Source organism: Hyphococcus sp. (genome assembly GCF_041986965.1).
GTDB lineage: Bacteria > Pseudomonadota > Alphaproteobacteria > Caulobacterales > Parvularculaceae > Hyphococcus.
The window spans coordinates 227,934-282,716 of the sequence record NZ_JBHIXB010000003.1; the positions used below are offsets into that span (position 1 = coordinate 227,934).

A 54,783-nucleotide genomic window follows, 5' to 3' on the forward strand; every position below is an offset into this window, starting at 1 on the left:
CGGTGAACGCGCTGAACCGCCTGTCAGCGGTCGGCACGCTCGAACACTACCTCGCCTATTTGCGCAACACCGTGGCGCACACCAAGGGCGGCCATATCCAGCCCGTCTACGGCATCTCGCTTGAAGAAGATCTGAAAGAAGAGATCGCGGCTGACCTCAAAGGCTATCGCGGCATGGGGCCGGTGCGTTTCGGCAATCAGGCGGCCGAACACATCCAGCATGACGTCTATGGCCATGTGGTTCTCGGCGCGAGCCAAGCGTTTTTCGACGAGCGGCTTTTGGCGCAGGCGGGCGAGCTTGAATTCGAACAGTTCGAACTTGTGGGCGAGCGCGCTTACGCCGTTTACAACACACCCGACGCCGGCATCTGGGAATATCGCGGCCGCGCCGATGTGCACACATCTTCAGCGATCATGTGCTGGGCCGCCTGCGACCGGCTTTCGCGCATCGCCGATCACCTCGGCCGCGACGACCGCGCCGCCTATTGGCGCGGACGCGCAGACGCCATGCATGCGGTCATTTTAAAAGAAGCCTGGAATGAAAAACGCCAGGCCTTCACCGGCGCCTTTGGCGGCGAAGACCTCGACGCCTCGGTCCTTCTCATGGCCGAGATCGGCTTCATCGACCCGGCGGACCCGCGCTATGTGGCGACGGTGGAGCGCATCGACGACGAATTGCGCGAGGGCTATCACGTCTACCGCTATCGCGCCGAAGACGATTTCGGAAAGCCGCAGACGGCGTTCACCGCCTGCACCTTCTGGCATATCGACGCCCTCGCCCGCATCGGCCGCAAGGACGAAGCGCGCGCCATGTTTGAAGATGTGCTCGCCCACCGCAATCATCTCGGCATTCTTTCCGAAGACATCGACGTTGCGAAAGGCGAACTCTGGGGCAACTTCCCGCAGACTTATTCCATGGCCGGCATCATCAACGCCGCCGCGCGCCTGTCCCCGCGCTGGGAAGACGTGGTTTAGTCGGGCCCGCCGTCCTGGCTCCAGAAGTCTTCAACATGATCAAGGTCCCAGACCCATTCGCGGGCCTCGATCAGTTTGCCGTCATCAAAGACGAGCATCAGGCAAGTCGGGTTGTCGAGATGCTTGCCGCCGCGTTCGGCGCGGCCGATAAAATGCAGAAAGGCGCGGGCGTCATCGCCGGCGAGCGCAACCCGCTCGGACTGAAACGTCCCGCCGGTCAGCTCCATCACCTTAAACAGAAACGCAAAGATCGCTTCGCGTCCCTGATGGTCGCCCGCAAGGGCGCCGCGCTTTCCCGGAAAGCGCCAGACCGCATCCTCTGCAATCATGGCGGATGCGGCGGCGACGTCACGCCGCGAAAACGCATCGAACAGCTTTTCGGTGAGCGCCGCGGCGTTCATGGCGCGCCGGTCAGCCCGGCTTTTTCATGGTGACGATCTGTACGGACGTTTTTTCACCGCCGTCCATCAGGATGTAGTTCGTCAGGCGCCCGTCTTTTTCAAATCCGAGACGGCTCATCTGCGGCGTCGGATTGTCCGCTGCGGTTTCGCTCCATCCGGCGGCGGCCATATCACGCTGCACCGTCTCGGCGATCGCTGCGATGCTGCTTTCGCTCATCGCCTGAACCATAAACCCGCCCTGCTGACCCGGCGTCGCGCTCGTCGAGATAATCGACCAGCCGCCATTCACCGGCACGTCAGAAGGAAAGCCGTCCGGCAAATCGAGATTGCTTCCAACGGTTGCGCCGAGCCCGTTATTGACGCGCACGCTCTCAACCTCGCCCTTGTCATCAAGCTCCACATCGGCGTCGATCCCGTGTTTGGCGGCTTCCGCCTCCATCTTTTTCTCACGGGCTTCCTCGCCACCGCCGCACGCCGTCAGCAACGCCGCCGCGCCGAGCACAGCAAAAATGGTGTTTGTTTTCATGACATCCCCCTTGTTGGCCGCCTTGTCAGCGGAGCATTTTCACCGGCGAGCGTAACGGCGCCCGCCGTAAGTGGCAAACACCGGTTGCGGCTCGCCGTGTGAGGCCCTATCTCCCGCCCATGGCAAGTTTTGACGACATTGCGGGCGATTTCGCTTTTCTCGACGAGTGGGACGACCGCTACAAATATCTGATCGATCTCGGCCGCAATCTGGAGCCCTATCCGGAAGCGGTGCGCGATGAAGATCACAAAGTGCGCGGCTGCGCGAGCCAGGTGTGGCTGTTGGCGGAGCGCGACGGCCAGGCGATCACGCTGAAAGGCGACAGCGACGCCCATATCGTCAAGGGACTCGTCGCGTTGCTGATCGCGCTTTATTCCGGCAAGTCCGCTGAGGATATTCTCGCCATCGATCCGGAAGCCGCGCTCGCGCCCTTTGACCTCAAAGATCACCTGACGCCGCAGCGCTCCAACGGGCTCTACTCCATGATCAAGCGCATCCGCGCAATTGCGGAAGGCGCTCAGGCGGAATAGCCGATCTGTTTTTGTTCAAGCGCGCCGCGCCTGAACAATCCGTCGCGTTCCGCCTTGCGAATGCGGTCGCGCAACAGCCGCTCCATATAGTTGAGCTGTATTTCGTGGATCGGGCTGTCGCGGCTGTCCTCGATATTGATGCAGGCGTGGCTGACGGTTGAGCGGTCGCGATTGAACTCTGCGGCGACCTCATTGAGCGATAACTGCCCCACCACATGCGCCAGATACATCGCCGTCTGTCGCGCCCGGGCGAGCGCGGCGCCGCGCCGTTCGGCCGTCATCAGCGCCGCATGGGGCAGTCCATAGGCCTCACAAACGACCTCCTTCGCCATGCGCGCCACAAGCCTGACAGCAAGTTGAGAAAAACGATCCGATGTCTTCGGCATTGATCCTCCCATAACGGGTCCATGCGCAAGAAACGGGCCCATTTCGGCAAACGATAAGGGACGACGAGAAGACGAGGATGCGGCGCGCACGCATTAGGACATGCGCGTTCAATCAGAACGATTATTGCGACTGCGAAAGACTTTAGGCGAGGAAAGACAGGACGAGCACAAGCACCAGCAAAACCGCGGTCCACAGCGCCATGAAACCAATCGGCCATGACCGCGCCATCTGTCCTTCCGGTCCGTGCACGGTGTAAATGCGTTCCATCAAGACTTGTATGCGGCCGGAGAAAATCCCCCATAGGGCGATCCATGTTGCGCGCGACGCACCAGTGACCCATCCCAAAAGCGCGCGGCCGGGCACACGCCAGAACCAATCCGTATCAAGATTGGTCGACGGCACTTCCGCCGGATACCATTTCAGGAGAATAAGGACCGCAAAAGCGAGCACCGCCCAGAGCAGAAGCTGTAGCTGCTCCACAAGGTGATAGGCTGTGTAGGGATGATAATCGGCGATCGCCGCCTGATCCGGCATCAGCGCATAAAGCGGCTCCGGATAGACGCCGAGACCGATGCACATCGCCGCCGCCGCGCCCATAGCGATCATCATGCCGAGCGGCGCATCCTTGGGCCGTTTGCCTGAATCATGGGCGAAGAAGGTGAAATAGGGGATCTTGATGCCCGCATGTTCGAGAACGCCGGCGGAGGCGAACAGCAGCGTCAGCCAGATCCAGAACATGTGCCCCTCGCCCGCCGCATCGATGATGAGGCCCTTGGTGACGAAGCCGAGCGTGCCGGGGAACGCGGAAATCGACAGGGCGCCGACAATGCAGAGCCCCATGGTGATCGGCATGGTCTTGTAAAGCCCGCCAAGCTCCGTCGCCTTTGACGTGCCGGTCCGGTACATGGCCGCGCCCAGCGCCATGAAGAGAAGCCCTTCGAAGATGATATTGCCGAAGGCGTAGCCGGCGGCGCCGTTGATCGCGCCGAAGCCGATGGCGACCACCATGAATCCCACCTGGTTGTTGATGGAATAGGTGAGAACTTTTCTGAGGTCATTTTCGATGAGCGCGAAGAAGATCGGGAAGATCGTCATCACCGCGCCGATATAGACAAGCTCGATCGTGCCGGGGAACGCGCGCGCCAGCGAATAAACCGCAAGTTTGGTGGTGAAGATCGACAGGATGATCGCGCCGGTAATGGTGGATTTCGGATAGGCGTCCTGCACCCAGTTATGAAGCAGCGGAAACGCCGACTTGATGCCGAAAGCGAGGAACATCACGAGCGCGGAAAATTTAATCGCGCCATTGGCGTCGCGCAGGCCGATAAAGTCAAAAGCGAGCGAGCCCGTTTCGCGATAGGTCAGCACAATGCCGCCGAGGAGCAAGACGCCAGACAGAATCTGGATCGCAAGATAGCGCATGCCTGAGAGACAGGTGACGCGCGTGCCCGGCGCCCAGACGAGGAAGACGGAGGTGATCGCCGCCATCTCCCACCAGAAAAAGAGCGTGATGAGATCGCCCGCCAAGACGCCGCCAAGCGCCGCCGCCGGATAGGCGAGCGTTGCATAATTCTGCGCCCGGTCACGCTGGCCCCATGCGTAGACGACGTTGAGTGCGATAGCGATGTGGAACACCACCGCGAAAATCCGCGACAAGGGGTCGACGCGCACGGTGGTCAGCGTCTCCCCGAAAACGGAAAGCGCGCCATAATCGCCAAGGCCGAGCATGGAAAGCTTGATCGCCGAAAAGGCGGTGACGAGCAGCATCCAAACGCCCGCGAGATGACGCGGCAGCGCCAGCAACACGAAAGCGCCGACCGTCAGAATGACCGCAGGGTTCGCCAGCAAGGCCTGGAAGAGCGCCGTCATCTATTCACGCTCCTCATAATAGCCTTCCTTGCGGCCCACGAGCTTGCGCAAGTGCTGGCCGGCGAGGACGATGAACATGAAAGCGGCGAAGCCCCAGACCGCGAAAAAGACACCCCAGCCTTCAACTTCGAAATGTGGGTGGTCTTTCTGCCAGGCGGGAACGAAACCGGCGATAGCGGCGGTGATGGAGGCGAGGATCAACAAGCCCAGAAACCCGTTGCGGAAAGACTTCTTGTCGGCCCAGCCTTCGTCGCCGTGATTGTGGTGGTCGCTGCTCATATTCGGCTCCACTCTAAAAATTGACTGCGCGCATGACGAGAAAAATCACAAAACTCAAAACCAAATAGATCGCCAAGGATGCAGCAATTCCAATTCTAGGCCCGCAGATCGCCGCCCATGCAAACCCGCCAACAATCAAGAACAGAGGAAAAACGAAAACAAATGGGAATGATTGTTTGAGATTCTGAAAAAAATGATCGGCATGAGCTTCAAGGACATATCCAGTGAACCCCGTAGAAACTGACGTTATTATCAGTTTTGCCGGAGGGCTTATGGTTGCGAAAAACTGTTCCAGAGTGTTTTTCATGCTTTGCCCCCATCCCCGGCTTCGCCGGTACTTCCCCCGTAAACGGGGGAAGAGGGAGCTTGCCTGAAGCTCGATGCTTCTCCTCCCCCGCCTGCGGGGGAGGTGTCCGCGAAGCGGACGGAGGGGGTGTTCAGAAAAAAACTCATCACTGCCCCCCGATCAGCGGCGAGAGATAATTATAAAGCGGGTCTGCAAAGAAGAAGAGCAGGAACGCGCCCGCAGCGGTGAAAAGCGGCGGCGCAACGCAGAGGATCGGCGCTTCTTTCAGCGCGCCCCATTTGATCCCCTCGCCTTCCGTGCCTTGCGGTTTTGCGCCCTCTTCGGCGGGCTTCATGTAGAACGCCTGCACCGGGATGGACAAAAGATAGATCACATTGAGGATCGACGAGATCATGAGGACCGCGATGATCGCAAGCTGTCCGGCGTCGGCGGCGCCCAGCATCAAAAAGAATTTCGGCCATGACCCGGCCATGGGCGGCAGACCGATGATCGACATCGCGCCGAGAAAGAACGCGCCGAAGGTGAACGGCATCACCCGCCCCATCCCGCGCATTTCCGAGACCAGCGATTTGTGATGCGCGACGTAAATGGCGCCTGCGCACATGAAGAGGGTCATCTTGCCGAGCGCATGGGCCGCAATCTGCATCGCCCCGCCCATGACGCCCATGGAGGTCGCGAGCATGGCGCCGAGCGTCACATAAGAAAGCTGCGACACCGTGGAATAGGCGAGCCGCGCTTTCAAGTTGTCCTTGTGCATGGCGATGGCCGAGGCCAGCAGGATTGAGCCCGCCGCCACCCACATGAAGGGCGTTGACGCGCCGGTGTCGCGCAAAAAGTCGATGCCGAACACATAGACGGCGACCTTGAGGATCGAGAAGACGCCCGCCTTCACCACCGCAACGGCGTGGAGGAACGCCGAGACCGGCGTCGGCGCCACCATGGCGTTGGGCAGCCACGGATGCGCGGGCATCAGCGCCGCCTTGCCGATGCCGAAGGCGTAAAGACCGAGGAGCACGCCGGCGATGGGCCCCACAGCCTCCGCATGGGCGGCCATGATGCCGCCATCGGTGAATTCGGTCGTGCCGGTGATGGCGTAGGTCCAGACAATCGCAGGCAACAAGAGGCCAATCGATGTCGCCATCAGAACGCCGAGATAGATGCGCCCGCCATTGCGCGCTTTTTCATCGCCATAATGGGTGACCAGCGGAAATGTGGAGAGCGTCAGCACTTCATAGAAAATGAACAGCGTGAAGAGGTTCGCCGCATAGGCGACGCCCATGGCCGCGGAAATCGCCACCGCGAAAGACATGAAGAACCGCGTCTGGTGGCCTTCATTGTGACCGCGCATATAGCCGATGGAATAAATCGAATTGACGACCCATAGCCCCGAGGCGATGACGCCGAACATGGCGCCTAAGGGCTCGGCCTTGAAGGCGATGGGCAACCCGTCGATCACTTCGAACAGGATGTAACCGGGCTGCGCGCCCTCGCCCACCGCGCCGAAAATAATCAGCGCCAGCACCAGCAGGATCGCGCCGGTGATCAGCGTCGCCGCCTCGCGCAAATTGGGTTGCTTGTCGAGAAGCCAGATCGCGAGACAGCCGACAAGCGGCAGCGCGAGGGAAAGAGGAATCGCCAGCGCGGGAGAAATCATGGCGCGCCTCCCGCCGCCATCATCAGCGCTTCAGCGGCGCGGGTCGCGATGTCGCCCGTCAGGTCGGTCCGGACGCCGAAATAGATATTGGCGGCGACCAGAATCCACATCGGAACCAGCATGGAGAGCGGCGCCTCTTCTTTCGGCATGGCGTATTTGCCTTCCTCGGCAGGTTCGCGCAGCAGCATCACTTCCGCGACGCGGCCCACATAGGCAAGCGCGATCAGCGAAGACGCCACGATCAAAAAGCCTGCATACCAGTGACCGGCGGCGAAGGCGGCCTCAAGCAGGTACCATTTGGAAATGAAGCCGACGGTGAGCGGCACGCCGATCAGCGACAGGCCAGAGATCAGAAACGCCCAGGTGGTGACCGGCATCCGCTTCGACAGCCCGGCGAAAGCGTGGATCGAATGAGACCCGGCGCGCAACACGACGCAGGCGACCGCCATGAACAAGGCGCCCTTCATCAGCGCGTGGTTGAAGATGTGAACGAGGCTCGCGGTGAGGCCCTCAACCGTCGCAAAGGAAAGCCCCAGCAGCATGTAACCGATCTGCGCCACGGAAGAATAAGCGAGCATCCGCTTCACGTCTTCCTGGAAAAGCGCCACGAAAGACGCGCCGAACATGCCGATCAGCCCCAGCGGCAACAGCACATAGGTGAAGGCCGCGCCGATAAACGCGAAGTCGAAATTAAACACCGAAAAGAAGAAGCGGATGATGACATAGACCGCCACTTTGGTGGCCGTCGCGGCGACAAACGCCGTCACCGCCGAAGGCGCATAGGTGTATGCGTTGGGCAACCACAGATGCATGGGGAACATGGCGAGCTTCAGCCCCATGCCCACCAGGATAAAGGCGAAGCCCGCTTCAACCATGCGGTTATTCTGGCCGATGAGCTGTTGCGACAGGTCCGCCATGTTGAGCGTGCCGGTCGCATGATACAAAAGCCCGATGCCAATCACGAAAAAGGTCGCGCCGATCGTCCCCATGACCAGATAGTTAAACGCCGCGGTGAGCGCCCGCCGGTCGCGCCGCGCGCCCATGGCGATCAGCGCATAAGTCGAGAGCGACGAGATTTCGAGAAAGACAAAGACGTTGAACGCGTCGCCGGTGATGGTGACGCCGAGAAGACCCGTCATGCAGATCAGCATGGCGCCGTAGAATAGCGGCGTCTGGCGCTCGTCCACTTCCAGTTGCACGGAGCGATACGCAAAAGGCATGACGATGGCGGCGATGCCCGAGACCAGCAACAAGACCAGCGCATTCGCCAGATCGATGCGATATTCAATGCCGATCGGCGGCGCCCAGTCGCCGAGGTGATAGGAAATCGGCCCCGACATATCGACTTCGCGGAACAGTGCGATGCAGGCGGCGAAGGTCAGCCAGGAAAAAAGGCACGCCCATAAATGGACCGGCCGCCCCTTCGGCAACAAAAGCGTCACCGGCGCCGCCATGATCGGCATGATGATCGGCAGAACGGGAAGTTGCGAGACGATGCTCATTACGCTGCGCTCCCCGCCGCTTGTTGCGCGCGGGCGCCGGCCTGATGGCCGAATTCGGCGATGTCATCCGCCGCTTCAAGCTCGTCTTCTTCAATTGTGCCATAGGCTTCGCGGATGCGCACGGCGAGCGCCAGGCCCACAGCGGTCGTCGCAACGCCAACGACAATGGCGGTGAGGATCAGAACATGGGGCAGCGGGTTCGTATAAACGATGGCTTCAACGGCGCCATGGGCGGCTTCGGCGGCGGAATGGGCCGCGTCGCCGGCCGCGCCGTGCAATCCATCCGGCGCGAACTCAAGGCCGCCATGCGCCGGCGTCGGCGGCGTCTTGTCGACATGTGAAAGCGTGTTCGCGACCTTGTCGCCGGCTTCAGGCAGATCATGGAGTGAAGCGCCCTCTTCCGGCGCCGGCGCCGATTTCATCGCTTCTTTCAGATCATTGCCATGGTCGAGGGCGGCATTGTCGATTTTCGAATGCAGCGTTTCCTTGAGGCCGTTTTCAGCATCAAGCGCCGAATTGTCGATCTTTGAATGCGCGCCTTCCGCGGTGACGTGGGCGGGGGCGTGGGCGCCCGCATCCGCGCCTGCGTCATGCCCCTCTTCGGGCCCGTGATGGGCGGCGGCGTCGAGTTCATCGCCCATATAGATTGGCGCTGTGCCGCCGAAAATCTTGCCGATGGAAATGTAGTAGATGAAGACGGAGGTTTGAAAGATATTGAGGCCGACAATCTTTTTCACGAGATTGCCGCGCGCAAAGACGATGTACAAGCCGATCATCATCAACAGGATGAAGATCCAGTAGTTGTAGCGCGCCAAGATGAAGTCGAACCAGTCCATAATCGCTTCGCGCCTACCAGTCTTCCTGATCGATGTCCGGTTCGCGGCCCGTGAAGTGATAGAAAATCGTCAGCATGGTGGACGCGACGGCGACGCCGACGCCAAGCTCAACGAGAATGATGCCGTAATGCTGGCCTGCGTGGTGGGTGGAATTCGGAACCAGCGCGTCATAGCTCAATAGATTGGCGCCCAGCAGCATGGTCGCGACCCCGGTGCCGGAATAGAGCAGGAAGCCGACAACCATGGCGACGGTCAGCGCCTTTTGCGGCAGGGCTTTCTTGGTTTCGTCGAGCCCGAAACAGAAGGCGTGCAGGATAAAGGCGACCGCGAAAATAACGCCCGCCTGAAAGCCGCCGCCCGGTCCGAAATCGCCGTGAAACTGAACATAGAGCGCATAAAGAATGATCGGCGCGAACAATAATTTCGACGTCACTTTGAGGATAAGATGATCCATTATTCACCTCCCTCCTTATTTTCGGCGTCCTTGACGTCGCGGCCGCCGCGCACGGAGCCGATCCCGAGAAGCAGCATCACCGCAACACCCGCCGTGAAGATCACCATGGTCTCGCCCATGGTGTCGAAGCCCCTGTAGCTCGCCAGCACCGCCGTAACGATGTTGGGCATCGGGATTTCCGACGCCGCGCGGGTCACATATTCCTGTCCCACATAAGAGTTCGCAGGCGCGTTAGCGTCGCCAAAGGCCGGCATGTCGATGGTTGCGTAAAAGAGCGCCGCGCCCATGGCGAGCACCGCCGCAAGCGCCACCGGCGCGCGGCCCGGCGTTTTCGGCTTCTCGCGCCGCACAGTGAGCAGCATGCCGGCGAGCATCAAAACCGTCGAAATCCCCGCGCCCACCGCCGCTTCGGTAAAGGCGACGTCGACGGCGTCGAGCGACACGAAAAACGCGGCGGACAGGAGCGAATAAATCCCCGACAACATCACGACCGCAAACAGATGGCGCGAGCGCAACATCGCGACCGCAACGAGGATGAGCATGGTGAGGAGCGCCAGATCGATCAAAATCATCGGCGACATGAGGGGGCTGAACCCGGTCATTCCGCACTCTCCCGGTATTTCAGTTCCGGGCCCTCAAGCGGTTTCAACCCCACCATCCAGGCCGAATGCGCAATCGCGTGGGTGGCGACCGGCGAGGTGAAGAACATGAACGCGCCAATGAAGAAAAGCTTCACCGCGACGATCCAGGTGGGCGATTGCAAGAGCATGCCGAGAAGGATCATCTCAGCGCCGCCGGTGTCGGTGACGCCCGCGGCGTGAAGGCGCGTGTAAAAATCAGGAAAGCGCACAATGCCAAGCGCGCCCGAGACGACCGCAAGACCGCCAAACAGGAAACAGGCCCAGCTCAAGATCATGCGGGCGAGTTCGATATCCGCCCAGAACTGCGCAATCATCTCGCTCACGCCGCCTCCTCCCGAGACCGGCGATAGGAGAAGAATCTCAGGATCGCGATGGTCGATGCGAAGTTGATCAGCGCATAAAGAAGCGCAATGTCGAGGAAATCCGGACGGCCGGTGATAAAGCCCATGAGGCCGAGCAACAGCACTGTCTTGGTACCGAAGGAATTGCCCGCGAGAATCCGGTCATAAAGCGACGGGCCCGCGAAGGCGCGCACCAGCGTCAGCGCCATGGCGACGAAAACAGCGGCGGTGACGGCGGCGAACATCATGTCTTGCGCCTTTCCGCTTTCGCCACGCGCTCACCCATATCGGTGATGGCGGGAACATCGCACAGCGCTTCGGTCAGGCCGTGCACCAGAATTTCATTTTCTCGCAGGTCAATCGACACCGTTCCCGGCGTCAGCGTGATGGAATTGGCGAAGGTCGCCTTGCCGACGCCGCTTTTCGGCGGGTTCGGCACGGTGAAAAATTTCGGCGAGAGTTTCGGCTCAATCGCCAGCGCCTGGCGCATCACGGTGAGATTGGCCTTGCCGATCTCTCCGCCCAGCCAGATCCAGTAACCGAGAATCCGGGGCATCAGCCCGGTGGGAACGCTGTCATCGTCGAGGACGCCCGCTCGCTTCGCCAGCCACGCCGAAAATAGCACCGAGACCACCCCGAAAAAGAGCAGCAGCGGCACGTCGAAATAGCCCGATAGCAGGAGCCAGAGCCCGGCCAGCGCCAGAACGAGGATGATAAATCGCCCCATCAGCCCTCTTTGAGGAACCTCTTCAAAACCCCGCGCTTCCTTAAACCAGCGCTTCATACAAAGGAAAGCCCGGGACAAGCGGAATCGAACACCCCCGGGCGGCGGAACCGAAAATGTCGCAGATTTGACGTAGAAATCAACGGCTTGACTGTGGAAAACCGGCGATTAGCCGATGCCCTGAAAGAAGCCGCCGCCTATTTGCAGCCGGCCATTTGTTCTTCAAGCAGGTTCAGTCCGGTCTCGCGATCATAGTCTGACAGGGTGAAATCCGTATCGAGACGCGTATAGCCGGCATGGGCGTCACGATAGAGCGCACAGGCGCGCTCCATATTCTCTGCGATCTCGTGAATTTCACCGAGCAGAAACGTCGCCGTCGTCACTTCCCGGATGCGCGCCGGATTATCGGGCTCGCTCGCCAACAGCCCCAATTCAACCGCCAGATTGCCCTCCCCGGTTTCTATCGCCTCATCAAACCGGCCGAGATAAGCGAGCGTCGTCGCCTTTTGCTCGATGACCGATGTGCGGATGCGCTTGATGCCAAGATCGTCCGGGTCCTGCGCCAGAAATTCGTCGACAAGCTTTTCCGCCTCAACGAGATCGACGAGCGCCGCTTCGTCATCTTCAAGGCTGTAATCAATCAGCGACCTTTTGAAAAAAGCGCCGATGAGATTGCGCCGCGCCGTCATGTCGTCCGGGTCGGCGGCGTCCAGCTCGCGATAGAGCGCTATGGCGCGGTCCATATATTCAATGGCGCTTTCATAATCGCCCCCCTCCACCATGTCGTAATGGCGCATCATGGTTTCCGCGAGGGCCACATTGGTCGACGCCGCAAGAGATTTCGCCGAAGCGTCTTCGGGATAATCCGTATAGAATTTTTCCGCCGCGTCGCGCGCGCGTGCGATCACTTCAATGGCCTCGGCGCCTTCGCCCATCCAGACCAGCGGCTTGCCCGACTGCGACAAGGCTTCAATGCGCGCGCGTTCGTCTTTTTGGGTTCCCTTGCCGGATGCAATGACGCCAGCGTAAAGCGCTTCGGCGCGGGCGGCGTAATCGCGCGCCGCTTCATTGTCGTCGATGGCGATGAATTGATAGACCGCCATGGAAAAGCATGTTTCCGCCAGCGCACGGGCGATATCGGCGTCGTCAGGCGCGGCGGCGTGCATGGCCTCAAGTGACGTGATGGCCGTCGTCAGATGCTCGCCCGCTTCCTCGCGCCGTCCGAGATTGGCGCCGATGGGATTGCCCGTGACATCGCCAAGGCGCTTATACCCCAGCGCAGTTTCAAGGCGCAAATCTTTCGAGGCGCGTTTGTTGTCTTTCAGGGCGTCGAGATAAAGCCGCGACTTGTCGGCGATGCCGGAGAGCGCTTTCGTTGTGCCGGGAATGGCTTCAAGCTGGTCGTAAAGATCGAACAGCATGAAATTGGCGAGCTCGCGCACTTCCTGAAAGCGCGCATCCGCTTCGCGCCGTTCGGATTCGGCCCGGGCGTATAAAGCCGACGTGACAAACAGCGCCCCGACAACGCCGATGATGGCCAGCGCCGATGCGCCGACTGCAAACCGACGTCTACGGATAAATTTGCCGACGACATATAGACCGCGCGTTCCCCGCGCCTCGACAGCGCGGCCGGCGGCGTAGCGGTCAAGATCGGCGATCAGCGCCGAGGCGGACTGATAACGCTCTTCCGGCGCTTCGGCGGAGGCTTTGGCGGCGATGGCGGCGAGGTCTTCATCGTCAATCGACGGTTTTGCGCCAAGCATGTCCTTGAAAATCAGCCCGAGCGAGTAAATGTCGCTGAGCGTTGTCGCCGGTTCGCCTTTCAAGCGCTCCGGCGCGGCGAAGCCCCGCGTCATGGTCATTTGCGGCCCGGCGCCGGAATCGCCGAAGGAGCGCGAAATCCCGAAATCAATCAGCTTCACCCGGCCATCGTCCGTCAAAAGAATGTTCTGCGGCGACAGATCGCGATGCACGATCAATTGCTGATGGGCGTATTCAACGGCGTGACAGATATCGCGGAAAATGCGCAGGCGCTCGGCCTTGTCCGGCGTCTTTTCGATCGCCTCGCCAAGGGGCGCGCCGTCCACATATTCCATGATGAAATAGGGCTCGCCGCGTTCGGTTTCGCCGCCGTCGAAAAGCTGGGCGATGTTCGGATGCTGAAGCGCAGCCAGTGTCTGACGCTCATAACGCAGGCGCTCGGCGAGTTTTTCAGAGCGCGCAATGCCGCGCACGACCTTGATGGCGACGCGGTGATCGAAATCCCCGGTCACGCGTTCGCCAAGCCAGACCGCGCCCATGCCGCCGCGTCCGAGCAGGCGGATGATGCGATATTGCCCCACCTGTTCGGGCGGCGCGTCTTCAGCCTCGGAGAACCAGTCGAGGGCGCCGCCGGTGACGAGCGATCCATCGGTTTCATCCGCCCATAACAGCGACATCACCCGCTTGCGCAGCGCCGGATCGGCCGCCGTCTGATCCATGATCCATTGCTCGCGCTGATCGGACGGCTGATCGAGCGCGTCTTCAAACAGCTTCAGCGCCGCCGCTTCGAGCCGGTCGTCAGAGCTCGTCATGTTCCATGGCCTCCTTCAGCCAGGCGCAGGCCGCGCGCCATGAACGCTTGACCGTGGATTCCGATTTGCCGAGCGCGAGCGCGATGTCTTCCGTGGTCATACCGCCGTAATATCGAAGCACAACGATTTCCGCGCGGTCTGGATCGATCGCTTTCAACCGCATCAACGCCGTTTCAAGCGCCACCAGCTCCATGGGATTGTCCTGCGGGGCGCCATGATCGGTGTTCAGAGTGACGGTGATCTTGCGGCGCTTTTCCGCCGCGCGCCGGCGCGCCGCGTCGACAAGCACATTGCGCATGATCCGCGAGGACAGCGCGAAAAAATGCGCGCGCTCTTCCGGCGGCGCTTCGGCGGACTGAAGCAGCCGCACCGCCGCCTCATTGACGAGGTCATGGGTCGCCATGGAGATCGCCCGCCCTTCGCGCCGCAACAAAACTGACGCGATCGACGACAGCTCCCCATAGACGGCCTCGTCGAGGCGCGCACGGGCGGCCTCGTCGCCATTGCGGCTCGCCGCCAGCAGCGACACAATCTCGTCGGTCTCCTTGACCACCCTGCAGAATATCCCCTTAAAACCCTACCGTCCTGATCTTAAACACAAAATCGCTCGGGAATGATCCCCCCGGCGGGTCATTTGCGGCGGAAAAAACTTTTTTCGCCCCGGCGTGACCCGTTTTCCGGCCCGTTTGCGCTTTTATGAAGTAGGGGGAGATGTGCGGTTCCTGACCCATGTGGGGTTGTTTCGCGGGGAGCGCATATCCCGCGGTCGGGCGGCGGCTTCTATGGGGGGCGCCGCCGCCCCCGCGGTCGCCCTTTGGCAACACCAGGCGCTTTAGCGGCGCGGCGTAAGGGGCGTAAATTTTTCAGACATCCTCATCGTATGGCGGCCTCATGTAGTCCCATGGCCGCCGCATGTCCCGGAGTTTGGGAGAGACTGTGGGACAGAACGCGCCCGGCGGCGACCCGCCGGGCGCGTTCGTCGTTTTGCGTTTCTGCACCGGCGGATTTCGTGTTTACCGCCGCTGAAACCGGTATTGCGCATCCACGGACCAGGCGCCGTCTGCGGATCGGCTTTCCTCGCGCAGGATGAGCTCGCGCGCTGCGATCGTTTCAAAAGAAAGCCGCCGCCCCGCCCCATCTGTCTCGAACGACGCCGCTCTCAGATAGGGCTCAAACTCATCGACGATGGCGAGCCCCTGCGCTTCGGCAAAGACAGCGCCCTCACCCGCCGCATCAGAGACGAAATAGGAATGCGTTGCGCCCGGCCGGTCATCAAGACGAAAGATCGCCCATTTCTCAAACCGGTCGTAATATCCCGCGGCCAGAATTTCGCGGGCGTCCGCGGTTTCCAGCGCAGCAAGAACGCCGCAGCCATCGAGCACAAGACCGGCGGAGAAGCGCGCCGGCGTCTCGGCGCCGTCCGCATCGGCGCGCACGCCCTCCCAGTCGCCGGCAAGCCCGTTCATGGCGCCATGAGGATCTTCCGTACACAGTGTTTTTCCGTGAACGCCGTGAAAATCCGTTCCCGCGGCGCCAAACGGGCTCACATCACCGAGGCGATGAAAATCCACCACATACCAGGTGAACCAGGTGGCGCCCTTGTCGGGCGTGTTGGACCCGTCCCAGCGGAAACTGACGCCCGGGCGAATGTCGGTGAAATTATAGCGCCGATGCGCAACGCTTAATGATCCGTCTTCCTGCGGACGTTCAACGAGCGAATACATGGTCAGACGGCCAAGATGGTCTTCGCCGATCAACTGGTCCGTAAAGGCGCCGCCATGATTTTGCGCATTGGGCCAGTTCTGCGCCATCACCCAGCGTTCGCGCGCAGGATCGTAATAGCGGATCGAAAATCCGCGCTGGCCCGGCTCCTCCGGATTGTCACGCGCCCAGGAAAGCTCAATGAGCGCCTTGCCGCCGAGCACGGGGAAGACGCGCTGATGCGTCCAGCTTCCTTCTTTTTCGTGATAGAATTCGCCTTCCGGCCGGCTTCTCCAATTGGCGTCCCACTCGCCGATCCAGAAATCGAATGCGCGATGTTCGGGCGCAGCGTAGGCGTCGGTAATCCCGGCGCCCAGCGCCTCCGCCCAACTTCCCTCCTCCATTGCTAGCGTCGGGGCTGGCGGCGGGGTTTCCGCAGGCGCGCAGGCGAAGGGCAGAGCCGATATGAGGGCGACCGCAAAAAACCGTTTCATGAATGTTCTCCCGTCGCTGCACCACTGATTGCGCCAGACAATAGGCTGGCGCGCCGCCGGACGAAGCCGTAAACTCCGCCGTAAGGCCAAATACGCAAGAACGGCAACGCCAATTATGCAGATTCTGACAACGCCGCCGCAAAACGCCGCCGAGCTTGACGCGCTTTATGCGCGCACGCCCGTGGAAGGCATGTTTTATTCCGGCGCGATGCACCGCGAACGCTTCGATATTGCGGATAGTTATAACGAAGACTGGTCCTGCGCGGCGATCACCTGGCTGTCAGGCGGCGTTGAGGAATATGCGCTGCAAGGCGCACGACGTCCGCTGAAGCTTCTCTCGGCGGGCGCCCTAACTTTGGCGCGCGGCGCACGTTACGCCTATGCAGCGCTGGGCGAAACGCCGTTCCGCTCCAACATGATTTCCTTCCCGCACTGGATCACCGACGGCGCCGCGCAAAACGCGCTCGACAGCGATGAACGCGGCGGCCCGGCCTCTCATGGAAGAGCGCTGGAAACGCGCCTGCTTCTGCCCGGCGCGACGACACAAGCCCTTATGGACGAGATCGCCATGCGCACCCGTCAAGGCGCGGCTGACAAAGATTGGTATGCGGAAAAGTGTGCGCTTCTTTATGCAGGGCTGCTCGACGCCCAGGACGCCGGCGCCGCTGCGCGCGACCAGATCAGCGCCGTCAAACCGTCAACCCGCACCGAGCTTGCGCGCCGCTGCGCCCTCGCGAAAGAAACGATGTTGCAGCGCTTTGGCGAGGCCGGCTTGTCCCTTGGCGATGTCGCGCGCGATGCGCGGCTTTCGCAATATCATCTCATTCGCGTCTTCAAGACCATCACCGGCGCAACGCCCATGCAGTTTCTCGGCATGGTCCGCATGGACGCGGCGCTCCGTCTTCTTAAAGATACAAAGCTGGCGGTCTGCGATATTGCGGGCGCTGTCGGCTATGCCGACCGCTCGGCCTTCTTCCGCGCCTTCCGCAAAGCCCATGGCTGCGCGCCGTCGGCGGTTGGGCGGGCGCGTTGAAAAAACGCACCTGACCTATGGATGAGCCCGACCTTTTGCGGATCGCCATGGACGTTCCCGAAAACGAGCTTCTTCTGGAAAAACTGCCGGAGCTCAATCTTCCTCAATGCTATCTGACCGCAGGCTGTCTGTTCCAGCCGGTCTGGAACATTCAGGCGGGACAAGCCCCCGATTGGGGGATCAGGGATTTCGATGTTTTCTATTTCGACGACCGCGACCTTTCCTGGGGGGCGGAAGATCAGGTCATCGAACAAGCATGCGATCTTCTTGGGCCGCTGTCATCAAGGGTGGAGATCCGCAACCAGGCGCGCGTTCATCTATGGTATGAGCAGCGTTTTGGCAGTCCCGTCACATCGCTGACATCCTCAAAGGCCGGCATTGACCGTTTTCTGATCGCCTGCACTTGTGTCGGCGTGGATATCGGGTCGCGAGAGGTCTACGCGCCGAACGGGCTTGATGACTTGGAAAAAGGCGTCTTGCGGCGAAACCCGATGGCGCCCGCGGCGGACCTTTTCGGAGCAAAAGCTCAGTCCTATCGCGACCGCTGGCCGTGGCTTACGATCGCCGATTGAAAGACGGCGTTTACCGCGCCCGCTTCGATTTCGCCTTGCTGACAAGGCGCTCGACCTCGCGCAGGATCGCCTCATCGTCTTCCGCAGACGGAACGTCATTGGCGTCGAGATAGCATTCCAGCGCTTCGAGAATGATCGCCTGGCACGACATTTCCAGATCGCGTCCGGCGAGCCGCAACCGCACCAGATCGCGCGCCGGCATTTTCAGCGTGACAATCGCCTTGCGGGCGAGAATGCCTGTCGGCGCCTCTGCGGCGTGCGGGCGCCGCCGTTGCGGCGGAATGGTCCAGGCTTTCGGCGCTTCGCTGATAACGCGGCGGCGCGTCCCCTTGGCGTGCAGCACTTGCACATTGCCATGGGCCGCCGCTGTCGCGCGCGCAATTTCCTGCTCGCGCTGACGGTCTTCCGCCGGATACATGGAACTGATCGTATCCTCGCCGACGCTGGCCGGGCCGTTCGGATTGTTCGCCGGACGCAACGGACGCATCTCGACATCGACGCCCTCATGGGCGACCGCATCGACCGCTGGCAGCGCCTCGCCTTTGCGAGCCAGGAGGCTCGACGTCAGGGAAGCGAAATTGCCGCCGCCGGAGGAACTGTTGGGCGCGTATGCGTTCATTGCGCCGCCCTGCGCCCAAAGACGCGATTTTGCGCGGCGCCGCCGCCCATATCATCCTGGCGATAACCGCCATCGGCGCGCTGGAGGCGCTCATGGAGATAGGACCACAGAGCCGAGACTTCCTGCGCAGACTGACAGAAAGGATCGATTTCCATCACCGTGCGGCCGTCAATCATGGAGGCGGCAAAGTCGACGCGGTGATGAATGGTGACCGGCGCCACGGTGCCGTGCTGCGACAGGGCGACAGCGGCTTCGGACGTGATGCGCGCGCGCTGGGTCGCGCCATTGACGACGAAAATCAGCGGCTTGCCGCGCGCCTCGGCGATGTCGACGGTCGGGCCCACAGCGCGAAGGTCGTGCGGGCTTGGCCGGGTCGGCGCAACCACAATGTCGGCGAAACTCACCACTTCGGAAATAGCGCGCGTCACCGCCGGCGGCGTGTCGATCACGACAAGGCGAAAGCCCTCTTCGCGGGCGCTGTCGAGATCATAAAAGAGATTGGAAAAAACCGATTGAATAAACGCCGGCTGGGGGTCCTTGCGGACATTCCACCACTTCGCCAGCGAACCCTGCGGATCGGTGTCGATCAACGCAACGGGCCCTGCGCCCTGACGCTCTGCTTCCACCGCAATATGTCCGGACAACGTTGTTTTGCCCGACCCACCCTTTTGCGATGCGAAGACGATTACACGCATCGAAGACAACATGCGCCCTCCACCTGTCACGCTCATATTGACGCAAGATCATCCTGCACGAGGCGTGTTAACGCGGCGCGTGAACTCAAGGGATAATTTGGTTCAAATTGTGCGGGAGGGATTCAGCATCAAGGCTGAGAAAAATGCCGGCAGCAACCTAGATACGCAAGGCCGCCGCCAGCAGATGTTTTATATGGTAAAGCCCTTAAGCGAGACTTAAAGCCGGCGGCGCCGACAAGAGCGATTGTTTTACACAGGCCGACCGTCGCTGCGCGGAAACTATGTCTAACCGAATGACGAGGACAGATCGCTGATATCGTTGATCTTGAGATCGCTCTGGATCGCCGACATCAACCGCGTGATATGCGCGATGCGCGGATTAGTGTCCCAGTCCCAGTATCGCAGGACAGCGCGGGCGAAGTCGCGCGCCATGGAATCGAAAACGGCAAGCAAGGCTTCGGCCCGATCCTGCGCTTCCGGCCCGTCGGCCGCCTCGGTTAAAAAGGCGTAAAAATCATCGCGCGGCACGCCAAGGCTCTTGCACAAGACCGCATAAGGTTCTCCGCCGGCGTCGCGCAAAATACGCGACGACAGCTCGCGGCTGATGCCGCCCAGCATGGAAACGGCGTCGATAATTTCCTGCGCGGGATATTTGCACGCGGCCGCGAGCGTTTTGCGCACCACCTCCATGGAGACGGGCTCGCCATTGACGCCGCGCGGGCGATGGCGGCGTTCGGAAAGAACGAGAATGTCTTTGACGACCGTATCGGGATCGCCGCCGCGGAAAACCCGCGGATAAAGATCGGCGAGCGCATCTTGCACGACGCTGCGGTCAAGGGCGAAGCGGGTGAGAATGCGGCGGCGGCGCTCAGCGTCGACCCACCAGAACATGATGAAGCCATGGGCCGGCTCCAGCTCCCGCCGGCGCAACAGCGCCCCTTGCACTTCCTTGCTGGTGGCGCTTAACGCCACAAGCTTGTTCACTGCATTCGGTGAGAGCAGGCACTCTTCGCGTTTTAAAACCTGTTTGCAGACATCGATTTCGTCAAAAGCGAGACATGCGTCAGCGACCGAGGTCGACAGATCGATCCGCTTGGCGATCATCACCCGGTGCGCCATGTTCCCTTGCTGCGCCGCCTCGATCAGCAGCGCCTCGGGCAAATTCTCCGCCGCACTGGTGATTTTCTCCGCAATCGCAGGCTCGTCGAGGAGCAGCATGCGCACCAGCGCCGGCGGGCATTCCGAAACCCGGGCGATACGCTGGGCGACTTCCATCCGAATCGGCTCTTCAACCTTGTCGAGAACATGGAGCAGGATGTCGGCGACGAGCGAGCGCTCGTTCGATGAGATCTTCGCCGATGGCAGGACGACAATATCCGTCAGTTTTCTGACCATGAGCGTGCGCACGCTGGGCCCCGAGGGCGACAGCGGCGTCAGCATGGCCCCGACGTCCGACTTCGCGTTTGTCGGGGCGCCGGCGCGGATCTCATCGGCGTCAAAATCAGTCATAGAAGCGGATTTCGCCTTTCTCGTGCGCGGAACCCCGGCGCAAAAGCGTTGTAACCGGAACACCGTTAACGGGGGATTTCACTTTTACGGCTGGTTTTCGAAGACCTGCGGGTCTTCGGATGCTAAGGTCCGGCCCGTAGCCGGAAGAAAGCAAAAATCCCCGTGAAGCGCTCTAATCAATTGATATCAAACAAGTTTTCAAAAGCCGCCCCACGGACGCTGTTGGCGGCGCTGGCCGCCGCTTCTGTGGCGTCCTGCGCGTCGACGGCCGATATGGCCGCTTTGCGGGAATCGCCGAGCTATTCCATGGGCTATGGCGACGGCTGCCTGACGGCGACGGAGGAGGACAAAAGCTTCTCCACCAAGCAAGAACGCGACGCCTACGCCTTCAAAAATGACGAGGCTTACCGCGCCGGCTGGCGCCACGGCTATCTCGAATGCTCGACCCAGACCCCGGAAGCAAAAGACGGCGGGCGCATCCTCGGCGAACGCAACGAATATTAACTGTGTCTGAACGCCGCCGCCCCGTCACTCTGGCCCGGGGCGCTAATATTGAAAATCAGGCCTGGAACCAGCTCAGTCCTGAACTCAAACACGAAAAAAAGGCGCTCCAGGGAGCGCCTTTTTTATTGGGCCGGAAATTGCCGGCTTTATTCTTCGTCCGCTGAGGCGTCTTCCGTTTCGGTCGCCTCATCAGTGTCGGCCGGAGCCGATTCGGTGTTTGAGCCGCCGCCGCCCGGCGGATTGTTGCGGCTCGGACGGCCCTGTTCCCTAAGCGCGGCGCATTCGGCGCGGCGGGCCGCTTCCTCGTCCAGATCTTCCTGGCTCGGCGCGCGGTTTTGCAGTTCGCGAATGCGGGCGTCGCGTTCGAAGCGGGCGAAATCGTCTTCACACGCGTCGATGTTGGCGTCCCACTCCTGACCGAGCTGGGTCCAATAGGTGTCGACGACCGCGTCGATATAGGAAATCCAGTCCGACGCCCGACGTCGCGCATTGTCATAAGACTGCGCCCGCACAAACGCCTGGCGCGCGCGCGACCAGATCGCCGTGTCGCTGGGGCCGGCCTGGCTGAAGCGCGCCGTGCCGAGAAGCAGCCACGCGTCGCCCGTATCCTTGCGGTCCATGCCGCCCTTGTTCAACGCCGTCACCAGCGCGCGTTCGGATGCGGCGTATTGTTCGTCAGCGAGCAGCACCATGCCGAGGCGATAGGAAAGCTCGCCATTGGAAGCGTTGTTCGCCGCTTCGCGCAGGATCGGGATCGACTTCTTGTGCTCGCGGGACTGGCTCCACAGCTGCGACAGAAGCACGAGGTTTTTCTGCACGCGCTTCACATTGCCGGCGTTCATTTCACGCTCAAGCAACGTGGCGCCGCGATAAGGATTGTCGAAGAACGAATAATACTGAACCAGCGTCAGGATTTCATTTTCCGATTTGATGAGGCCTGCGCGATAGGCCACCTCAAGAACCGAGAACGCTTCCCGGTCTTTGTTCTGCACCGAATAGGCGCCGGAAAGCTGCGTCCAGTAGCCCTTGTCCTCAGGCCAGTAATTGACCATGCGCTCAAGCAAGGGCGCGCGCTTGGCGTTGTCCCCAAGCTCCGAATAGACAAGGTTCAACAGATCGAAATAGCCTTTGCGCGGCTCGGCGCCCATGCCGGCGACCGCCTGTTCCGCGGGGCCCACAGCCGCACGGTAATTCGGCGGCGAAATCTGGGTGTAGGCGGCGGCGAGCAGGTAATAGGCGTTGGGATCGACCGTCACGCCGCAGGTCCGGGCGAGCTGAATCCACTGGTTAAGCCCGCTGATCGCCGTTTGATATTGTTCAGCCTGGAAATTCAGCTGGGCGATGTAATAGCGCAGCTGATTGTTCCGCGCCGGCGGCAGGCCGTTTGTGTTCAGCGCCGTCTGAAGGTCGCTGAGCGCGCCTGTATAATTCTCAAGGTTGATTTTGACGTTGGCGCGCAGCTCATAAACGGTTGATTTTTCATAATCGCTGAAGGAGTCGCCGCGGCTCGCGATCAGATTATTGAAGCCCGCCAGCGCTTCATTGTACTGATCGTTCTGCATGAACTCATACAGTTTCTGAATTTCCTGGCCGACGCGCGGCGACAGTGTTTTCGAAGGCCCGCTCTCTTCCGCATCGCATTGCGCCGGTTGCGCGAACACCGCAGTCGGCGCCGTCGTCACCATCAATCCAGCGGCGACGGAGGCGACCGCCGAAAACCCTAGCTTACGATATTTCCCACGCATTTTTTTCATCCTGCGGTCTCGACCTCTGTTCGTTATCGGCGTTCGCGAGAAAAGCCGGAGCCCCGCCCCGGCTATTCCGGTTTAGCCTTCAAGCGTAAAGGTGATGACGGTCTGCACTCCACGACGCCATTGCGCCTGGTTGTCGACAATCTTCGGCTGATATTTCCAGCGCTCGACCGAACGGATGGCCGCGCGATTAAGACAGCTGTTGGAGCTTTCAACAGCATCGATATTGGTTGTCTGCCCGTCGGGCGTCACGTCGAACTGGACGAGCACCGATTCAGACGCTTTCGCCCGGTTCATGCAGCGTTCGGGATATTGCGGCGGAATCCGCACCAGCGGCTGGGCGTCGCGGTCCGGGTTGAAGCCCGAGCCGATATTCAAATTGGCGTTGATCGTCGGGATCTGCGCGGCGACGCCATTAAGCGCCGGGCGGTTCGACGGGTCGTTGACAGCCGGCGGCGGCGGCGGCGGCGCATCGAGCGTCGGACGCTTGATGTCGCGATTGGCGTTGTTGATGTCTGTATCGTCGATCTGCGCCGTGATGTTGATATTGATCGCGTCTTCTTCCTCGTTGAGGCGCGTTTCCTGACGGATCATCGCAGCCATGAAGAGGAACAGCCCGCCGGTGACAATAACCGCACCCGGCACACCGATAATCAAGCGAATGAGAGATCCCATCTGCCGTTCTCCTTAAACGTCTTCTGTCGACACAGCGACGTCCGCAACGCCGGTGGACCGGATTTGCGTCACCACTTCGACCAGAAGACGGGTTTTCGATTTTGCGTCAGCCTGGACAACCGCCGTCCCCCGGGGGTTTTCACGGCGCAACTGCTCAACAACCGCACGCACTTCGTCCAGCTCCACGGGCTCCTTGTTGATCCAGATTTCGTCATTTTCCGAGATCGCAACAATGATGGAAGCGAGCTTGCGCTCTTCGCCGGTGAGGGCTTCGGGACGGTCAACCTCGATGCCCGGCTCCTTGACGAAAGTCGACGTCACGATGAAGAAGATCAGCATGATGAAGACGATGTCGAGAAGCGGCGTCACATTGACGTCTTCTTCCTCTTGGGCCGCCGATGAAATATTCCGTCTCGCCATAATTCAATCCGCCTACGAACTAATTGCCTGACGCGCGGGCGCGCGGGACTATTGGTTATCCTTTTGCAGCGCGAGGGAAACTTTCCCTCTGGCGCCGCCGTCCTGAGCCTGGTCCATCACTTCGACCGCAACGCCGGCTTCAGATTCCGGCGATGCGCTGACCAGGACGACGCCTTGCGGCTCACGCGCGATGAACTCCTGCACCACCGGCTTCACCGAACCCGGATCGATCACCCGCACATTGTTGACCCGCACAAAGCCGTCTTCCTGCACAGCCAGCAAAAGCGCCGGCGGCGGGATGGTGTCAGGCTGTTCCGGCGTGTCCTCAGGCGTGTTCACGTCGATGCCCTTCTCACGAAGGAAGGTCGCCGTCACGATGAAGAAGATCAGCAGGATGAAGACGATGTCGAGAAGCGGCGTGATGTTAACATCCGCAGCTTCGCTTGCATGTTGTGCCTTTTTTCTCATCGCGCTACTCGATCAACAAATCGTCAGAGATCTGACCCGTCGCTTTTTGAACATTGCGATCAAAAGCGTTGATAAAAATCAGCCCGGACAGTGAAGCGACAAGACCGGCCATGGTCGGGATCGTCGCCTTCGAGATGCCCGCAGCCATGAGGCGCGCATTGGACGATCCGGTCACGGCCATGACGTCGAACACTTCGACCATGCCGGTCACCGTGCCGAGAAGACCGAGAAGCGGCGTCACCGCAACAAGCGCGCGGATCACATTGTTAAACCGCGCCGCTTCCTGAGACGTTTCCGAGATCAACCGCTCGCGGATCACATGCGCGTACCAGGATTTGTGGTCGGTGCGCGCAGCCCAGGCGCGCTGCGCCCGTTTGGCGACGCCCGCATGGGCGCCGGTCCAGTACATGAGGCGTTCGATAATCAGCGCCCACATGAAAAAAGTGACCACCATGATCGCGACAAGAACGTTGCCGCCGGCGCCCAGAAAATCCATGAGCGCACTGTAGGGGTTTGAAATCAACTCGAGCATATCTCGAGAGTCCTTTCCCTTAAACCGGTTCCGGGGACCGGGCGCGTTACGCCCGGCCGCCTTCCGCATGCTCAGCGATGATGCCGGCAGCCTGCTCTTCAAGGATCTGCGAAACGCGCTTGGAGGCGCCGGACGCAAAGGCGTGAAGGAGCAGGAGCGGGATCGCCGCCACAAGACCAAGCACCGTGGTGACAAGCGCCTCGGAAATACCCGACGCCATGATCTGCGGGTCGCCGGTGCCGAAGAGCGTGATCGCCTGGAAGGTGTTGATCATGCCGATAACGGTGCCGAGGAGGCCGAGCAGCGGCGCAACGGCGGCGAGCACCTTGATGAGGTTAAGGCCGCCTTCGAGTTTCGGCACCTCTTTCAGGATGGCGTCGTCGAGTTTGAGCGCGACCGTCTCCACGTCGTTGGACTGGGTGTTCTCATAAGCCAGCATGACGCGGCCAAGCGGGTTCGCTTTCGACGCTTTCTTGCGGCGGACCTGAGAGCGCACAGCGCCGGCGGTCATGGTGAGCGTGACCCACTTATAGATGCCGAGGATAACGCCGAGGATCGCCGCGACGATGATGACTTTACCGATGAACCGGCCCTGATCGATGCGCTGACGAAGGTCAGGCGCAGCCACCTGGAGGTTCAAAAGCGTGCCAAGCGACGGGTCGATGGCGCCTTTCACGAAGCCATCGCCGGAAGCCCGCGCCACAGCGCTCGCTGCGCCGGTGATGTCGCCGGCCGGCTGTTTCGCAAGAAACTCCAGCTTGTCGTTTTTGTAGGTGAGGTATTTGCCGTTGGAGAACGCAACGAACGGACCGATGCGCGTCACTTCGGCTTCAGCGGCTTCGCCATTCGCCTGCACAATGCGCGACGGGAAGGTCACTGTTTTGCCCTGCTCGGCCATCTGCTGGATCATGATGTCCCACAGATCGCGAAGCTGTTCTTCGGTCGGCAGTTTTTCGGTGCGGGCCAGTTCGTTCAGAGTCTGGCTGCGGCCTGGATACTGCGCGGAGATGATCGAGCGTTCGACCTGAGCGTTCAAGTCGGCCGCGGCGGTGCGCGCAGCGCCGAAGAGTTCCTGGAATTCGCCCTGCTTGGAGGCGAGCTCCTGGTCGAGCTCGGCGATGGCGGCTTTGTTTTCTTCCAGCACGCCTTCAAGGCGGGTGGATTCAGCCTCGGCGGCGGCGACCTGCTGGCGGACCTGGGTGAGGAGCGCCTGCTGCTGGTTGCGCTCGGCGCGGAAGCGCTCAATGCGCTGCCGGTTTTCGGCGCTGACCTCGCGGCGTTCCTGACGAACCGCGTTGAGGACCTGATCGAGCGTGACCTGCGCGCTCGCTGACATATTCACACTGATAGCGGCGACGCCGGCGACCAGGGAAATCGATGCAAGTTTGAAGAGTTTCATGACTTGTAATTCCTTATTACCCAAGTTCGCCGTTACTGTGCCTGAACCGGCGGCTTCACCGGTACGAAGAAGATATCCGGCGCGGTCTGTTCTTTCGCCATCCGCAGCGCGTATTTCACATCCTGCAGATAAGAGCGGTTGAGCGGCGTCCAGTCGCCAGCCGCCGTGTCATAAATCAAGACCGTCGAATCATCCGGCGTCTTGAACATCAGCGCGATGCGGCCGATGCGCAGGAATTCACCCGTAAGCTCCTGACCGTCATAGTTCACCGTGCCGTCATAAGCGCCGATGGTGCGGCCATACTCGCCTTCGATCTGATAGGCTTCGACGATGAGGCGGTAACGCTGCGCCGCCGACATTTCCGGGTTCGCAAGCACGCCCTCAAGGCGGGCGGCGCGCTCAGAACGCTCGGTGGCGAGGAACGGAAGGTCGGCATCAACGAGGTCGCCGAAACGCGCGACCATGTCTTCCATCAAGGGCTGCATGGCGCGCTGAAGGCCTTCGACATTCTCAATGTCTTCACGAAGGCGAACAACCTGACGCTCCTGCGCCTCGATGTTGCGATTGAGAGAAGCATTGTAACGGCGGGCCGCTTCAAGCTGCTTCAGGTTCGCGCGATAGTCGTTGAGCAGCGACGCCGTCTGGTCGTCAAGCTGGTCAATCTGCTGTTGCGCCGACGCGGTTTCGCGCGCCGTCGCTTCAGATTCCTGCAGCGCGGAACGGAACTGCGCCTGGGCCGGCGCGCACAACACAGCGAGCATCGCCGCTGAACCCAAAATCGCTGATCTTTTCATAAATGCCTCACCTACCGGATTGTTGCGGCTGATTGATACGGCGCCAAGCCTTTCGGAAATTGGGCCGCGGAGCTGTGGCGCCTTGCGCCGTTTCGAAACACGCCCGTCTGCGTTACTGGCTCGTGCTTCAAGAAATCTGTGAATGGTACTCTTCACCCAGAACTTTCCCCTGTTCCCCATACAACGTTTCAAGCAATCGTATATTTGCAGCAGAATTGCAACGACGTTTTGATCCATGATCAAACGCCCTCCCATTCGGGCCGCCCATAGCCGATTACTGCAAGATTCGTGTCACCCTGTCTTTTGCAGCCCGGATGCGGAACAGCTTTACGCCCTCACCGTTCCCTAACAGCCGCAGACTTATACCCCGTTAGTTTGTAACAACAACTATCGGCGCTGGCAATCGTTAGAATTGCGCAAAATGACACTGCGTATTGAGCATTTTGCGCCGCAAGGCGGGCATAAGGGATTGACATGCGCACACGCCCATGCACAGCGCGCCGAACGTCACCCTCATTACTCATTATAATAGAGACGCAGAAAAGGCGCCCGTTTCGACTTGTTAACCTTGACGGAAACGCACTCTCGAAGGCCGGCGCGTTGCGGCGATTCCCGACTTATTCGGCGGTCTCGCCGCCGGCAAATCGCTGCTCTCAAAATCGTGAGGATGACCGCTCAGGAAACGACTTCTGAGAGGATGGCTGGGGCGCCAGGATTCGAACCTGGGAATGTCGATACCAAAAACCGATGCCTTACCACTTGGCGACGCCCCAACAGGCTGACGGCGCGCGCCTTTTTGAGGCGGCCCCGCGAGCTGCGGAGCAGGCGAGATAGCGCTTTCGTTCATGGCTTGCAATGGCCCGGATGCGAAAAATGGCGCGGCCCCGGATCCGGCCCGAAAACCGGCCCCGAAATCGCCATTGAAATCGAGATTGCGCCCACCCCGCTCCATCGCTATAGAGGCGCTCCCGCGGGCGGGGCCTTCATGGCCGCCGCCAAATATCGGAGTGTAGCTCAGCCTGGTAGAGCACTGTCTTCGGGAGGCAGGGGCCGGTGGTTCGAATCCACTCACTCCGACCACTTATTTAATATACGCGTCACGCACTCATCACGGCGGGATCGATGCGCGCAACCGCCTCCGCGCCGGCGGTCACCGCGTCCGTCAGCGCCACGGCTTCGGTCAGATAATTGTCGGCGTAGAATTTCGCGAGTGCGATTTTGGATTCGTAATAGGCCGGGTCCTCGCCTTCATGAATGGCGAGCGCCGCCGCCTTGGCGCCGTGCGCGAGATAATAACCGCCGGCCGTATTGCCGAATTGTTTCAGATACGGCGTCGCGCCCGCAAGCGCATGCGCCTGGTCTTTCTGCGCCGCCTCGAGCAGCCATTCCGTAGACTGACGAAGTGCGTCCGCCGCCTGAAGAAGGCGCTCGCCAATATGGGCGAGGTCTTCGCGCTTGGCGGCTTTCAGCATCATCGCCTCGGAATGAATGTCGCCGATGAATTTTTTCGCCGCGGCGCCGCCATCGCCTTGCAGCTTGCGGCCCACAAGGTCCATGGCCTGAATGCCGTTGGTCCCTTCATAAATCGCGGCGATGCGCGCATCGCGCAAATGCTGGGCCGCGCCCGTTTCTTCGATATAGCCCATGCCGCCATGCACCTGCACGCCGAGCGAGGTCACATCATTGGCGCGGTCCGTGGACCACCCCTTCGAGATCGGCGTCAAAAGCTCTTCCACCGCCTTTGCTTCCTTGCGTTTTTCTTCGTCCGGCGCGGCATGGGCGAGGTCATAAGCGACGGCGTTGGCGTAACAGATCGCGCGTGAAGCATCGGTCAGCGCCTTCATGGAATAAAGCATGCGGCGCACATCGGGGTGTTCGTAAATGGGAACCATATCGCCGGATTTAACACCCGGCGCCCGGCCCTGTTTTCTGTCCTGCGCATAGGCGAGCGCGCGCTGATAGGCGCGTTCGGCGACGCCCACGCCTTGCATCCCCACATCGAGGCGCGCCGCGTTCATCATCACGAACATGTTGCGAAGACCCTTGTTCTCTTCGCCGAGCAGCGTGCCGATGCACTCGCCCTTGTCGCCAAACGCCATGACGCAGGTTGGTGAACCGTGAAGGCCCATCTTCTCTTCAAGCTTGATGCAATGGGCGTCATTGCGGGCGCCGAGTGAGCCGTCTTCCTTCACATGAAATTTCGGCACGAGGAACATGGAAATGCCGCCGGTGCCTTCGGGCGCATCCGGCAGCCGCGCCAGCACGAGATGGACAACATTGTCCGTCATGTCGTGATCGCCATAGGTGATAAAAATCTTCTGCCCCGAAATTCTGTAAGTCCCGTCGCCAACCGGCTCGGCTTTGGTGCGGATCGCCGACAGATCCGATCCCGCCTGCGGTTCGGTGAGGTTCATGGTGCCGGTCCATTCGCCGGTGACCATCTTTTCAAGATAAAGCGTCTTCTGCTCTGGCGTCGCCGCATGGAGGATCGCCTTGACGGCGCCGGTGGTCAGCGTCGTGCCGATGGCGAAGGACATGCAGGCGCCGTTCAGCCCATCAACCAGCGCCACGGCGAGCGTCGAGGGCAGCCCCTGCCCGCCCGCCTCTTCCGGGAAGGCGAGCGACGACCAGCCGCCTTCCACATATTGCGCGTAAGCCTCCTTAAAGCCCGGCGTCGTCCGAACGACCCCGTTTTCGAGCTTCGCGCCATTGCGGTCGCTCTCTTCATTGAGGGGCGCAATGACGCCGTCGCAAAACTTGCCCATCTCCTCCAGGATCGCGTCCACAAGATCGCCCGAGAGTTCGGGATAGGCGCCGGATTGTTCCAGCGCGCTAAATCCCGCCGCATGATCCAGAATGAAACGCATGTCGCGGATAGGGGTTCTAAAAGTCATGAAAAGCTCCGGGATGGTCGGCGGGAAAGCATTTTCACGGTATTTAGGATGCCGCAGGGCCGCAGGCCAGCATCGATTGCAGAATATCTCTGACTAATGGCTAATGTAGCTGACCGGTCACCACAAACCGGGCGCCGACCCCATTGCTTTCCCGGGAAATGGCGCCGCCCGCCTGTTGCGCGAAGGCTTCAATGAGCCCTGCGCCGAAGCCGCCGCCTTTCCCATTTGAGTCGGCTACGTCGGCGCCGTCCGGTCCAAGACCGCGACCATTGTCAGCAACCGTCAGGCGCCAGGTCTCGCCTTCTTCCGCGAAGCTGATGGCGACCTCGCCGTCCTGACGGCCGTGGAAGGCGTGCTTGGCGGCGTTTGTGACGAGTTCATTGACAACGAGCCCGATGGCGGACGCTTTGTCTCGCGGCATTTTCGTTTCGTGAACCTCAAGGCGCAACCGAACTTCCTCACCGGGAAACAGCGCCTGCGCCAAATGCGCGGTGATATCGGTCAGATAGCTTCGCATATCCACAAGGCTCGAAAACTCATTGGCGCTATAGCTTTCATAGAGCGATTTGTGCGCGGCGGCGAAGCTGTGCATCCGCGCGGAAGCGACACCGAGCGCCGCTTTGGCTTCATCATTTTCCGTGCTGCGCGATTGAAGGTTCAAAAAGCTTTCGACAATCGCAAAATTGTTCCGCATACGGTGGTCAATTTCCCGCAGCAAAAGCCCTCGCGCTTCGATTTCCTTATCACGCTCTCTCACTGCGTCACGCACCGCACGCCGGAAGATTTCGGCGAAAACCACAATGACCAAAGCGGCAAGCCCGTTGACGACCGTGCGCGCCGCATCGCCGTCGATAGCGAAGGTGAACGACCCGAAGACCGGCAACACGAAATACCACGCAAACAGAAACGAGGTCAGCCAGGTCGTCAGTCCCGCCTGCCAGCGGCCGAACAAGGTGGCGATCAAAATCGCAGGATAGATCAGGGAATAAGGCCCGGCCGCCAGGGCCATGGAGTCTACAATCGCCCGCATGGCGATCGCCGCCAGCGTACAGGCGAAACCAAACAGAATTTGGGAGACAAGGGGCGGCGCCAGTTTATGGAAATGGTCGGCGACGTCGAAGTCGCTAATCTTTCTAAGAGAGGAGCCCTGTTTTATATCAAACCTGCAATGTGCGAAGAAAAGAACACGCGGCTTTGTAGCACAAACAAAGCCCAATTGACATTAACATGGATCAAGCTGGAAAGTTAGCATGTTTCCTGTGCGCAGTCGGAGCTTTGTTCCAATAATAGGTTTGTATTTCCGGAAATCAGAGGTGAAATCACAAAGCTTTTGTGATGCTGTCACATTTGTCTGCAATGGCCCAGCCGAAAGACAGGCGCGGCGCGAGAGTGGTCATGCGGTCGAAAAAGGGGACGGGACGCGCGCCGTTTGCTATAGGGCCGCTCATGACGGTCCTCGACCATAAAGACATCCGCGACGCCGCCCGCATCATCAATGATGGCGGGCTTGTCGCCATGCCGACGGAGACGGTCTATGGCCTCGCCGCCGACGCTACGAATGACAAGGCGGTTGCAAAGATTTTCGAGGCCAAGGGCCGGCCGCAATTCAATCCGCTTATCATCCATGTCGCGGGTGTTGATATGGCCAAGCGCTATGTCAGTGTATCTCCGCTTGCCGAACAACTGATGAAGGAATTCTGGCCGGGGCCTTTAACGCTCGTCCTGCCGCGCAAAAAAGACAGCGAAATCTCTTTCCTCGTTTCCGCGGGGCTCAACACGATCGGCGTCAGGATGCCGAAGCACGATCTCGCGCAGGCGCTGATCAAAGCCGCCGACCGCCCGCTCGCGGCGCCGAGCGCCAACCGGTCGGGGGCCATCAGCCCCACCCGCGCGGAGCATGTGAAAGACGGGCTGGGCGCGCGCGTCGACATGATCCTTGATGGCGGCCCCTGCCCTGTCGGCGTTGAGTCGACCATTGTCAAAATCGACGGCGAGGCTGTGACCTTACTGCGCCCCGGCGGAATCGCCCGCGAAGAGATCGAACAACTTATCGGCAAGCCGCTCGCCGCCGCTCAGGGTAAGGTCGAAGCGCCGGGCATGATGACCAGCCATTATGCGCCGGACGCGAAAATGCGGCTCAACGCCCGCGAACAAAAAGACGGTGAAGCGTTTCTCGGCTTTGGCGGGATTGCCGGAAGCGGCCCCGCGGCGCTGAATTTAAGCGAGCGCGGCGACCTCGCCGAAGCGGCCGCCAATCTCTTCGCATATCTGCGCGCTCTTGATCGTCTCGCCGCAACACACGGCCTTCAAACCATCGCGGTCGCGCCGCTTCCCATGACGGGGCTTGGCGAAGCGATCAATGACCGCCTCGCCCGCGCCGCGGCGCCGCGCGCTTAACGCTTATTCCGGCTTTTTGAATTTGTAGAGAAAGCGGTCCGTCTTGCGGCGGACTTCAGGTTCGAAAATATTGGCGTCGTAATTGTCGTCGGGATTGCGCAACACATCGCTTTCGCCCGCCAGCATGAAGCCCGCCTCCGTCGCCATTTCAAGCACCAGCGCGGGGTCGATGCGATGCACCGTGCCGCCGGTCGAGCGCGGCGAGCCGGGCGTCGCCGCATGATCGAGCACAATGAAATCCCCGCCGGGTTTTAAAATGCGCATGATTTCCGCAAAAGCGGTTTCGTCATCGCCAAGCTCGGCGCCGCCGGGCGTATAATATAGATCATGCGGCCCGAGAATCCAGGTGACCATATCCATGGAGCCGTCTTCCGCGTCGAGATCGTCGAAATTCGATTTCGTGACGCGCACATTGTCGAGGCCTTCGGCGCGGTTCGCGATAGCGTCGCCCAAAAACGCATCGAAAGGCTCGGGACTGTGCATCACAACTTCGCCCTTCGGGCCGACAAGCGGCGACAAAAGCTCCGTATAGTAACCGGAGCCGGCCTCCATCTCGAAAATTTTCATGCCCGGCCTGACATCCATATAGGCGAGCACATTGGCGGGCTTTCGAAGCGCGTCATCGGCGTGGTCTTCAACCGGGCGGGACGGCAGGGAAAGAACCGCCGCGGCGCGCGCGGCAGGATCGTCTCCAGCCGCGGCCAACACGCTTTCCGGCGCATCTTCCGGCGCGCTCTGGGCACACGCCGCCAGAAGCGCCGCCATCACGACGATCAGCGCCCCGGTCAGCGCGGCGTCAATTGTTTTCAACCTTCCCATGAACGCCTCTCCCCCTACGCCCGGCAAGCCCACAAGGCCGCCAGCCAGCGCCCCCGTCTTGAAGGAGGACGTGATACGCCTCTTCCCGCTCAAAGGCAAAAAGAACGGGCAGCTTGAAGGGATGGCGCGCGCTCACTACTAGAAGGGGAAAGCAAGCCGGACCCTCGCCCATGACAGCGCAACAACGCCCCGCCCCCTCGACAGACAAGCTTGATGCGATCCGCGCCATCGTCGGCGCGAAAGGCGTCTTCGAAGGCGGTGATGCGGCCCCTTTTCTTTCCGAATGGCGCGGGCGCTGGCCCGGCGAAGCTGCGCTGATCGTCGCGCCGGCCTCAACGGAAGAAGTGGCGGCCGTGGTCAAATATTGCAGCGACAACAATATCGCCGTCACCCCGCAAGGGGGCAACACCGGCCTTGTGGGCGGACAGATTCCCTTTGGCGACGAAATCCTGTTGTCGTTAAAGCGCATGCGCAAGATCCGCGCGATCGAGCCCTTGAACAACACCATGACCGTCGACGCCGGCGTGACCCTCGCCGAAGCGCAAGACGCCGCGAAAGACGCGGGGCGCCTGTTCCCGCTTTCCATCGGTTCTGAAGGCACCTGCCAGATCGGCGGGGTGATCTCGACCAATGCCGGCGGCGTCAATGTTCTGCGCTACGGCAACACCCGCGATCTGGTGCTCGGTCTTGAAGCCGTGACCCCATCGGGTGAAATCTGGCGCGGGCTTAAACGCCTGCGCAAGGACAATACCGGCTATGATCTGAAACAGCTTCTGATCGGCGGCGAAGGAACGCTTGGCGTCGTCACCGGCGCCGTCTTGAAGCTCTTTCCCCTGCCGGCGGAAAAAGTCACGATCTGCGCCGGGCTCAACAGCGCCGAAGACGCCGTTAAACTGTTGTCGCTGGCGCAGGAACGAACCGGCGGCATCACATCGAGTTTCGAACTGATGGCGCGGCTTTGCATTGACCTCGTCCTGAAACATATCCCGCAAACCCGCGATCCTCTCGCCGAAAAATATCCCTGGTATGTGCTTGCTGAATTTTCTTCCGGTCAGAAATCGGGGTTGCGAGAAACCGTTGAAGACATGCTCGGCGCCGCGCTGGAGCAAGGCCTGATCGCCGACGCCGTCATCGCCGAAAATGAATCCAACGCCCACGACTTCTGGCGCATCCGCCATTCCATTTCCGAAGCCATCAATGGCGAGGGCCTGGGCGCGCGGCACGATGTTTCCGTGGCGACCAGCGATATTCCTGCTTTCCTCGACAAGGCCGACGCCGCCGTTCTCAAGATTGCGCCCGGCGCGCGCTTCGTCGCCTTCGGCCATATCGGCGACGGCAATGTGCATTACGATATTGTCGGGCCGGAAGGATCAGAGCCGGATGTGCTGGAGCCGGTGCGCCCGCAAATCGAATCCGCTGTCTATGATGTGATCGGCGACTTTTCAGGCTCCATCTCCGCCGAACATGGCGTCGGACGCCATCGCCGCGACACGCTTGCCAAACGCAAGAGCGCCGTCGAACTCGACATGATGCGCGCCATCAAGAAAGCGCTCGACCCCAAGGGGATCATGAATCCCGGCAAGATGCTTTAAGCGGGCGCTCTGTGCGATGTAAATGACGGGCAGTAAGCGGCGCGCCGCGCTAGTCCGGCCTTATCCACAATCACAATCGCACAACCGGAACCGTTTTCCGGCGGCTCGAACCTTACGATGCCGTCAGCTTCCGCTTCGAGACCTTCATCGGTATGAACAACATGAGCTTCGGCAAGCTGTAAGCCGCTATTTTCTCCGCCAGCAACTTTTGTTTCTGCGCGCTTGTGAAACGTCACAAGCCGCATTTCATCGCCTTCGGACAAAAGGCCGTCAGGCAAAATCACACTAGCCACGCCGTCAGTTTTCTCGAACGAAATGAACGATGCGTCCTGCCTGTCGATCCTGTTGATGTAATTGTCGATCTGTCCGGTGCGGGAGCCAACCGTTTCAAACTGACCGGCGATCACGGCCTGAGGCGTGTAAACATTATTTGTCTTTCGCAGCACAGCGTTGTAACGACGCTGACGCTCTGTAAATGCGGCGTCAGAAAAGGGGTCACGCCACGCGCCGGCGCCTCTGACCTTCAGCCCGTTCCAATAATCCACATGCCATTCCATGACGACAATATCGTCGCGGGAAGCCAGAGAGCGAAAATAGGCTTCCGCTGGAGGGCATGAAGAGCAACTCTGAGATGTAAACAGCTCCACCACCGGCAAGACTGGGGACTGAACACTATTATCTTCCGCCCGGCCTGGGGTGACGGCGCAGGCGAGCACTACAGAAATGAGAGCGGCGGATATCTGATTTTTCATGCCGCCAGCGTCGCTCTCCACGTTCCGCAGATCAAAACACAAACAGTAACATTCTCGCGTCCCAACCAGATTCAACTTGGGTCTTCACATCCGCGATCCCTCGCATATGGATCAGCGCCGCACAATAAGAACGGATTGCAACTAGCGTCGGCGATCTCGTTTTTCACAAGCTTGTCATTGAGAAAAAGATTCACCCTCATGTCAGGTTGATCTCAGTCAAAACAGGGTTGGGTCGTTTCACGATAATTTACACCCAACCCTCAGGAGACGCAGCCATGCCCACACATCTTCACAAATGGACCGCCATACTCGGCGCCGCCCTCGCCCTTTCCTTGCCTGCGGCCTATGCGCAAGGAGGCGAGCCGATGCCCACCGCCCCCAAGCATCAGGGGATCAAACAGAAATTCCGCCTCCATGACCAGAATGGCGACGCCATGCTCAGCAAGGAAGAGTTCGACGCCTGGCATGAAACGATGTTCGACGCGCTCGCCGCAGACGGCGACGGCTTCACCCTGGAGGATTTTCTCGCCATGCGCATGGGCCCCGGCCCCAAGGGCGCCATGAACCCGGAACGGCAAAAGCAAATGCAGGAAAAAGCGGCGCAGCGCAAAACGGCGCGGTTTGAAGCTATGGACGCCGATGGCGACGCCAAGGTGACGCGCACGGAATTCATGGACTTCGAAAGCAAGGTGTTCGAGGACGCAGACGTCAATGACGACGGACAGCTCACCGAAGCCGAACTCATCGAACACCACCGCGCCATGTAATCGGTCTGAAGCATAAGCGCTGTCACAGCGCTTATGCTCTTTCGCGCCCTGCTATTGTTGAGTTTTGCGTGCGAATCTGTATGTGCGTTGGCCATGCTTATTCTTCTTTCCCCCGCCAAGAACCTGAATTTCGACGCCGCGCCCGGCGCGCCGCGCGCGACAAAGCCGGTCTTTTTGAAAGACGCGGCCGAGCTTTCCGAAACGACGCGCAAGCTGACGCGCGGCAAGATCAAGTCGCTCATGGGGATTTCCGAAAAGCTCGCCGACCTCAATTACGAGCGCTTTCAGGCCTTTGACCCGAAAGGAAAGTCAGAGAGCGCGAAACAGGCGGCGCTGGCTTTCAATGGCGACGTCTATCTCGGCCTCGACGCGGCGAGCCTGTCGAATGACGATCTTAGCTTCGCGCAAGACCATGTACGCATCCTGTCCGGCCTTTATGGCCTCTTACGCCCCCTCGACGCGATACAACCCTATCGCCTTGAAATGGGCTCGCGCCTGAAGACCCCGCGCGGGGCCAATCTCTATGATTTCTGGGGCGACAAAATTTCCCGGGAAATCGACAAGGCGGTGAAGGCGCACAAAGACCCGACGGTCGTGAACCTCGCCTCCAATGAATATTTCGGCGCGGTCGACCGCAAGGCCCTGAAAGCGCCAGTGGTGACGCCGGTCTTCAAGGACGTGAAGGATGGCGAGGCGAAGATCATCTCCTTCTTCGCCAAGCGCGCCCGGGGCATGATGGCCCGCTGGGCCGCCGAGAACCGGATCGAGCGCGCGGAAGACCTTAAAGACTTCGCAGTTGAGGGCTATGCGTTCCGGCCCGGCGACTCAAAGGACGATCTGTGGGTTTTCTCCCGGCCCCAACCTGCGCCGAAAAAGCCTGCTCCCAAAAAGGCGGCGGCGAAAAAAGCGGCCCCCGCGCTTGTGTGACAGGCCGAGGCGGCGAAACCCCGCCTCAAAATTCGTCACAAAGACTGTCACAAAAGCCATCATATATTGACGCCAAATTCCCGAAAATGGCGGATTTACTGGGCTTCAGCCCGTCACATGCGTTACAGTTTTGTGTCAAAAGCGCATAATTTGCGCTTTATTTCTTGACATTGCGCACCGCGTGCGCCATATTGATGACAGTTTTATGACGGGCCCTAAAACAATAGGCGATTACGCCCAGAACACGCGGCCCTGAGGAGTAATTTTATGGCGATTACAACCAATCCGGCGGACTTCGCCGCTCCGGCCTTCAAGGCCGGCCCGAAGACCAAAACCGTCGCTTTTTATATTCTGGTCGCGATTGTCGCGATGGCGGTGGCGATCCCCGCCGCGCTCGCCACGGGCGCAGCCGCCTAAAAGACCGGCGCTGGCGCTTCACCGGCGGCAGCGAACAGATAAAACAGCAACCGCCGCCCCATCCGGGCGGCGGTTGCTGTTTTGGGGCCAAGTTTAGAGGCCATGGGGTCAGCTTTGATAGAGGCTGACGGAAAAGCCGAGGGTGATGATGAGGGCCAGCAGCGCGAAATAGACGGCGACGGAAATCACCCATTTCAAAAAGGCCGATATCCAGTTGGAGCCATAAGCCTGACGGAAGACGACGAAGGGCTGGAGCCATCCCCAGATCAAGGGAATGGCGGCGAGCAACGGACCGACGCCGGGTACAGCGCTCAGAACCAGCGCAAGAAAGAGGTAAGCATAAAGCGCCGCATGCATGTAAAGACTGACGACAAAATGGTCGTAGACGTAGAATTTGCGGCGGTAGATATAAAGAAGCACCAAAATCAGCGCGTAAAAGATCGGCGCTAAAAGCAAAACACGCGGCAGGTTTTCCTTCGATTGCGCAAAGAACAAGCGCGGATCCTCAAACGCATGTTGCGCGGCTTCATACATCTTCCGCGCATGGGGCTCCAGCCAGTCGGGCCCGTCATAATTGCGCTCTTCCCAGGTCTTCTCAATGTCGAGGCGTTTTTGTTCCTCGCCTGCACCCTCGCCGGTTTCTTCCGTCGCGCTTTCGTCAGTTTCTTCTTCCCGGCTTTCTTTCAAGGCGCGCAGCCTTGCAGCGGCGTCGGGGTCATCAGCCTCTATGTCGGCAAGCACATCCTCGGTGAGCGCCGCCGTGCTTACGGCTTTCGGATCGAGACCCGACGGCGTTCCGATCATCGCAAAGGCGAGAAGAAAAAAGAAAACGCTGCCGAAGAGGTAAAGCCGGAAAGGCGGCGAGTAATTGACCCGCTTGCCATCGAGATAACGCCGCGCGAGGCGTCCAGGACGCCAGAGCAGAAGACCGATGGAGCGCGCCAGCTTGCCGTCAATCGCCAAGGTGTCGACGAGGAAATCCTGCACAAGGCCAACGACGACACGGCGCGGCTCATCGGCGCGCTGGCCGCATTGGTGACAATAAGCGCCGGTCAGCACCGTCCCGCAATTCTTGCAGGCGCCGTCAGGCGGAATTGGATCTTCCGGCTTCTTTGGCTTTTTCGGCTTTTTTGGCTTTTTTGGTTTAGCCGGTTTAGCCGACTTTGCCGGTGTTGGCTTTTCCGCAGTCATGATGCGCCCCCGCTTCACGAAAAAATTTGTGTACTAACTAGCATGCTTTCGGACAGATGACACACGCCTGCTTATTGCGCAGGCAGATGCTCCAGAAAGAACCGCACCGCATTGCCGCCCATGACCGCGCGAATTTGCTCTTCCGTCAGCCCGGCGTCCATCAGCGCCTGGGTCAGCGCCGGCAATTCCGAGGCATCGAATCCGGTGGTGACGGCGCCGTCATAGTCGGAGCCGAGCACCACATGATCGAGGCCGAGAAGACCGATGGCGTAGACGATTTGCGCCGCAATGCCTTCCGGCGTCGTCGAACAGGCCGCCGCCTCCCAATAACCAACGCCCACCAGTCCGCCATGATCGGCGATGGCTTTCATCAAGTCGTCGGGGATGTTGCGCGCCGTGTCGCAATGGCCCTTGATGCCCGTATGCGAAACGATCAGCGGCTTCGTTGTGCGCGCCAGCACATCGCGCACCACCGCCTGAGACGAATGAGCGACGTCGATGATCATGCCCTGGCGCACCGCCTCGTCCACCGCCTCCTTGCCGAAATCGGTGAGACCGGCGCCCGATTGACCATGCAGCGAGCCGCCAAGTTCATTGTCGAAAAAATGTTGAAGCCCCATGACGCGCAAGCCTTTGGCGCGCAAGAGCGCAATATTTTCGAGCTTGCCTTCGAGCGGATGGGCGCCCTCAATCCCGTAAACACCGCCGAGCTTTCCCTGGTCGAGCGCGCGTTGAAGGTCGGCGGCGCTGCGCACGAACACAAATTCATCCGGCGCGTCGCTTTCCAGTTTTAACAGCCGGTCCGCCTGATACGCCGCGCGCTCGTAAATCGAAAACCAGCTGCGCGGCGGCCACCCTTGAGCAATCATCAGCAAGGTCAGGCTGTCCTTGTCTGCGGCGTTTTCATCGAGATTCATATCGGGCGGCACTTTGGTCACCGCCGTAAAGACCTGTAAGGCGACGCCGCCTTCGTGCAGGCGCACCAGATCCGTCTGTCCGCGTGACTGGCGTTTCGCCGGATTGCGTTTCCAGAGCAATGTGTCGGCGTGAAGATCGGCGACAGGAATGGTTCCGTGCAGCGCGCGCGCTTCATCACTTACCGCATAAGGCTCATGCGCAAGCACCACATTCGTCTTCGCATCAAAGCGCTGCGGCAGGACGCCATAGAAAAAGTAGGCGCCGATAGCGACAAGCGCCGCAACAACTATGCCGATCCATTTCATCCGGAAGCCTCCCCTTTTCGCGCGAGAGTGACGCGGGCGCCATACAAGGTCAATGCGCCGCCGCAGCCGGTCCGATCACGGCGAGATCCTTCGCCTCGTCCACATCGGCGAGTGTTTCGATCATCCGCACGTCAAAATCTGGCGGCAGGGTTTGAACCGTGTCTTTCAGCGCATGTTTCGTCGACCAGCGAACGCCCTTGAACAATTCCGGCGCGGCGCGGCGGCGATTCAACCCGACAAGCCAATAGCCGCCATCCTCCGCCGGACCGAACACCGCGCCGGCCCCCTTGAGCGCATGAAACGCTGCTCGCAAATGCTGCGCGCGCAACCCCGGCGCATCGGCGCCGATAATGATGACCGGTCCCGGCGGCGCATGGTCGAACGCGCGCGCCATCCTTTGCCCAAGATCGCCCTGCCCTTGCGGAACGCGCGGCAAACACGACGGCCAGAATCGCGCCGACTCATGCGCCGCAAGCGGCGGATCGACAGCAAGCACCGTTTGCCACTCGCCTTTGAGGCTTTCCAAAATGGTTCGCTGCGTCAGGGTGCGGAACAACGCCGCCGCGCGGCCATAACCGATGTCGGCGCCAAGGCGCGTCTTCACACGGCCTGCGACCGGCGCCTTGACGAAAATGATGACCGTTCCGCGCATCAGCGATAAGCCTTCGCCAGTTTTTCCGGCGCAGCGCCGAATTGATAACGCGTATGCAGCACAAAATTTTTGAAAACACGTTTTACATAGCCTTCCCGCTCATAACGTTCAGCGGATGTCACTGCCCTGGACGAGAAAACATGCAAGGCGTGGGGACCCTTTATGCGAAGAAGACGCTTGATGATCTCCACATCTTCAAAAAGCGGCATATCAGCGAAACCACCGATCTCTTCATAGGTCTTTTTTAAAATGAGCAAGCCCTGATCACCATAAGGCGCTTTTGCAAAACGTGTCCGGAGCATCGCGCCGAGGGCAACCAATTGCGGCGCGATGCCTTTGGCGTCGAATTTAAGGGTGAAAACTCCGGCCTCATAACGCTGTTTGGCGATGAACTCGGCGATCTCCGCCGCCCAACCCGCTTCCAGCACCGTATCGGCGTGAAGAAACAAGAGCCAATCGCCGCGCGCGGCCTCTGCGCCGGTTTTCAACTGCCCGCCCCTGCCCGGCGGCGCCGTGAGAATGCGCGTTCCGAAACTGTCCGCCATGGCGAGCGTCGCATCGCGCGAGCCGCCATCGACAATTATCACTTCCTTGACGAGCCCATTAAGCGCGGGCGTCACCAGCGCATCGAGACAATCGCCGAGCCGCGCATCGGCGTTAAGCGTTGGAATGACGACAGAGATCATGGACCCGCTATAGCGCCGCCGCCCGCCCTTGTCGCCTGACGCCGGATCGAATATGCGTGAGCGTTAAAAGATCAACAAAGGACGCACAGCGCCGGCGTTGTCCGCTACAGCCTCCGGCGCCGTGCAGGCGCCCCGCTTCTCCGTTTTGAGGCCGGCGGCCGACAGCGCAACCAGCGCCGCGCCGAGACAGGCGAGAAGCGTTCCCTTGAGATGCGCCACGTCTTCCCCCTCAGTCTCTGGCGCAATCGCGCCGGCGGGACGATGAACCGCCCCGGGACAACCCGCCCAAAGCGACGAGCACAGCGACGCCCACAGCGAAAGCAACCGCATTGTCTTTCAGGGCGGCGGCCAGCGCGATGATGACGGCGGCGCCCATGATCCCGGCGCGAACTTGTCTGGTCATGCTGCGTCTCCTCTGTCGGGCGTAAAAATCTGTTCGATCGGGCGCTCGAACACGGCGGCGATCTTGAACGCCAATGGCAGCGAGGGATCATATTTACCGCGCTCCAGCGAATTCACGGTCTGGCGCGACACGTCGAGCTTTTCGGCAAGATCGCTCTGGGACCAGCCGCGTTCCGCACGCATTTCCTTCAACCGGTTTTCCATCTCAGCAGTCCCGCCCGCCGATCAGAAATCGCACGACGCCCCACAGTCCGATCATCACCGGGCCGAAGAAGATCATGTCGTCTTCGAAATCCATAACGCCGAACCGCTTTAAAAAGCCGAGCGTGATGGCGCCGAGAATGCCGATGACCAGCGTTAGCGCCGCCGCATTCGACGTAACGCGCTTTTGCATCTCGTCCATGTTACGGTAGAATCGGAAAAATGCGACGGCGGCAAGAAGGATCGGCGCCAAGGGCGCAAGGGCCAGCACGGTTAGCAACGGGCCGGACTCAACGGATTTCGAAACCGCCAGCGCGCCGAAGAGAACGATGACGTAAAGCGCCATGGCGGCAAGCAGTTGTATCGTGTAACGGCGCTTCGCTTTTTGAATGCGCTCCGACATAAGGCGCTCCTTTCATCTCTATCCTGATGTTTCATGCCTCGCCGCGAAACGGCCGCGTGAGAAAGCGGAAGACAGCCCGGCGGCTTTCGATCAGCGTCAGGCCGAGCATCGCGGCCGTCGTCCAGAAGGCGACTTCAACCGCCAGCGCGCCGGCGACCACCGCCATCGTCCACGCTTTCTTGTCTGGTTCGGCGGCGACGTAAAAAATCGCAATCCCGGCCCAGACCGCGGCGGCGGCCAGCCACACACCCGCAACAATCATCTTCTTGGCGCCCATCTCATCTCTCCTCTTTCCACGCATGACAAGCAAGCTTTACGACAAGTGAGCTTTACATAGGCGCCTCACGCGAGGCTGTCAAGCAGGCTTGTCTTCCCGCGCTATGGTGAAAAAATGTTCTTGATTTGTTCTATCGGTTTGGTAGCGTCCGGCCATGGCCCGCGCCGCGCACCTTTCCTTTCACCCGCACCGCCGCCCCTCATTGGGGGATGAAGGGGCGGACGCCTCCGCCGCCCCGGAGAGCTCCGCCCGGGTGACCGCCAGGGGAAAGGGGCGCGGCGCGCGGTCCAACGCGTCGGGCCGCTATGAAAAAGAACAGCGCGAGGAGCTGGATGACGGCTGGGATCTCGATGAAGACCTGCCGCCGCTCAGGACCGAGATCACCTATGAGAACCCGCGCACGATCATCAATTTTGTGAACTCGCCCTATGTGGGGTTCGAACGCTCCATCAATCCCTATCGCGGCTGCGAGCATGGCTGCATTTATTGTTTCGCGCGGCCGACCCACGCCTATATGGGCCTTTCCCCCGGGCTTGATTTCGAAACAAGGCTGTTTGCAAAACCGTCCGCCCCCAAACTATTGGAGAAAGAACTCTCCAACAAGAATTACCGGCCCAAGGTCATCGCCATGGGAACGAACACCGATCCTTATCAGCCGGTGGAGCGGCGCTTCCAGATCATGCGCGGCATCCTCACTGTTTTTTCGCGCTTCAATCATCCGGTGACGATCCTGACGAAGTCGCAACTCATCACCCGCGATCTCGATATTCTGGGACCCATGGCGGAGAAGAACCTCACCCGCGCCATGATCTCCATCACCACGCAGGACAAGGCGCTGGCCCGTTCCATGGAGCCGCGCGCCTCGGCGCCGAAATGGCGTTTCGAAGCCATCCGCAAGCTTGTCGACGCCGGCGTCGCGACGGGCATCATGACCGGGCCCATGATCCCCGGTCTTAATGACGACGAGATGGAATCGATCATGGAAAAAGCGGCGGAAATGGGCGCGAGCTTTTCCGCCATGACCATCCTGCGCCTGCCGCTGGAAGTCTCCCCCCTGTTTCAGGAATGGCTTGAAACATACGCCCCGAACCGCGCCAAACGCATCATGGGCCATATCCGCAATATGAACGGCGGCAAGGATTACGACCCCAACTGGTCACGCGGACGCGAGATCACGACGCCTTACGCCCGCCTCATCACCCAGCGCAACCGCGCCGCGCGCGTGCGCCTCGGCTTCGACCGGGAAAACGCCCCGATCGATCTCTCCCGCTTCCGCGTCCCGGTGGAGGTGTCAGGCCAGATGGATTTGTTCGGGTGATGCGCCGGCCGCGCGCCCTGGCCGTCTAAAATCCGTACGCGGTCAGCGCCTTTGCGGCGCGTTCGCGGGTTTGCACATGCTCGAACGGGAAAGAAGTGAAAAATTCTTTCTGGCTGACATGCGGATTGCGCACGCGCACAGTCGCCGCCCAGTGAGCGGCTTTTTCATGATCGTTATTGGCGGCGTGGGCCGCGACCGCGATCATGGCGATCAGCACATGGGCGCCGGGCGCCCGCGCCGCATCATCGGCCCAGCGCGCCGCGGCGCTCATATCGCCTTCGCTGAAATGCGTGAAGGCGCGCACGCCGAGCATGGCGTAACGGAACGGATCAAGCGGGCTCAAGGACATGGCGAGATCCACATCCTTGCGCGCCGCGTCGCTGCGCCCCGTCACCGCATCCGCCCAGGCGCGGGCGTAAATGCCTTGCGCGTAGTTGGGCGACTGGCGCACGGCGCGGTCAAGCCAGCCCGTGCCGCTGGCGATGGTGTTTTCAATCCAGTGGACCCGGCCCATGGCGAAATTGGCGAAGGGATCGAGCGGATCGAGCGCCACCGCCTGCTCCGCATGGGCGCGCGCCGTCTTTCGCGCAGCGTCGACATCATCCTTGTAGCGGATGAAAGCGTCCTGAAACCGCGAAGAGGAAAGACCGGCATGGGCGCGCGCAAAAGTCGGCTCCAGCGCGACCGACCTTTCGAACATCGCGGTCGCAATGTCGTTGTCTTTCTGATTGAAGCGGTAAAGATGCTGAAGGCCAATGTGATAGGCCGACCAGGCATCCAGATTTTCCGGGCCTTTCAGGCGCGCAAGCTGCGCCTCGTTGACGGAGATCTGGATTTCCAGCGCCGACACGATGGTCGAGACGATTTGTGTGCGGATGTCGTAAATCTCGTCGACGCTGGCGTCATAACGCTCGCCCCACAGAACGCCGCCGTCGCGCGTATCGCCAAGTTCGACGGCAATGGCGATCCTGTTTCCGGCAATCTCAACCATGCCGGAAAGACAGTAACGGGCGCCGAGCGCGCGTCCGACCTCGCCAATGTCGGGATCCGCGCCGCGAAACCGGAAAGACGAGCCGCGCGCAATCACAAACAGCCAGCGCAGGCGCGACAATTCCGAGATCAACTCATGGGGCAGCGCGTCGGCGATGGCCGCATAAGGCCCGGCGACTCCCACCAGACGAAACGGCAGAACCGCAATCGAAGGCTTGTCTCCGGCGGGCGACACAGGCGGCGCGGCGTCCGGCGCAGGCGCCGTCGAGGCGTAATCGCCGCCCGCCGGTCTCGCCTCGGCGACGAAGCGAAACCCCTGACCGTGAAGGGTGCGAATATAGCGCTGGGCCTTGCCGTCATCGCCAAGGGCCTGACGCGCAGACTTGATGCGGCTCGTCAGCGCCGAGTCCGAAACGGCCCGCCCCTCCCAGATTTTCTCGATCAATTCATCCTTGGAAACGAGGCGGTCGCGGTTTTCGACAAGCAGCAGGAGCAGCGCAAAGACCTGCGGCTCCACGGGAACGGCCGCGCCTTCCCGGCGCAGCTCCATCGTCCGCGCATCAAGCTCAAAATCCCCGAACCGGTAAATCATCGGCCCTTTATACCGGAATCCGCCAAATCTCCACGACTTCTCCACCTCTCCTGCAGGATTTGAGGCCCGGCCGGGCGCTACACCTCCCCTCATCGGGCTGGCGCAAATGCCGGCCCCCAACAGAAAAAGGAGAAACACCATGCCGCTCGTCACCATCGATCTCATCGAAGACGTGTTCACCCCGGATCAGAAAGCCGACCTCATCGACAAGGTCACCGAGGCCATGATCGCCGTTGAGGGCGAAAACATGCGCCAGGTCACCTGGGTCAAGATCAATGAAGTCAAAGGCGGCGACTGGGCCATTGGCGGACAGAAACTTTCCGCCAAAGAGGTGCACGCGCTCGCCGCTGGAAAAGCCGCCTGACGGCGCTCGCCTGGCCTGTCTGACAAGACCTCTCCCGGCCGCCGTCATTTCATTGCTGCTAAAACAAAAAAGGAGAAAGACATGACCCGCTTCATAGCATCCCTGTCTTTTGTGGCTGTGCTGACGGCTGCATTTGCGCCCGCGGTCTATACCTATGCAACCTTGGCCTAAGCGCAAAAACGCGCCGCCGGAATGCCGGCGGCGCGTCTTACTGGAATGCTGATCGGCAATTATGGATTGACGAGATTGGTGTCCCAGCTGATCAGCTTGAAGTCGCCGCCGCTGTCGCGCACGAGCGTCAGGATCATGTCGCGCGGATCATTGCCCGGATAGGACCGCGAATGAACATCGGCGGAAATTTTCGACGCCGCGCCCGTGCCGGACGATCCGACCCGGCGCAGATTGGTCCCATTGTTGTTCACCTTCCAGCCAATGAGCTTCATCTTGCCTTGCGAGTCGCGCACAACGCTTGTCAGGTTCGAACCGCCATGGGGCGAAGTCAAAAGCTTGATTTCGCCGACATCGCCGCCGCGATAGGTGGACCGGCGCGCGCCGATATCGCCGTTAGAACCGGACGACCAGGTGATCATGGTGAGCTTGCCATTGCTGTCGCGAACGCCGGCGGCGACGCCTTGCGCCAACGGCGCGACGGACAGGTAGCCCTGGATGGCACCCGCTGTTCCCGATTTTCCGCGCGTCACCGTCTGGCCGTTCGTGGAAATCTTGAACGGAACGACTTTCAGATTGGCGTTTGAATCGCGGACAGCGGCGTAAACGCCGTTGAAGTTTTTCGCCCGCGACAACGCGATCTGCGACACCGCGCCGGTGGACGCTTCGCCAAGGCGAACGACAGAGGCGGTTCCGTTATTGGCGACCTGAATGTCCCAAACGATGATCTTCATCCCCCCGTTCTGGGTTCTGACCGCCGTCACGGTCTTTTTGTCCGTGCCGCCAATAGTCGCAACATCAAGCGTACTGATCTTGCCGGCGGTCTTGTCTGCGACTCGCTGAAAGCCGCCTGTGGGCGTCACGCGATAGGCGATCAGTTTCAAAAGGTCGTCGGCCTGGCGCACCGCCGCCAGCACATAGCCATTGGCCGGTTCGGACAGTTTCACCTCCTTGACCGCGCCGGCTTCAATCTCTCCTTTGCGGTTGATTGAGGAAACGCCGATCAGATCCCAGCCAATCAGTTTCAGATTGTTATTGGCGCCGATCGTCGCTGTCACTGCGCGATTGCCGGAAACAAACAATGTGTCGCCGCCCTTGATGGCGCCGGCCGACGCGTCCGCGCGGCGCAGATAAGGCGAGGCGTGGACAAATTTGAAGCCGCATTCCGGCGCGTTTGACTGATAGGACTCGCAGGCCGCATTGCCGCCAAACTGACCGCCGCGCAAGCGATACCATTTCGCCGGATCGTCATTGGTCGAATGGTTGAGGTAAGGATGCCCCCAATTGTCGCGGAAACGCATCCTGACGGCGGCGCCCATTTCCTCACGGCCGAAGGCGTCGGTTCCGGTAATGGGACGCGAATCCATATGTAAGTGCGGCCCCGTGGATTGTCCGCTATTGCCGACGCGGCCAAGATATTGCCCCTCGACAATGCGCGGACGGTTCGCCGGCTCAATGTAAGACGCAACGCGCCAGCCCGCTTCCTTGTCGACCGTGTTGGGATAAATTGTATTGCCGCTATTGGGCGGGCAAAGCTCGGCGGGAATTGATCCCTGCTTGAAATGCGCCATGGAGATGACATTGCCTTCATCGGTGATGATCATCACATGATTGCCGCCGCCGAAGATCTTGCTCGGAAAGTCCGGATGACGGTTGCTGGCGCCTTGTTTTAAGTTCTCCGGAAAATTCCGCCAGCAGCTGGCGATGACGCCATTGGCCGGCGCATAAAGCGGGACGTTCCAGTCATAGTCGTCTTTGTTCTCCGAACCGGAACCGCCGCTCCAGCCCGATCCGGTCCAGCGTTTGACGTTAAAATCGATAACGCAGCAGCCTTCGGAAAATTCGGTGACGGACCAGTAACTCTCGCCGGACAAATCCGACGCACGCGCCGGGAAACTGATCGTTTCCTGCGCATTGGCGCCGGCATGAGCAAAGCTCGCCGCCGCAAGACCGGCCGAAGCCAGAAGATGACGCGCCAGACGGCGCATTTTCGGTGTTCTAAGGAATGTCATTGCAATCTCTCCCCTGTTGCAATTCATGTTCGCAGCCCGATTGCGTCTGAAGAGCGACGCAGTGCTGCAACGCTCTAAAGACCCGGGGAGCGCGGCGGCGGCGGGGCCGAATTAAGGCGGAATCAGTGATCCCGTCATCGGGGTGTGATGAAGATCACACCCAAACCGCAATAGAAGCTGAACCGGGAATTCTGTAACCGGACCTAACGCTTTGTGCAGGCGCGCTAAACCGTCAGCCGCCGCCCACGATCCTGCGTTGCAGGAAAAAGCTTCTAAAATAGTCGCTCAAGCGCTTGTGTGTTCGTCTATCGTCCCCAAGCCGCTATCTGGTGAAAACGGAATAAAGAGAAAGAGGCTCCGAAATGAGTGAAACCAACGATCCGTCGAAAAACCAGCCGCCAGGCTATGTCCCGCCAAAGGTCTGGACATGGGACGCGGAAAATGGCGGCGCCTTCGCCAGCATCAACCGGCCGGTTTCCGGCGCAACCCACGAGAAAGAGCTGCCCGTGGGCAAGCATCCGCTCCAGCTTTACTCCATGGGCACGCCCAATGGCGTCAAAGTGACCGTCATGCTTGAAGAGCTTCTCGCCGCCGGTCATGCGGGCGCCGAATATGACGCCTGGCTGATCCAGATTGGAGAAGGCGACCAGTTCTCCAGCGGATATGTGGAGCTCAATCCCAATTCCAAAATCCCGACCATGGCGGATCATTCTTTCGACCCGCCCATTCGCCTGTTCGAAAGCGGCTCCATCCTGTTTTATCTCGCTGAAAAGTTCGGCGCGTTTTTTCCAACCGACACCCGCAAGCGTACGGAAACCATGAACTGGTTGATGTGGCAGATGGGATCAGCGCCCTATGTGGGCGGCGGCCTCGGTCATTTTTATAATTATGCGCCGTTCAAAATCGAATACGCCATCAATCGCTTTGCGATGGAGACGAAGAGACAGCTTCATGTGCTCGACACCCATCTCGCCAAAAACGAATATATGGCGGGCGATGAATACACCATCGCCGACATGGCGATCTGGCCGTGGTACGGCTCCATCATGCGCCAGGCCTACGGCGCCCAGGAATTTCTGTCCGTGCATGAATATAAAAACCTCGACCGGTGGGTCGATTTGATCGACGCCCGCCCGGCGGTTCAGCGCGGACGCATGGTGAACCGGACCTTTGGCGGGCCGGACTCGCAATTGCGCGAACGCCATGACGCCAGCGATTTCGAGAAAAACCGCGAGGACATGGTGCTTGCGCGCGGCGGCGAAAGGGTTTGAAAACGCCGCTCAGTGCTATATGAGACTGTTAGTGTAGCATACAAACGGTTCCGCACTGGGCGGAACCGTTCCCTTTTAAGGTGACGGCATGGCTAAAGTCATTGACGGCAACAAGGTCGCCGCGGCGATCCGCGGTGAATGCAAGACTCGCGTCGACGCATTGGTTGAAAAAACGGGCGTTACGCCCGGTCTCGCCGTCATTCTGGTGGGTGAGGACCCGGCCTCCGCCGTCTATGTGCGCAACAAGATACGCGCCTGCGACGCCGTCGGCATCAAGTCCTACACGCACCGCCTTCCGGCTGACACCAAGACGGAAGATCTGGTGGTGCTGATCCATCAGCTGAACGCCGATGCCGGCGTTCACGGCATTCTGGTCCAGCTTCCCCTGCCTGACCATATCGACATGGAGCGGGTGCTGGAGACCATTTCGCCTGACAAGGATGTTGACGGTTTCCATCTCTACAATGTGGGCGGTCTCGTTCTCGGCAAGGACGATTTCTTTCCGCCTTGCACGCCCTATGGCGTCTGCAAGATGCTCGAAAGCGAAAACATCGACGTTGAAGGTCAGAATGTCGTTGTCGTCGGCGCTTCCAACATTGTCGGCAAGCCCATGGCGATCATGCTGATGGCGCAGGACGCCACCGTCGCGATCTGTCACGCCAAGACCCGCGACCTGGCGCAATTCACGATCCTCGCCGATATTCTCGTGGTCGCCGCAGGCGTGCCGAACCTCATTGGCCCGCAAATGGTGAAAACCGGCGCCGTCGTCATCGATGTGGGCATCAACCGCCTCCCCGACGGCCGTCTTGTGGGCGATGTCGACTTTGAAGGCGTATCGAAAAAAGCCTCCTATATTACGCCGGTGCCCGGCGGCGTCGGCCCCATGACCGTGACCATGCTGCTTGAAAACACCATTGCGTCGGCCGAACGCACTGCGGCGAAAATGCAAAAATAAAGAAGACTAACGCAGACTTGTCACCGAAGAAGATCGCGCAGCTTCGGCCCGATCTCCTGCAAAGGCTCGGCGTTCAGCATTTCAAAATGGCCGCACGGAACGCTGACTTCGCACATCTTGCCGCTGGTATAGGTGCGCCAGGCGCCGGGCGCCTGTTCAATGACATCGTCAAGAGCCGGCGTTCTCCCCGTCGCGGCGCGGAAAACATGAATGTCTGCGGCGACTTGTGGCGGGCGGTGCCGCAAGGTGATGCGGAAACAGTTTTCGATGACCCGCTGGAACCGTTCGCGCGCGGCGGCGCCGTCAATCCCTGCTTTTTCAATCAGCGGCATGGAGAAGACATCAAAGGCGGAAAACATGTAATCGGCGAGCGACGCCAGCGATTTCGCCCGATCGCCCATGGCGTCCGCAGGCTGATGAACAAATTGCAGCGCGATATCGACAAGCGTGCTTTCATTTTCGACTTCTCCTAACGCGCGCGAAAACGGAAAGGAATCGAGGAGACAGAGCATCTCCACTTTTTCGCCCGCCGCTTCGAGCTTCGCCGCAATCGAATGGGCGACAAGGCCGCCAAGGGACCAACCCATCAGCCGATAAGGGCCATGGGGGCGGATCGCCCTGATCTCGCGTAAATAATCCTCCGCCATGGCGTCGATGCTATCCGGCAAGGCCGCTGCATCGCCGTCTTTCAGTCCCCGCGCCTGGAGCCCATAGACCGGGCAATGGGGGCTTAGATGCCGCAACAGACCGGCATAGGACCAGGCGACGCCGACTATCGAATGAATGCAGAAAAGCGGCGCCTCCTCCCCATGCCGACGCAAGGGAAACAGCGTCTCAAACGGATCGCTGGCGCCGGCGCCGTCCATCTCGCGCGCAAGATTGGCGATGGTTGGCGCGTCAAATAACGACAGCAGCGACAATTGCGTTGAAAACTGCGTTTCAATTTCGACCAAAAGCTGAACCGCTGTCAGCGAGTCGGCGCCAAGCTCAAAAAAATTGTCCTCAACGCCGATACGCTCAAGCCCCAGCATCTCCTGAAAAATGTCTGCAAGCTTTTGTTCGGTCGGTGTGCGCGGCGCCACATAACCGGAGGTCGTCTGACCGGATGTTTTCGGCAGCGCATTGCGATCAATCTTTCCGCTACGCGTCAGGGGCAACGCATCGAGGATGAAAATCTTCGAGGGCGTCGCATTCACCGACAGGGTTTGCGAAAAAGCCTGACGCAGGCATGTTTCATCGAGCGCGGCGCCGTCATCGGCGACCACATAAGCGGCAAGACTTTTCCCGCCTTTCGGATTTTCGATGGCGTCGACAAAGGCCGACTTGACGCCATCGCAGGCCAGCAGCGCCGTTTCAATCTCGCCCGGTTCGATGCGTATCCCGCGCACTTTTAGCTGTTGATCGCAGCGTCCGAGAAACTCAAGGACGCCGTCCTCGCGCCAGCGCACCAGATCGCCCGTGCGGTAAAGCCGCCCGCCTTGCGGGTCGAACGGATTGACCGGAAACTTCTCCGCCGTGAGCGCCGGATTGTTGAGATAGCCGAATGCAACGCCCGCGCCCGCAATACAAAGCTCGCCCGCAACGCCCGCCGGGGCGAGGTTGAGACGGTCATCGAGAATATAGGCGTCCGCATTCAAGATCGGTTTGCCGATCGGCGGCGCCGCAAGGTTTTCCTCGCCGATGTCCGCGACAACACACTGCACCGTCGTTTCCGTAGGCCCGTAATAATTGGCGACTTTAGCTCCAAGATCGTGCAGCGCGCGCGCCAGCCGCGGCGTCAAGGCTTCTCCTGCAACGCCCGCTTTAATCCCTTGCAATAAAACAGACCGGCTTGAGATCAACATGCTCCACAAGGTCGGCGTTGCAATCATGAAGCTCGCAGCTTCGCGCTGCATCAGGCCGGAAAGCGCCGCAGGATCGCGAATTGTTTTCTGCGGCGCGATGATCGCAACAGCGCCGGCGGCAAGCGCCGTGTTCAACTCGATCACCGACGCATCGAACGTGAACGGCGCCACAGCGACAAGCCTGTCTTCTGCGGTGAGCGGAAAACATTCCATGGCGTCACAGACGGTGTTTGTCAGCCCGCCATGATGAAGCATGACGCCTTTGGGCGCGCCCGTAGAGCCGGAAGTATAAATCAGATAAGCGAGATCACGGGCGCTGACAGGACCGCCGCGTTCATGATCGTTGATGTTGACTGCGTCTTCGTTCGCAAAACAGTCTTCAGCCCGCCACACAGGACAATCTCCTGCGTCGAAAACAGAAGCGTCTTTTGCTTCCGCGATGATCATTTTCGCTTGCGCGTCTTCAAGCAGACGCTTGATGCGCGTTGGCGGATCGCACGGATCGATTGGCAGATAGGCCGCGCCGGCTTTCGCAATGCCGAGCATGGCGATGGGAAATAATTCGCTGCGCGGCAGGGCGAGCGCAATAATGTCTCCGCGCCCGACACCCTCGGCAAGCAGGCGCCGCGCAAAACCATTGGCGCGCGCATTGAGCTCCCCATAGGAAAGGCTGTTTCCATCAAAACGGATGGCGATGCTGTCCGGATCCCGCGCGGCGTTGTCTTCAATTAACTGGAATACAGGCGCGTCGGGCACGACTTTGCGCTCACCCCGCCCCCACGACAAAAGACGCTGGCGCTCTTCATCGGAAATGAGCTCGACTTTTTCCATCGCCGCGTCCGGCGCCGTCAGCAACGCCCGGCAAAACGTCTCGAAGCGACGGCGATGATCGCGCAGCTCCGTTTCCGAATAAAGCGAAGGATTGGCGTCAAAGTCGATGCGCAGGTCAGCGCCGTCGCCGCGGTCATAGATGAAAATGACCATATCCTCGACGGAGGAGTTGGCGAGATTGTGCGCGGTCGTCGGCGCGCCGCCGAAAGTGAGATTGTAATCGAAAGGCTCGATATTCACGGCGACACGCGCAATGTGATCATGCTGCCCGGTCAGCCCCAGATCGCGGCGCATATCCTCAAAGCGATAATGCTGGTGGCGCAGGGCCCGGCGCACTTCCTTCGCCACTTGCGCGGCGAGCGTGCGGAAATCTTCTTCCGGGTTTATGTCGAGCCGCAGCATGATCCCGTTCGCAACCATGCCCGGGACGCGCCGCGCCGCCTTGTTGCGTGCAGAAACCGGCATGCCCAAAACGAGATCGCGCGCGCCGGTTGTGCGATGAATGAAGCCCGCCATCAGCGCGATCAGAATTTGCGGCAGGCTGCATCCTTCCGTCTTGGCGAGCATGCGCAACGCATCCGCCGTTTCCGGCGCCAATCGCACTGTCTCGCGCGCAAGACCGTTTGCGGTTGGGGCGCGCCCTTGCGCCAGGGAGACAGGCTCGGGAAACTGATCGAGACGGTCAAGCCAGTATCGACGGTCCCGGTCGAACGCCTTTGATGCGCGATAGATTTTTTCTTCCTCGATCAGCGTCTTCAGCGGCGAAAAAGGCGATGGCGGCGGCGCAAGGCCGTCGATGGCGGCGTTATAGATTTCCGCGATCCTGCGAACGAGAAGACCGCCCGCAAATCCGTCGAGTACAATGTGATGCGCACGCTGGTAAAAAAAGAACCGGTCTTCATGGGTTTTCACAAGAGCGCCAAACCATAAGGGGTCGCGCTCCATCTCACAGGGCGCGGTGACATCGGCCATCATCCAGGCCTGCGCCGCCGCATCGGGCGCCGCGTCCTTCGAAAAGTCCATAAAGGGCGTAGCGCCGCGATAAGTTTCATGAACGATCTGATGCGGGCCGTCGGCGTCTTCGAAGATATTTACGCGCGCCGTTTGCGCTTCGGCGATCACCTGCCGGATCGACGCGACAAAGATATCGGGATCGACAGCGCCGTGAATCTCCAGCGCTTCCGCGATGTTGAAAATGGTTCCCACACGGCTGATTTTGGAGCCGATCCAGATGCCGCGCTGCGCAACAGTAAGCGGCAAGATTTCCGGTCCCGTCTGAGGCGGCGCCGTCTCCGGGCGCCGTTGCGTCTTTTTCAGCGCGGCGCCGGCGGCGGAAGACGGTTTGAATTTTTGCAAGCCGGCGTCGGGTGGCCGGAAAGGACGGGTGGAAATTTGATGTGACGACGGCTCATGCGCGGGCGCCAACGCAGCCGCGCTCCCGTCCCCGTCATAAGACGACACAGTTGACCGGCCCGATGAAAGGCCGGTTCGATGGTCATCGCTCCCCACGATGGCCTCTCCCCCAAGTCGTTTCGAAAGCCGAAACTTGTTGCAATGCACCATTGCTGAGACAATTTGTCAAGCAAGACGCGAATTGCACGCACCAGACGCGCGCCGCAACCGGCGAAAGTTAGGGGCGTAACGCGCCAATAGCGGGAGCGGGCCGCACCCGCG

58 protein-coding genes and 2 tRNA genes (2 of these 60 running past the window's edge) are annotated in these 54,783 nt (G+C 60.3%); 15 read left to right on the forward strand and 45 right to left on the reverse strand.

Going from position 1 to position 54,783, the window contains the following annotated elements; genetic code table 11:
- Positions 1–974 carry the 3' portion of a glycoside hydrolase family 15 protein gene (locus ACFC5L_RS14775; protein WP_375203605.1) on the forward strand. It extends 820 nt beyond the left edge of the window, so only the last 974 of its 1,794 coding nucleotides appear in the window; its start codon lies beyond the left edge, outside the window; it ends in the stop codon at positions 972–974.
- On the opposite strand, the gene ACFC5L_RS14780 is transcribed toward ACFC5L_RS14775, so the two are convergent.
- Together ACFC5L_RS14780 and ACFC5L_RS14785 are read right to left on the reverse strand one after the other, a co-directional pair.
- The gene (locus ACFC5L_RS14780; protein ID WP_375203604.1) at positions 971–1,375 is read right to left on the reverse strand and encodes a nuclear transport factor 2 family protein; all 405 of its coding nucleotides are present in this window, start codon (positions 1,373–1,375) and stop codon (positions 971–973) included. The genes ACFC5L_RS14775 and ACFC5L_RS14780 overlap by 4 nt on opposite strands.
- 10 nt (positions 1,376–1,385) lie before the next feature.
- Positions 1,386–1,901 carry a hypothetical protein gene (locus ACFC5L_RS14785; RefSeq protein ID WP_375203603.1) on the reverse strand — a complete coding sequence of 172 codons (516 nt, stop codon included), beginning with the start codon at positions 1,899–1,901 and terminating at the stop codon, positions 1,386–1,388.
- Positions 1,902–2,020: 119 nt separating this feature from the next.
- Between ACFC5L_RS14785 and ACFC5L_RS14790 the strand changes: the two genes are divergently transcribed.
- Positions 2,021–2,431, forward strand: coding sequence for a SufE family protein (locus ACFC5L_RS14790; RefSeq protein WP_375203602.1), 411 nt, complete (start codon positions 2,021–2,023; stop codon positions 2,429–2,431).
- On the opposite strand, the gene ACFC5L_RS14795 is transcribed toward ACFC5L_RS14790, so the two are convergent.
- The 15 genes from ACFC5L_RS14795 to ACFC5L_RS14865 form a co-directional block, all read right to left on the reverse strand.
- Positions 2,419–2,817: a helix-turn-helix domain-containing protein gene (locus tag ACFC5L_RS14795; RefSeq protein WP_375203601.1), complete on the reverse strand. Its 399-nt coding sequence runs from the start codon at positions 2,815–2,817 to the stop codon at positions 2,419–2,421. The two genes, ACFC5L_RS14790 and ACFC5L_RS14795, sit on opposite strands and share 13 nt — an antisense overlap.
- 142 nt (positions 2,818–2,959) lie before the next feature.
- A complete protein-coding gene (locus ACFC5L_RS14800) occupies positions 2,960–4,687 on the reverse strand; it encodes a Na(+)/H(+) antiporter subunit D (protein ID WP_375203600.1) in 1,728 nt (575 codons plus the stop codon).
- Positions 4,688–4,966: a hypothetical protein gene (locus ACFC5L_RS14805; protein WP_375203599.1), complete on the reverse strand. Its 279-nt coding sequence runs from the start codon at positions 4,964–4,966 to the stop codon at positions 4,688–4,690.
- A 13-nt stretch (positions 4,967–4,979) separates the two neighbouring features.
- Complete coding sequence (locus ACFC5L_RS14810; RefSeq protein WP_375203598.1) at positions 4,980–5,273, reverse strand: hypothetical protein; 294 nt, start codon at positions 5,271–5,273, stop codon at positions 4,980–4,982.
- 145 nt (positions 5,274–5,418) lie between these two features.
- Positions 5,419–6,927 carry a proton-conducting transporter transmembrane domain-containing protein gene (locus ACFC5L_RS14815; RefSeq protein ID WP_375203597.1) on the reverse strand — a complete coding sequence of 503 codons (1,509 nt, stop codon included), beginning with the start codon at positions 6,925–6,927 and terminating at the stop codon, positions 5,419–5,421.
- Complete coding sequence (locus ACFC5L_RS14820) at positions 6,924–8,429, reverse strand: monovalent cation/H+ antiporter subunit D family protein (protein WP_375203596.1); 1,506 nt, start codon at positions 8,427–8,429, stop codon at positions 6,924–6,926. The genes ACFC5L_RS14815 and ACFC5L_RS14820 overlap by 4 nt, the downstream gene beginning before the upstream one ends.
- Complete coding sequence (locus ACFC5L_RS14825; protein ID WP_375203595.1) at positions 8,429–9,265, reverse strand: cation:proton antiporter subunit C; 837 nt, start codon at positions 9,263–9,265, stop codon at positions 8,429–8,431. The genes ACFC5L_RS14820 and ACFC5L_RS14825 overlap by 1 nt, the downstream gene beginning before the upstream one ends.
- A gap of 13 nt (positions 9,266–9,278) precedes the next feature.
- The gene (locus tag ACFC5L_RS14830; protein WP_375203594.1) at positions 9,279–9,719 is read right to left on the reverse strand and encodes a Na(+)/H(+) antiporter subunit B; all 441 of its coding nucleotides are present in this window, start codon (positions 9,717–9,719) and stop codon (positions 9,279–9,281) included.
- Positions 9,719–10,321, reverse strand: a complete 603-nt coding sequence (locus ACFC5L_RS14835) for a DUF4040 domain-containing protein (RefSeq protein ID WP_375203593.1) — start codon at positions 10,319–10,321, stop codon at positions 9,719–9,721. The genes ACFC5L_RS14830 and ACFC5L_RS14835 overlap by 1 nt, the downstream gene beginning before the upstream one ends.
- Entirely contained in the window at positions 10,318–10,674 is a 357-nt protein-coding gene (mnhG, locus tag ACFC5L_RS14840) for a monovalent cation/H(+) antiporter subunit G (RefSeq protein ID WP_375203774.1), read from the reverse strand. The genes ACFC5L_RS14835 and mnhG overlap by 4 nt, the downstream gene beginning before the upstream one ends.
- Positions 10,675–10,679: 5 nt before the next feature.
- Positions 10,680–10,946, reverse strand: a complete 267-nt coding sequence (locus tag ACFC5L_RS14845; RefSeq protein WP_375203773.1) for a monovalent cation/H+ antiporter complex subunit F — start codon at positions 10,944–10,946, stop codon at positions 10,680–10,682.
- Positions 10,946–11,428 (reverse strand): Na+/H+ antiporter subunit E, encoded by a 483-nt coding sequence (locus ACFC5L_RS14850; protein ID WP_375203592.1) that lies wholly within the window; start codon positions 11,426–11,428, stop codon positions 10,946–10,948. The genes ACFC5L_RS14845 and ACFC5L_RS14850 overlap by 1 nt, the downstream gene beginning before the upstream one ends.
- A gap of 194 nt (positions 11,429–11,622) precedes the next feature.
- Positions 11,623–13,998: a serine/threonine protein kinase gene (locus ACFC5L_RS14855; RefSeq protein ID WP_375203591.1), complete on the reverse strand. Its 2,376-nt coding sequence runs from the start codon at positions 13,996–13,998 to the stop codon at positions 11,623–11,625.
- On the reverse strand, positions 13,985–14,551 hold the full coding sequence (locus tag ACFC5L_RS14860) for an ECF-type sigma factor (protein ID WP_375203590.1): 567 nt from the start codon (positions 14,549–14,551) through the stop codon (positions 13,985–13,987). The genes ACFC5L_RS14855 and ACFC5L_RS14860 overlap by 14 nt, the downstream gene beginning before the upstream one ends.
- Positions 14,552–15,011: 460 nt before the next feature.
- Positions 15,012–16,193, reverse strand: a complete 1,182-nt coding sequence (locus tag ACFC5L_RS14865; protein WP_375203589.1) for a hypothetical protein — start codon at positions 16,191–16,193, stop codon at positions 15,012–15,014.
- A gap of 115 nt (positions 16,194–16,308) precedes the next feature.
- On the opposite strand from ACFC5L_RS14865, the gene ACFC5L_RS14870 reads away from it, so the two are divergent.
- Positions 16,309–17,226, forward strand: coding sequence for a helix-turn-helix transcriptional regulator (locus ACFC5L_RS14870; RefSeq protein WP_375203588.1), 918 nt, complete (start codon positions 16,309–16,311; stop codon positions 17,224–17,226).
- Between the two features lie 17 nt (positions 17,227–17,243).
- Positions 17,244–17,798, forward strand: a complete 555-nt coding sequence (locus ACFC5L_RS14875; RefSeq protein ID WP_375203587.1) for a nucleotidyltransferase family protein — start codon at positions 17,244–17,246, stop codon at positions 17,796–17,798.
- Positions 17,799–17,808: 10 nt separating this feature from the next.
- On the opposite strand, the gene ACFC5L_RS14880 is transcribed toward ACFC5L_RS14875, so the two are convergent.
- From ACFC5L_RS14880 to ACFC5L_RS14890, 3 genes are all read right to left on the reverse strand, one after another.
- Positions 17,809–18,417, reverse strand: coding sequence for a hypothetical protein (locus ACFC5L_RS14880; protein WP_375203586.1), 609 nt, complete (start codon positions 18,415–18,417; stop codon positions 17,809–17,811).
- Entirely contained in the window at positions 18,414–19,112 is a 699-nt protein-coding gene (locus ACFC5L_RS14885; protein WP_375203772.1) for an AAA family ATPase, read from the reverse strand. The genes ACFC5L_RS14880 and ACFC5L_RS14885 overlap by 4 nt, the downstream gene beginning before the upstream one ends.
- 285 nt (positions 19,113–19,397) lie before the next feature.
- Entirely contained in the window at positions 19,398–20,621 is a 1,224-nt protein-coding gene (locus tag ACFC5L_RS14890) for a DUF2336 domain-containing protein (protein ID WP_375203585.1), read from the reverse strand.
- 222 nt (positions 20,622–20,843) lie between these two features.
- On the opposite strand from ACFC5L_RS14890, the gene ACFC5L_RS14895 reads away from it, so the two are divergent.
- On the forward strand, positions 20,844–21,125 hold the full coding sequence (locus tag ACFC5L_RS14895) for a hypothetical protein (protein ID WP_375203584.1): 282 nt from the start codon (positions 20,844–20,846) through the stop codon (positions 21,123–21,125).
- 146 nt (positions 21,126–21,271) lie between these two features.
- Here ACFC5L_RS14895 and ACFC5L_RS14900 read toward each other — a convergent pair whose 3' ends face one another.
- The 8 genes from ACFC5L_RS14900 to ACFC5L_RS14935 form a co-directional block, all read right to left on the reverse strand.
- Entirely contained in the window at positions 21,272–22,870 is a 1,599-nt protein-coding gene (locus ACFC5L_RS14900; protein WP_375203583.1) for a tetratricopeptide repeat protein, read from the reverse strand.
- An 81-nt stretch (positions 22,871–22,951) separates the two neighbouring features.
- Positions 22,952–23,551 (reverse strand): energy transducer TonB, encoded by a 600-nt coding sequence (locus ACFC5L_RS14905; protein WP_375203582.1) that lies wholly within the window; start codon positions 23,549–23,551, stop codon positions 22,952–22,954.
- A 12-nt stretch (positions 23,552–23,563) separates the two neighbouring features.
- Positions 23,564–23,971 (reverse strand): ExbD/TolR family protein, encoded by a 408-nt coding sequence (locus tag ACFC5L_RS14910; protein ID WP_375203581.1) that lies wholly within the window; start codon positions 23,969–23,971, stop codon positions 23,564–23,566.
- Between the two features lie 48 nt (positions 23,972–24,019).
- Positions 24,020–24,439 (reverse strand): ExbD/TolR family protein, encoded by a 420-nt coding sequence (locus tag ACFC5L_RS14915; RefSeq protein WP_375203580.1) that lies wholly within the window; start codon positions 24,437–24,439, stop codon positions 24,020–24,022.
- 4 nt (positions 24,440–24,443) lie between these two features.
- On the reverse strand, positions 24,444–24,971 hold the full coding sequence (locus ACFC5L_RS14920; protein WP_375203579.1) for a MotA/TolQ/ExbB proton channel family protein: 528 nt from the start codon (positions 24,969–24,971) through the stop codon (positions 24,444–24,446).
- A 46-nt stretch (positions 24,972–25,017) separates the two neighbouring features.
- Complete coding sequence (locus ACFC5L_RS14925) at positions 25,018–26,370, reverse strand: MotA/TolQ/ExbB proton channel family protein (RefSeq protein ID WP_375203578.1); 1,353 nt, start codon at positions 26,368–26,370, stop codon at positions 25,018–25,020.
- 32 nt (positions 26,371–26,402) lie between these two features.
- Positions 26,403–27,164 carry a DUF3450 domain-containing protein gene (locus tag ACFC5L_RS14930; protein WP_375203577.1) on the reverse strand — a complete coding sequence of 254 codons (762 nt, stop codon included), beginning with the start codon at positions 27,162–27,164 and terminating at the stop codon, positions 26,403–26,405.
- Between the two features lie 698 nt (positions 27,165–27,862).
- Positions 27,863–27,937: transfer RNA gene (locus tag ACFC5L_RS14935), tRNA-Gln, on the reverse strand.
- Positions 27,938–28,167: 230 nt separating this feature from the next.
- Between ACFC5L_RS14935 and ACFC5L_RS14940 the strand changes: the two genes are divergently transcribed.
- Positions 28,168–28,244, forward strand: a tRNA-Pro gene (locus tag ACFC5L_RS14940).
- Positions 28,245–28,261: 17 nt separating this feature from the next.
- Here the strand turns inward: ACFC5L_RS14940 and ACFC5L_RS14945 are convergent.
- Positions 28,262–30,058, reverse strand: a complete 1,797-nt coding sequence (locus tag ACFC5L_RS14945; RefSeq protein WP_375203576.1) for an acyl-CoA dehydrogenase — start codon at positions 30,056–30,058, stop codon at positions 28,262–28,264.
- A 100-nt stretch (positions 30,059–30,158) separates the two neighbouring features.
- The gene (locus tag ACFC5L_RS14950; RefSeq protein WP_375203575.1) at positions 30,159–31,088 is read right to left on the reverse strand and encodes a sensor histidine kinase; all 930 of its coding nucleotides are present in this window, start codon (positions 31,086–31,088) and stop codon (positions 30,159–30,161) included.
- Between the two features lie 416 nt (positions 31,089–31,504).
- Between ACFC5L_RS14950 and ACFC5L_RS14955 the strand changes: the two genes are divergently transcribed.
- The gene (locus ACFC5L_RS14955; protein WP_375203574.1) at positions 31,505–32,455 is read left to right on the forward strand and encodes an L-threonylcarbamoyladenylate synthase; all 951 of its coding nucleotides are present in this window, start codon (positions 31,505–31,507) and stop codon (positions 32,453–32,455) included.
- 3 nt (positions 32,456–32,458) lie between these two features.
- Here the strand turns inward: ACFC5L_RS14955 and ACFC5L_RS14960 are convergent, their stop codons facing one another.
- Positions 32,459–33,274 carry a class I SAM-dependent methyltransferase gene (locus ACFC5L_RS14960; protein WP_375203573.1) on the reverse strand — a complete coding sequence of 272 codons (816 nt, stop codon included), beginning with the start codon at positions 33,272–33,274 and terminating at the stop codon, positions 32,459–32,461.
- Between the two features lie 170 nt (positions 33,275–33,444).
- On the opposite strand from ACFC5L_RS14960, the gene ACFC5L_RS14965 reads away from it, so the two are divergent.
- Positions 33,445–34,866, forward strand: a complete 1,422-nt coding sequence (locus tag ACFC5L_RS14965; protein WP_375203572.1) for an FAD-binding oxidoreductase — start codon at positions 33,445–33,447, stop codon at positions 34,864–34,866.
- On the opposite strand, the gene ACFC5L_RS14970 is transcribed toward ACFC5L_RS14965, so the two are convergent.
- Positions 34,863–35,618 carry a DUF1223 domain-containing protein gene (locus ACFC5L_RS14970; RefSeq protein WP_375203571.1) on the reverse strand — a complete coding sequence of 252 codons (756 nt, stop codon included), beginning with the start codon at positions 35,616–35,618 and terminating at the stop codon, positions 34,863–34,865. The two genes, ACFC5L_RS14965 and ACFC5L_RS14970, sit on opposite strands and share 4 nt — an antisense overlap.
- 275 nt (positions 35,619–35,893) lie before the next feature.
- On the opposite strand from ACFC5L_RS14970, the gene ACFC5L_RS14975 reads away from it, so the two are divergent.
- The 3 genes from ACFC5L_RS14975 (at position 35,894) to ACFC5L_RS14985 (ending at position 37,729) form a co-directional block, all read left to right on the forward strand.
- Entirely contained in the window at positions 35,894–36,385 is a 492-nt protein-coding gene (locus tag ACFC5L_RS14975) for an EF-hand domain-containing protein (protein ID WP_375203570.1), read from the forward strand.
- 93 nt (positions 36,386–36,478) lie between these two features.
- Positions 36,479–37,312, forward strand: a complete 834-nt coding sequence (gene yaaA, locus ACFC5L_RS14980) for a peroxide stress protein YaaA (protein WP_375203569.1) — start codon at positions 36,479–36,481, stop codon at positions 37,310–37,312.
- 267 nt (positions 37,313–37,579) lie between these two features.
- Positions 37,580–37,729 carry a hypothetical protein gene (locus tag ACFC5L_RS14985; RefSeq protein ID WP_375203568.1) on the forward strand — a complete coding sequence of 50 codons (150 nt, stop codon included), beginning with the start codon at positions 37,580–37,582 and terminating at the stop codon, positions 37,727–37,729.
- 108 nt (positions 37,730–37,837) lie between these two features.
- Here the strand turns inward: ACFC5L_RS14985 and ACFC5L_RS14990 are convergent, their stop codons facing one another.
- The 9 genes from ACFC5L_RS14990 to ACFC5L_RS15030 form a co-directional block, all read right to left on the reverse strand.
- Complete coding sequence (locus tag ACFC5L_RS14990; RefSeq protein ID WP_375203567.1) at positions 37,838–38,920, reverse strand: DUF3667 domain-containing protein; 1,083 nt, start codon at positions 38,918–38,920, stop codon at positions 37,838–37,840.
- A gap of 71 nt (positions 38,921–38,991) precedes the next feature.
- Positions 38,992–40,143: a dipeptidase gene (locus tag ACFC5L_RS14995; protein ID WP_375203566.1), complete on the reverse strand. Its 1,152-nt coding sequence runs from the start codon at positions 40,141–40,143 to the stop codon at positions 38,992–38,994.
- Positions 40,144–40,192: 49 nt separating this feature from the next.
- Positions 40,193–40,795, reverse strand: coding sequence for a TIGR04282 family arsenosugar biosynthesis glycosyltransferase (locus ACFC5L_RS15000; RefSeq protein ID WP_375203565.1), 603 nt, complete (start codon positions 40,793–40,795; stop codon positions 40,193–40,195).
- The gene (locus ACFC5L_RS15005) at positions 40,795–41,481 is read right to left on the reverse strand and encodes a TIGR04283 family arsenosugar biosynthesis glycosyltransferase (protein WP_375203564.1); all 687 of its coding nucleotides are present in this window, start codon (positions 41,479–41,481) and stop codon (positions 40,795–40,797) included. The genes ACFC5L_RS15000 and ACFC5L_RS15005 overlap by 1 nt, the downstream gene beginning before the upstream one ends.
- A 63-nt stretch (positions 41,482–41,544) precedes the next feature.
- Entirely contained in the window at positions 41,545–41,700 is a 156-nt protein-coding gene (locus ACFC5L_RS15010; RefSeq protein ID WP_375203563.1) for a hypothetical protein, read from the reverse strand.
- Between the two features lie 10 nt (positions 41,701–41,710).
- The gene (locus tag ACFC5L_RS15015) at positions 41,711–41,884 is read right to left on the reverse strand and encodes a hypothetical protein (RefSeq protein ID WP_375203562.1); all 174 of its coding nucleotides are present in this window, start codon (positions 41,882–41,884) and stop codon (positions 41,711–41,713) included.
- Positions 41,881–42,087, reverse strand: a complete 207-nt coding sequence (locus tag ACFC5L_RS15020) for a helix-turn-helix transcriptional regulator (protein WP_375203561.1) — start codon at positions 42,085–42,087, stop codon at positions 41,881–41,883. Before ACFC5L_RS15020 ends, ACFC5L_RS15015 begins: the two co-directional genes overlap by 4 nt.
- Position 42,088: 1 nt before the next feature.
- Positions 42,089–42,487 carry a hypothetical protein gene (locus tag ACFC5L_RS15025; protein WP_375203560.1) on the reverse strand — a complete coding sequence of 133 codons (399 nt, stop codon included), beginning with the start codon at positions 42,485–42,487 and terminating at the stop codon, positions 42,089–42,091.
- Positions 42,488–42,518: 31 nt separating this feature from the next.
- Positions 42,519–42,764, reverse strand: a complete 246-nt coding sequence (locus ACFC5L_RS15030) for a hypothetical protein (RefSeq protein WP_375203559.1) — start codon at positions 42,762–42,764, stop codon at positions 42,519–42,521.
- A 154-nt stretch (positions 42,765–42,918) separates the two neighbouring features.
- Here ACFC5L_RS15030 and ACFC5L_RS15035 point away from each other — a divergent pair, with 154 nt between their 5' ends.
- Positions 42,919–44,082 carry a PA0069 family radical SAM protein gene (locus tag ACFC5L_RS15035; protein WP_375203558.1) on the forward strand — a complete coding sequence of 388 codons (1,164 nt, stop codon included), beginning with the start codon at positions 42,919–42,921 and terminating at the stop codon, positions 44,080–44,082.
- Between the two features lie 25 nt (positions 44,083–44,107).
- Here the strand turns inward: ACFC5L_RS15035 and ACFC5L_RS15040 are convergent, their stop codons facing one another.
- On the reverse strand, positions 44,108–45,664 hold the full coding sequence (locus ACFC5L_RS15040; protein WP_375203557.1) for a winged helix-turn-helix domain-containing tetratricopeptide repeat protein: 1,557 nt from the start codon (positions 45,662–45,664) through the stop codon (positions 44,108–44,110).
- A 139-nt stretch (positions 45,665–45,803) separates the two neighbouring features.
- On the opposite strand from ACFC5L_RS15040, the gene ACFC5L_RS15045 reads away from it, so the two are divergent.
- A complete protein-coding gene (locus ACFC5L_RS15045; protein WP_375203556.1) occupies positions 45,804–46,028 on the forward strand; it encodes a tautomerase family protein in 225 nt (74 codons plus the stop codon).
- Positions 46,029–46,258: 230 nt separating this feature from the next.
- On the opposite strand, the gene ACFC5L_RS15050 is transcribed toward ACFC5L_RS15045, so the two are convergent.
- Positions 46,259–48,208 (reverse strand): hypothetical protein, encoded by a 1,950-nt coding sequence (locus ACFC5L_RS15050; RefSeq protein ID WP_375203555.1) that lies wholly within the window; start codon positions 48,206–48,208, stop codon positions 46,259–46,261.
- Positions 48,209–48,570: 362 nt separating this feature from the next.
- Here ACFC5L_RS15050 and yghU point away from each other — a divergent pair, with 362 nt between their 5' ends.
- Complete coding sequence (gene yghU / locus ACFC5L_RS15055) at positions 48,571–49,479, forward strand: glutathione-dependent disulfide-bond oxidoreductase (RefSeq protein WP_375203554.1); 909 nt, start codon at positions 48,571–48,573, stop codon at positions 49,477–49,479.
- 88 nt (positions 49,480–49,567) lie between these two features.
- A complete protein-coding gene (folD, locus tag ACFC5L_RS15060; protein ID WP_375203553.1) occupies positions 49,568–50,434 on the forward strand; it encodes a bifunctional methylenetetrahydrofolate dehydrogenase/methenyltetrahydrofolate cyclohydrolase FolD in 867 nt (288 codons plus the stop codon).
- 20 nt (positions 50,435–50,454) lie between these two features.
- Here folD and ACFC5L_RS15065 read toward each other — a convergent pair whose 3' ends face one another.
- The gene (locus tag ACFC5L_RS15065) at positions 50,455–54,465 is read right to left on the reverse strand and encodes an amino acid adenylation domain-containing protein (protein WP_375203552.1); all 4,011 of its coding nucleotides are present in this window, start codon (positions 54,463–54,465) and stop codon (positions 50,455–50,457) included.
- Positions 54,466–54,739: 274 nt separating this feature from the next.
- Positions 54,740–54,783: the 3' end of an acyltransferase family protein gene (locus ACFC5L_RS15070; protein WP_375203551.1), read on the reverse strand. The gene runs 1,120 nt beyond the window's last position; the window shows 44 of its 1,164 coding nt (coding positions 1,121–1,164); its start codon lies beyond the right edge, outside the window; it ends in the stop codon at positions 54,740–54,742.

Coding starts and splice junctions, on each gene's coding strand:
- ACFC5L_RS14845 (WP_375203773.1), bottom strand. CDS start 10,946: ATGTTCGCCGCCGTCACCGCCGCTGTTTTCGTCGCCATGGCGCTGACG.
- ACFC5L_RS14955 (WP_375203574.1), top strand. CDS start 31,505: ATGACGGTCCTCGACCATAAAGACATCCGCGACGCCGCCCGCATCATC.
- ACFC5L_RS14965 (WP_375203572.1), top strand. CDS start 33,445: ATGACAGCGCAACAACGCCCCGCCCCCTCGACAGACAAGCTTGATGCG.
- ACFC5L_RS14985 (WP_375203568.1), top strand. CDS start 37,580: ATGGCGATTACAACCAATCCGGCGGACTTCGCCGCTCCGGCCTTCAAG.
- ACFC5L_RS14920 (WP_375203579.1), bottom strand. CDS start 24,971: ATGCTCGAGTTGATTTCAAACCCCTACAGTGCGCTCATGGATTTTCTG.
- ACFC5L_RS14830 (WP_375203594.1), bottom strand. CDS start 9,719: ATGGATCATCTTATCCTCAAAGTGACGTCGAAATTATTGTTCGCGCCG.
- ACFC5L_RS14950 (WP_375203575.1), bottom strand. CDS start 31,088: ATGCGGGCGATTGTAGACTCCATGGCCCTGGCGGCCGGGCCTTATTCC.
- folD (WP_375203553.1), top strand. CDS start 49,568: ATGGCTAAAGTCATTGACGGCAACAAGGTCGCCGCGGCGATCCGCGGT.
- ACFC5L_RS15030 (WP_375203559.1), bottom strand. CDS start 42,764: ATGGGCGCCAAGAAGATGATTGTTGCGGGTGTGTGGCTGGCCGCCGCC.
- ACFC5L_RS14780 (WP_375203604.1), bottom strand. CDS start 1,375: ATGAACGCCGCGGCGCTCACCGAAAAGCTGTTCGATGCGTTTTCGCGG.
- ACFC5L_RS15000 (WP_375203565.1), bottom strand. CDS start 40,795: ATGCGCGGAACGGTCATCATTTTCGTCAAGGCGCCGGTCGCAGGCCGT.
- ACFC5L_RS15050 (WP_375203555.1), bottom strand. CDS start 48,208: ATGACATTCCTTAGAACACCGAAAATGCGCCGTCTGGCGCGTCATCTT.
- ACFC5L_RS14870 (WP_375203588.1), top strand. CDS start 16,309: ATGCAGATTCTGACAACGCCGCCGCAAAACGCCGCCGAGCTTGACGCG.
- ACFC5L_RS14930 (WP_375203577.1), bottom strand. CDS start 27,164: ATGAAAAGATCAGCGATTTTGGGTTCAGCGGCGATGCTCGCTGTGTTG.
- ACFC5L_RS14925 (WP_375203578.1), bottom strand. CDS start 26,370: ATGAAACTCTTCAAACTTGCATCGATTTCCCTGGTCGCCGGCGTCGCC.
- ACFC5L_RS15040 (WP_375203557.1), bottom strand. CDS start 45,664: ATGATTTACCGGTTCGGGGATTTTGAGCTTGATGCGCGGACGATGGAG.
- ACFC5L_RS14810 (WP_375203598.1), bottom strand. CDS start 5,273: ATGAAAAACACTCTGGAACAGTTTTTCGCAACCATAAGCCCTCCGGCA.
- ACFC5L_RS14820 (WP_375203596.1), bottom strand. CDS start 8,429: ATGAGCATCGTCTCGCAACTTCCCGTTCTGCCGATCATCATGCCGATC.
- ACFC5L_RS14815 (WP_375203597.1), bottom strand. CDS start 6,927: ATGATTTCTCCCGCGCTGGCGATTCCTCTTTCCCTCGCGCTGCCGCTT.
- ACFC5L_RS14855 (WP_375203591.1), bottom strand. CDS start 13,998: ATGACGAGCTCTGACGACCGGCTCGAAGCGGCGGCGCTGAAGCTGTTT.
- yghU (WP_375203554.1), top strand. CDS start 48,571: ATGAGTGAAACCAACGATCCGTCGAAAAACCAGCCGCCAGGCTATGTC.
- ACFC5L_RS14970 (WP_375203571.1), bottom strand. CDS start 35,618: ATGAAAAATCAGATATCCGCCGCTCTCATTTCTGTAGTGCTCGCCTGC.
- ACFC5L_RS14800 (WP_375203600.1), bottom strand. CDS start 4,687: ATGACGGCGCTCTTCCAGGCCTTGCTGGCGAACCCTGCGGTCATTCTG.
- ACFC5L_RS14915 (WP_375203580.1), bottom strand. CDS start 24,439: ATGAGAAAAAAGGCACAACATGCAAGCGAAGCTGCGGATGTTAACATC.
- ACFC5L_RS14960 (WP_375203573.1), bottom strand. CDS start 33,274: ATGGGAAGGTTGAAAACAATTGACGCCGCGCTGACCGGGGCGCTGATC.
- ACFC5L_RS15005 (WP_375203564.1), bottom strand. CDS start 41,481: ATGATCTCTGTCGTCATTCCAACGCTTAACGCCGATGCGCGGCTCGGC.
- ACFC5L_RS14910 (WP_375203581.1), bottom strand. CDS start 23,971: ATGGCGAGACGGAATATTTCATCGGCGGCCCAAGAGGAAGAAGACGTC.
- ACFC5L_RS14905 (WP_375203582.1), bottom strand. CDS start 23,551: ATGGGATCTCTCATTCGCTTGATTATCGGTGTGCCGGGTGCGGTTATT.
- ACFC5L_RS14975 (WP_375203570.1), top strand. CDS start 35,894: ATGCCCACACATCTTCACAAATGGACCGCCATACTCGGCGCCGCCCTC.
- ACFC5L_RS15025 (WP_375203560.1), bottom strand. CDS start 42,487: ATGTCGGAGCGCATTCAAAAAGCGAAGCGCCGTTACACGATACAACTG.
- ACFC5L_RS14795 (WP_375203601.1), bottom strand. CDS start 2,817: ATGCCGAAGACATCGGATCGTTTTTCTCAACTTGCTGTCAGGCTTGTG.
- ACFC5L_RS14835 (WP_375203593.1), bottom strand. CDS start 10,321: ATGACCGGGTTCAGCCCCCTCATGTCGCCGATGATTTTGATCGATCTG.
- mnhG (WP_375203774.1), bottom strand. CDS start 10,674: ATGATTGCGCAGTTCTGGGCGGATATCGAACTCGCCCGCATGATCTTG.
- ACFC5L_RS15020 (WP_375203561.1), bottom strand. CDS start 42,087: ATGGAAAACCGGTTGAAGGAAATGCGTGCGGAACGCGGCTGGTCCCAG.
- ACFC5L_RS15045 (WP_375203556.1), top strand. CDS start 45,804: ATGCCGCTCGTCACCATCGATCTCATCGAAGACGTGTTCACCCCGGAT.
- ACFC5L_RS14900 (WP_375203583.1), bottom strand. CDS start 22,870: ATGCGTGGGAAATATCGTAAGCTAGGGTTTTCGGCGGTCGCCTCCGTC.
- yaaA (WP_375203569.1), top strand. CDS start 36,479: ATGCTTATTCTTCTTTCCCCCGCCAAGAACCTGAATTTCGACGCCGCG.
- ACFC5L_RS14805 (WP_375203599.1), bottom strand. CDS start 4,966: ATGAGCAGCGACCACCACAATCACGGCGACGAAGGCTGGGCCGACAAG.
- ACFC5L_RS15035 (WP_375203558.1), top strand. CDS start 42,919: ATGGCCCGCGCCGCGCACCTTTCCTTTCACCCGCACCGCCGCCCCTCA.
- ACFC5L_RS14825 (WP_375203595.1), bottom strand. CDS start 9,265: ATGGACTGGTTCGACTTCATCTTGGCGCGCTACAACTACTGGATCTTC.
- ACFC5L_RS14945 (WP_375203576.1), bottom strand. CDS start 30,058: ATGACTTTTAGAACCCCTATCCGCGACATGCGTTTCATTCTGGATCAT.
- ACFC5L_RS14865 (WP_375203589.1), bottom strand. CDS start 16,193: ATGAAACGGTTTTTTGCGGTCGCCCTCATATCGGCTCTGCCCTTCGCC.
- ACFC5L_RS15015 (WP_375203562.1), bottom strand. CDS start 41,884: ATGACCAGACAAGTTCGCGCCGGGATCATGGGCGCCGCCGTCATCATC.
- ACFC5L_RS14850 (WP_375203592.1), bottom strand. CDS start 11,428: ATGGGGCGATTTATCATCCTCGTTCTGGCGCTGGCCGGGCTCTGGCTC.
- ACFC5L_RS14880 (WP_375203586.1), bottom strand. CDS start 18,417: ATGAACGCATACGCGCCCAACAGTTCCTCCGGCGGCGGCAATTTCGCT.
- ACFC5L_RS14785 (WP_375203603.1), bottom strand. CDS start 1,901: ATGAAAACAAACACCATTTTTGCTGTGCTCGGCGCGGCGGCGTTGCTG.
- ACFC5L_RS14990 (WP_375203567.1), bottom strand. CDS start 38,920: ATGACTGCGGAAAAGCCAACACCGGCAAAGTCGGCTAAACCGGCTAAA.
- ACFC5L_RS14885 (WP_375203772.1), bottom strand. CDS start 19,112: ATGCGTGTAATCGTCTTCGCATCGCAAAAGGGTGGGTCGGGCAAAACA.
- ACFC5L_RS14995 (WP_375203566.1), bottom strand. CDS start 40,143: ATGAAATGGATCGGCATAGTTGTTGCGGCGCTTGTCGCTATCGGCGCC.
- ACFC5L_RS14890 (WP_375203585.1), bottom strand. CDS start 20,621: ATGACTGATTTTGACGCCGATGAGATCCGCGCCGGCGCCCCGACAAAC.
- ACFC5L_RS14875 (WP_375203587.1), top strand. CDS start 17,244: ATGGATGAGCCCGACCTTTTGCGGATCGCCATGGACGTTCCCGAAAAC.
- ACFC5L_RS14790 (WP_375203602.1), top strand. CDS start 2,021: ATGGCAAGTTTTGACGACATTGCGGGCGATTTCGCTTTTCTCGACGAG.